This window comes from Glutamicibacter sp. V16R2B1, assembly GCF_005774635.1.
Taxonomy (GTDB): domain Bacteria; phylum Actinomycetota; class Actinomycetes; order Actinomycetales; family Micrococcaceae; genus Glutamicibacter; species Glutamicibacter creatinolyticus.
Genome location: NZ_VATX01000012.1, coordinates 168309 through 223573, shown reverse-complemented (window position 1 = coordinate 223573; position 55265 = coordinate 168309). Strand labels below are relative to the sequence as shown.

Sequence of the window (55265 nt, the reverse complement as noted above, 5' to 3'; positions counted from 1 at the left end):
AGGTCGTGGCGGGCAATGGCCTTGGAGATGGACAGGGCCAGGTCGACCTGCCGCTGCACCAGCGCATAGCCTTCCAGCTCCACCTGGCGGCGGCCAATGTCCAGGGAGGCCAGGATCTGGTAGTTCGGCGAGGTGGAGGTGTGCGTCATGTACGCCTCGCGGAAGGAGTTGGCGTTGCGGCTGGCGAAGTCCTGGTCATGCACGTGGATCATCGAGCCCTGGCGCAGCGAGGTCAGGGTCTTGTGGGTGGACTGGGTGGCGTAGATCCGCAGCCGGGTGGCCTGCGGGTCCGGGATGAGCCGGGCGTTCAGCCAGGCCTCGTCATTGGCCGGGTCCTCATGCGTGCCCGGTTCGGGCAGCTGCCCAACCTGTTCTTCGTACCGACGGCGGTGCTGCGCGGTGGACAGGTCCGCCTCCAGGCCGCGGGCCGCGGCCATGGCGGTGCGTTTGCGGTAGATCGGGTGGAATCCGGCAAACGCGTACCAGGCCTCATCCCAAAGGAAGACCAGGTCGGGTTTGATGGCCAGGCATTCCTCCATGACCCGGCGCGGGTCGTAGATGATCCCGTCAAAGGTGCAGTTGGTCAGGGTGATCATCTTGACCTTGTGCAGCTTCCCGGCCCGCCGCAGTTCCAGCAGCGCCTTCTTGATCTCCCGCAGCGGCACCGCCCCGTAGATCGCGTGCTCCTGCAGCGGGTAGGCCTCCAGGTACTTCACGTGCGCGCCGGCCAACACCAGGGAGTAGTGGTGGGATTTGTGGCAGTTGCGGTCCACCAGCACGATGTCTCCGGGAGCCAGAATCGATTGGTGCACGATCTTGTTGGCCGTTGAGGTGCCATTGGTGACGAAGTAGGTGCGGTGCGAACCAAACGCCCGGGCCGCCAGTTCGTGGGCCTCCCGGATCGAACCGTGCGGGTCCAGCAGCGAATCCAGACCACCGGAGGTGGCCGAGGTCTCGGCCAGCAGCAGGTTGATCCCGTAGAAGTCGACCAGGTCCCGGGCCCAGGGGGAGTTTTGCACCGATCCGGCGCGGGAGATGGGCATGGCGTGGAAAACGCCTCCCGGGCGGCGGGCGTGGCGCTGCAGCGCGTTGAAGAACGGGGTCTCGTAGCGGGAGAGGATTTCGCCAATGATCGACAGGTGCAGATCCATCCCGTCGTTGCGGGAGAAGATGCGGCGGAACCTGCCGGTCAGTTCCCGGGCCAGGGATTCCAGGGCCACCCCGGCCACCAGGTAGACCGCCACCTCCGGGCGCAGCCGCTCCACCAGGCGTTCCAGGTCCAGCAGCAGGTCAACCTGCTTGCCGCTGGAGAACATCCCGCCCATCTGCGCGCTGATGTAGCCGTGCAGGGCGGTGCTCAGCTTCTGCCGGGTGTGCAGCTCAAAGCGCGGGGTGAGCACGCAGGTTTGAATGGTCGGATTGATCATGAGTGCCACCAGCGCATCCTCCACGCTGGGCACCACCACCAGGTTGTAGGTGAACTCGTCGCTGCTGCGCCGCTGGTCAAGCATTTCCTGCTTGAAGCCCTCGATTTCCTCGACCCGCCCGTTGTCGACCATCAGCACCTCGACCACCGGGGTGAAGCGTGCGGTCGGTTCGTTTTCCTCATCCTCGGCGTGCAGGGTGTCCGGCTCAATGTACTGGGTTTGGGAGCGGAAAGTCTGGTTGACCAGGTATACCTTCTCCATGGCCCGGTCGTAGTCATCGGCTTCCAGCGCCGCGACCATCTCATTGAAGTAGCTGATGCCCGGGGTCGCCCAATACGGTTCAATGGCAGCGATCAGCCCGATCAGCTTGCCCGCCTCCTGCACCAGCGTTTCGGGTTCCCCCGAGCCGTTGCCCACGACCCGCACCAGCTCGCTGAGAATGTAGCCCAGATGCTCCCAGGCGTCCTTGCGCCGGCGCCAGGCGCTTTCAGGGGTCCCCGTTGCGTTGACGGCTGGCTTGGCTAACCCGGTATCCACGGTGCTGGTCTTTCTCTCGTCCTAGTGCTGCACGAACCCTTGTGCCGGGAAGCCTAGCGGTCTTTGGTGACTGCCGTGTTTCACAGTTTTAACGGTCCGTTAAGGACGGCGCATGACATCGGTGCCTTCGGCATGATCTTCATTGACCGTCCGGTGTAGGCAGACTATGCCAAGTTTGCTTTTGTTGCCCCGTTGAGGCGCAAAGTTACCAGCGAACGTGTCGCCAGGGGTTGCAGCGCCCGTAACACGAAGGATCCACGCCCAACCGCGCTAAAGGGCGCAGGCGGGGGAACCGCGTCCAAGCGCGGTTCCCCCGCCCACATGGTGCCCGGCGGGTTCTGTCCGGCTTCGGGGGTGCCGGACAGGACCCGTTGCTGGTTTCCTAGCGTTTCAGCAGCCCCAGCTTCACATTCTTGGGCCGCTGCATCTCCCCGTGCTGGGCGCCGAGCACAATCACGGTGGCCGCGAAACCGGGGATCACCCACTGCAGCTGGCGCAGCTGCTTTTGGGCCTTGGCCAGTTCATCGGAGCTTCCGGCGCGGGGTTCGGTGGCGCCCTTCGCCCCCTCCTCGGCCAGCTGATCCACCTTCTTGCCCAGTACCGCGGCATAGAACGTCACCGCGGCTCCGGCCAGGGTCACTCCGGTCTTGATCCACGTCCAGGCCATCACCCCGTCCTGGGTGGCATACCGGCCCTTGTTTTCCCACAGGATCGGGCCCAGGGAGGCCAGGTGGGCGGCAAACGCACCGGTCTGCACCGGCGCCCATTTCTTCCATCCCAGGCTTGAGAGCCGGGTTCGTTCGGTTGCGTCCTTGGCTTCGGACGTCGCTCCGTTCAGGCCCACGGCACCCATCAGCGAACCGCCGAACCAGGCGGCGGCCGTCAGGTCATGGACCGAGCGCGCAAAGAGATTTCCGGACATGAGTACATACCTTTCCTGAAAGTTGTCTCCCGGCCAGTTTCCCCAGCAGCCCGGGGTGGTGTTCATCGGCCGCGGTTGAACATCTCCACGGTGCCGGGGGCGCCGCCGAGAGGTAAAGACCAACCCGGAAACTGCCAGCTAAGCCAAGGAAGACACCGAAGATCCCCCGGTGCGAAAGTCCGGGATCCCGGACAACGACTTCGAGGGCGCCAGCCATGGCCCCCACCGGTGGCCAATGATGGAAGGTAAGTCCCATTGGCTCTCGTCCCGCGGAAGTGAAGTATGGAAGCAAATCTCGAAAACAGTGCAGTGACCCTGAACCTCGGCGGGACCACCGCCGAGGACGTGATCGCCGTGGCACGGCAGCAGGCCCCGGTGATGATCGCCGATGCGGTGCTCGCCGAGTTGGGGCGGGTACGCACCCACATCGAGCAGATGGCCGCCAGCGACACCCCGGTCTACGGCGTCTCCACCGGCTTCGGTGCCCTGGCCACCCGCCACATCCCCCAGGCCGACCGGGCCAAGCTGCAGCGCTCGCTGATCCGTTCGCACGCCGCCGGCATGGGTGAGCCGGTGGAACGCGAAGTGGTGCGGGCCCTGATGTTCCTGCGCGCCAAGACCCTGGCGACCGGCCGCACCGGCGTGCGCCCGGTAGTGCTGCAGACCATGGTGGAGGTGCTCAACGCCGGGATCACCCCGGTGGTGCGCGAATTCGGTTCGCTGGGCTGCTCCGGTGACCTGGCGCCGCTGGCGCACTGCGCCCTGGTGCTCATGGGTGAGGGTGAGGCGGTGGACCGCGAGGGCGTGCTGCGCCCGGTGCCGCAGCTGCTGGCCGAGGCCGGCATTGAACCGCTGGTGCTGGAGGAAAAGGAGGGCCTGGCCCTGATCAACGGCACCGACGGGATGCTGGGGATGCTGCTTTTGGCGCTGGCGGACCTGGGCGAGCTGGTGGACATCGCGGATTTGAGCGCGGCCATGAGCGTGGAGGCCCAGCTGGGCACCGACCAGGTGTTCCGGGCCGATCTGCACGAGGCGCTGCGCCCGCATCCCGGGCAGGCGACCAGCGCCGCGAACATGTTCGACGCCCTGGCCGGCTCCCCGATCGTGGCCTCCCACCGCGAAGGGGACGGGCGGGTGCAGGACGCCTATTCGCTGCGCTGCTCCCCGCAGGTCACCGGCGCCACCCGGGACACCATGGACCACGCCGCCACCGTCGCCCGGCGCGAACTGGCCGCGGCCATCGACAACCCGGTGGTGCTGCCCGACGGCCGGATCAGCTCCAACGGCAACTTCCACGGTGCCCCGGTCGCCTACGTGCTGGACTTCCTGGCCATTGCCGTCGCCGATTTGGGGTCCATCGCCGAACGGCGCACCGACCGGATGCTGGATCCGGCCCGTTCCCGGGATCTTCCCGCGTTCCTGGCCGATGATCCGGGAGTGGATTCGGGGATGATGATCGCCCAGTACACCCAGGCCGGTTTGGTGGCCGAAAACAAGCGCCTGGCCGTGCCGGCCAGCGCGGACTCGATTCCCAGCTCGGCGATGCAGGAGGATCATGTGTCCCTGGGGTGGCATGCCGCCCGCAAGCTGCGCAAGTCCGTGGAGAACCTGCGCCGCATCCTGTCGATCGAGCTGGTGGTGGCCGGGCGCGCCCTGGACCTGCGCCGGCCGTTGCAGCCCTCCCCGGTGACCGGCGCGGTGCTGGGGCTGCTGCGCAGCAAGGTGCAGGGCCCGGGTCCGGACCGGTTCCTCTCCGCCGATTTGGAGGCCGCCTACCAGCTGCTGGCCGACGGGCAGGTGCACCGCGTGCTGCGCGAGGCGCTGGCCGGGGGCCGTTAACCCCCCGCCCCGGGCAGGGTGAGCAGTACCGCAGCCTGCCCGGGGTGGAAAGGGCGTAAACTTGGTGAGCAAGAATTCGCTCTGCCTGCAGGAAAGAACCAGCTGATGCAACGCACCATGTTCAAGTCCAAGATCCACCGCGCCACCGTGACCCAGGCGGATCTGCACTACGTCGGGTCGGTCACCATTGACCAGGACCTGCTGGACGCCTCCGACATCCTGCCCGGGGAGCTGGTGAGCATCGTGGATGTGACCAACGGGGCCCGCCTGGAGACCTACACGATCGCCGGCGAGCGCGGCAGCGGCGTGGTGGGCATCAACGGGGCCGCGGCCCACCTGGTGCACCCCGGTGACCTGGTCATCATCATCAGCTACGCGCAGATGGAAGATGCCCAGGCCCGCGCCTACACCCCGGCGGTGGTGCACGTGGATGAGCACAACCGGATGATCCACTTGGGTGATGACCCGGCGGTGGCGGTCGCCGACGGTGTGCAGACTCCCCCGTTCGCCCAGGTCACCGGCAATTAGTCGAGCCTGCTAGCCGGCGTCCGGCTTCGTCCCGGGCCGGTCCTGGTCGGGGAACCGGGCGGCCAGGTAGGTTCCGGTGCGGCTGGCCGGGTTGGCCGCCACCTGTTGCGGGGTCCCCGCTGCGATGATCCGTCCCCCGGCGTCCCCGCCGGCAGGGCCCAGATCGATTACCCAGTCCGCTGCCGCGACCACGTCCAGGTGGTGTTCGACCACCACCACGGTGTTGCCCTGCTCCACCAGCCGGTGCAGCTGCGCCACCAGCAGCTGCACGTCGGCCGGGTGCAGACCCGTGGTCGGCTCATCAAGCAGATACAGGGTGTGCCCGCGCCGGGCGCGTTGCAGCTCGGTGGCCAGTTTGATGCGCTGGGCTTCCCCGCCGGAGAGTTCGGTGGCCGGCTGCCCCAGGCTGAGGTACCCCAGCCCCACTTCCTGCAGGGTTGCCAGCGCCCGGGCGGCGGCCGGGATTTGGTGCAGGAATTCGGCGGCCTCGTCCACGCTCATCGCCAGCACTTCGGCAATGTTCTTCGGCTGCGCGCCGTCCGTCGGCTGGTAGGTCACCTCCAGGGTCTGCGGGTTGTACCGGGCCCCGTGGCAGGTGGGGCACGGTCCGTAGGTGCCGGGCAGGAAGAGCAGCTCGATTTCCAGGTAGCCCTCCCCCTGGCAGGTTTCGCAGCGCCCGCCGGCCACGTTGAAGGAGAACCGGCCGGCTCCGTAGCCGCGTTCCCGCGCCAGCTGGGTGTCGGCGAACGTCTTGCGCACCGCCTCGAACAGGCCGGTGTAGGTGGCCAGGTTGGAGCGCGGGGTGCGCCCAATAGGTTTTTGATCCATGACCACGCAGCGGTTCAGGGCCTCGGCGCCCAGCACCCGACCGACCTGTGCGGTGGCTTCCTCGGAAGGCTCGGCGTTCGTTGGGCTGGCGGGGGCGGTGCGCAGCTGGCCCTGCACGGATTGGGACAGGGCGTGGGAGACCAGGGAGGACTTGCCCGAACCGGACACCCCGGTCACCGCGGTGAAGACCCCCAACGGGAAATGGGCCTGCAGATCCACCAGGTTGTGCAGGTTCACCCCCTGCAGTTCCAGCCAGCCGCTGGCCAGCCTTATCTGGTGGTCGGGGGCCGGGGGCGGGGTCAGGAAGCGGCGGGTCACCGAGGACTGAACTCCCTGCAGCCCGGGCACCGGGCCACTGTAGAGGACTTGTCCCCCGTTGCGTCCGGCCCGCGGGCCGACATCCACGATCCAGTCGGCGGCGGCGACCACATCCATGTTGTGCTCCACCACGAACACCGAGTTTCCGGCCTCCTTCAGCGAACCGAGCACCTGGATCAGCGGCTGCGCGTCGGCCGGGTGCAGTCCCGCGGAGGGTTCATCCAGCACGTAGATCACCCCGAACAGGCCCGAGCGCAACTGGGTGGCGATGCGCAGGCGCTGCATCTCCCCCGGGGAAAGGGTGGGGGTGGCCCGGTTCAGGCTCAGGTAGCCCAACCCCAGGTCCAGCAGCACCTGGATGCGGGCGCGCAGGTCCGTGCCGATGGTCTGGGCGACCTGCTGCTCGGCGGCGGTGGCCTGCTGCTGGGGTTGATAGGTATCAAGCAGTTCGGCCAGCTCGGTGAGCGAGGCCGCGTTGAACTCGGCAATGGTGCGCTCTGCGAAGCGCACCGCGAGGGACTCCTGGCGGAATCCGGTGCCCCCGCACAGCGGGCAGGGCCCGGTCTTCAGGAAGCGCAGGGCCTTGGCCCGCATGGTTTCACTCTTGGACTCGGCCACCGTGTGCAGCACATAGCGTTTGGCGCTCCAGAACCGGCCCTTGTACGGCTTTTCGATGCGGTCCCGTTCCGGGGTCACCTCCACCACCGGCTGCTCGTCCGTGAACAGCAGCCAGTCCCGGTCCTTGCGGGCCAGCTGCCCGAAGGGCTTGTCCACGTCATAACCCAGGTGGCTGGCCACGTCGCGCAGGTTCTTGCCCTGCCAGGCCCCGGGCCAGGCGGCGATCGCGCCCTGCCGGATGCTCAGGGACGGGTCGGGCACCAGCAGCTCCTCGCTGACCGTGTGGGCCTGGCCCAGCCCGTGGCATTGCGGGCAGGCACCGACCGCGGTGTTCGGGGAGAACGCGTCCGAATCCAGGCGCGCCGCACCCGGCGGGTAGCTGCCGGCCCGGGAGAAGAGCATGCGCACCGAATTGGACAGGGTGGTCAGGGTGCCCACGCTGGAGCGGGAGCTGGAACCGGCGCGACGCTACTGCAGCGCCACCGCCGGGGGCAGACCTGAAATGTACTCGACCTTCGGGGTGTGGCCCTGGGAAATCAGCCGGCGAGCGTAGGGGGCCACGGATTCCAGGAAGCGGCGCTGGGCCTCGGCGAAGATGGTGCCAAACGCGAGCGAGGACTTGCCCGAACCGGAGACCCCGGTGAACGCCACGATCGCATCCCGCGGGATGCGCACCTCCACGTTCTGCAGGTTGTTCTCACTCGCCCCGCGCACGTGCACGAACCCGTCCTGCCCGGCCGTGGCGCCGGGCGCCGGCAGTCCGGGAGCGGGGTCGGTGCCCGGGGTGGGGTGAATGCTGTCGTGCTGCTGGTCCAAGGTCTTCACCTTCCCCACCCTAGGCGCAAGCGCCCGGGCCGCTCAATGAACTGGCTTACCCTTGTCCGTTGGCAGGAAACACGCTGGACGCCGCTCCGCCGGGCGGCGCGCTTGCGGTAGGCTTTCGACACTTGCACGCTGTGTTGTTGTCACGAGGAGTCCGGAATATGGGGAAACGGCGAAGCATGCCCGATGACAGTCCCGAGGCGCCGCACCGCCAGTGGAATGAGCTGTTGCAGGAGATGCGCGTCATGCAGACGGGCATCCAGATCCTGGCGGCGTTCCTGGTGGTTCTGCCCTTCCAGTCGCGCTTCGAGATCGTTGAGCCGCGCGAACAGGTGATCTATGCGGTGCTGCTGCTGGTCTCGGTGCTGCTGATCCTGCTGATGATCTTCCCGGTGGCGGTCCACCGCTACCTGTTCGGGCAGCGGGTGAAGGCCACCACCGTGCACCTGGGGCATATCGTGGTCAAGATCGTCGGGATCGGGGTGGGTCTGCTGATCTGCGGTTGTGTCTGGTTCGTGGTGCAGGTGCTGTTCGGCTGGCAGATCGGCTCGCTGGTCGGCGGTTCACTGATGCTGGTGACCATCTTCCTGCTGGTGATCCTGCCGCGTCTGGTCACCCCGCTGGACACCCTGCCGCAGCAGGACCGCTAGCCCAGCCGCCCCTTGTCGATGCGGCGCAGGCTGTAGTGCATCGGGGCATGGCGCACCGCCCGGGGCAGTACCCGGTTCGCGGTACGCAGCACCCGAACCACCGCGCCGTAGCGCCGACGCACCGTGGGGGTGAGCCGGTACCCGTAGAGTTCGCGCACCCGCGGCGGCAGCTGGGCAATGGTCGCATCCCGCACCAGCGGCAGCACCGCCCGAATCCACCAGGGGGCGTGGCGCCCGGTGAACAGCTCATCTGCTGGCTGGCGCACCTCCTCGGTGACCTGCAGCTGTCCCAGCATCTGCTGGAAGTAGCGTTCAAATTCCGCGCGGTCCGCCGGCCAGAAACCCTCGGGCATCTGCAGCGCGCTTCCCAGCGCCGCGTACTCGCGGTACAACGCCTCCTCATCGTTCGCTTCCAGGGCCGGCAGCGTCAGCCGGGCGGCGAGGGTTGCCGAATCGTAGAGGGTTGCCGCCACCCACGCCTGTAGCCGGGGGTCGCGGGCGGAGTAGGCCGGGGTCCCGTGCCGCGGATCACGCGGAGCATGCACCGGCCGGTGGGCGGCGTCCACGAAGTTCACCACGCGCTCGCGCTGCCGTTCGTTGCCGGCACCCAGTGCGTAGACGTAGGCAAGGGTATTGTGCAGCCGGGAGAGCGGGTCGGCGACAAAGTTCGAGTGGCGCACCACTGCGGTGCCGATGCGCGGTTCGGCCAGCTGCAGCAAGATGGCCCTCCCCGCCCCCAGCAGCAGGCTCGCCTCCGGGGCGATGCGACGCAGAAGGCCTTCTTGGGGCTGGCGTGAATCCATGGTGTCCAGAATAGGGCAGCGCCCTGCACGGCCGATGGGAAGGCGTCGGTGCGGCCACGCCTGGACCTGTCCACCAAGCTGGCACCAATCAGCATTGACTATGATGTAAGACGTGTCAGTCACCCAGCTTTCGGATAGCGCGCAGAACTACCTGAAGATCATTTTCAGCCTCAAGGAGTGGTCTGATGAGCCGGTCACGCCCACGGTGATTGCCGAACGGGCCGGAGTGAAGCTTTCCACTGTCTCCGGGGCTTTGGGCAAGCTGCGTCAGCAGGACCTGCTGGATCACGCCCCCTACGGAGAAGTCAGTCTCACCGAGACCGGGCGCGCCTACGCGGTGGCCATGGTCCGCCGCCACCGGCTGATCGAGACGTTCCTGGTGCAAATGCTCGGGTACCGCTGGGACCAGGTCCATGCGGAGGCCGAACACCTGGAGCACGCGGTCTCGGATTTCATGATCAGCCGGATCGACGAGCTGTTGGGCCACCCGACCCGGGACCCGCACGGGGACCCGATTCCCAGCGCCGACGGACTAATCGACATGCCCAACGCCCACCCCTTGGGGGAAACCGCCCCGGGCAGCGACGTGGTGGTTGAACGGATCTCGGATGCGGATTCGCAGCTGCTGCAGTACTTCTCCGACCACGGCATTGTGGTTGGCGCCCGGCTGCACGTCACCGGTGGGGATCCGTTCTCGGACACCATCGAGGTCAGCGCCGGGCCCGAGGCCAAGACCGTGGTCCTGGGCAGCCGGGCCTCCGGCGCCGTGTGGGTCTCCGCGGCTTAGGCGCGGGCCGTCAGTGCCTTGCGTCGCCGGGCCGCGCGCACGGATTTGGCGATCATCCCCTGCCTCGGGCTGAAGAGGTAGACCCCCAGGAAGATCAGGCCCTGGGCCAGCACCACCATGCCGCCGGTCGAGGCGTCCAGGTAGTAGCTGGCGTACACGCCCACCACCCCGGCTGAGGCGGCCAGCACCGGTGCGATCACCAGCATTCGTCCAAAGCGGTCGGTCAGCAGGTACGCGGTGGCGCCGGGAATGATCAGCATGGCCACCACCAGGATCACCCCTACCGCCTGCAGCGCGACCACCGAGGTCATGGCCAGCAGGCCAAGCAGAACCGCTCCCAGGATCCTGGGGTTCATGCCCAGCGCATGGGCGTGGATGGGGTCAAAGGCATAGAGCGTGAAGTCTTTGCGCTTGGTGATCAGCACCGCGAAGGTGACCGCCCCCAGGGCCAGCACCTGCCATAGGTCTGCCCGGGATACACCCAGCAGGTTGCCGAACAGGATGTGGTTCAAATCCAGGTGGCTGGGAGTCACGGAGATCAGCACCAGCCCGAACGCAAACAGGGTGGTGAACACGATCCCGATTGCCGCGTCCTCCTTCACCCGGCTGGTGTCGCGCAGTCCCCCGATCAGCGCCACCGCCAGCAGCCCGAACACCACCGCCCCCAGCGCGAACGGCGCCCCAAGGATGTAGGCGATCACCACCCCGGGCAGCACCGCATGGGAGACCGCATCCCCCATCAGCGACCAGCCGATCAGCACCAGCCAGCAGGAGAGCACCGCACACAGCACCGCGGCGATCACGGTCACGGCCAGGGCGCGCAGCATGAAGGTGTAGCCCAGCGGCTCGGAGAGCAGTTCGATCAGGTTCATTTTCCGCCTCGGTTCATCGGGTCCAGGCCAAAGGCCAGCGCCAGGTTCTCGGGTTGCAGCACGCTCTGCGGGCTGCCGTGCATCAAGACCCGGGTCATCAGCAACACGGCTTCATCGGCCAAGTTCGGCAGTGCATGCAGGTCATGGGTGGAGATCAGCACACTGCCGCCCTCCGCGGCGATCTCACGCAGCAGTTCGGTGATGGTCCCCTCACTGCGCTTGTCCACCCCCGCGAACGGCTCGTCCAGCAGCATGATGGTCGCCTCCTGGGCGATGCAGCGGGCCACGAAGGTGCGTTTCTTTTGACCCCCGGAGAGCTGGCCGATTTGCCGGTCCGCGTGCTTGGCCAGGCCCACGCGTTCCAGGGCAGTGTCAACGGCCCGGTGATCGGCCTTGCTGGGGCGGCGCAGGAAACCCATCCGCCCGTAGCGTCCGGTCATCACCACTTCACGCACGGAGATTGGAAAGTCCCAGTCCACCGCCTCGTTCTGCGGCACGTAACCGATGGCGGCCCGCTTGCGCGCCAATTGCGGATCCATTCCGTTGATCCGCACGGTGCCGGTGTCCGGGCGAATCAGGCCCATGATCGTCTTGAACAAGGTGGACTTGCCCGAGCCGTTCATGCCGATCAGCGCACACACGCTGCCGGGGTGAACCTGCAGGCTGGCTGAGTCCAGGGCCAGCACCGGCCCGTAGTGCACGGTGGCGTCACGCACATCGATTGCTGGTGTCATTTTCCGTTTCCATTCAGGGCCCGGGCGATCGCCCGGGTGTCGTGGGTGATCAGGTCCAGGTAAGTGGGTACCGGACCGTCGGGTTCGGAGAGCGAATCCACATAGAGCGCTCCCCCGTAGACGGCGTCGGTGGACTCAACGACCCGCTGCATCGCGGCATCGGAGACCGTGGATTCGCAAAAGACCGCAGGCACCTGGTGCTCACGCACATAGTCGATGGTGGAGGCCACCTTGCGGGGGGTGGCCTGAGATTCGGAGTTCACTGCCCACAGGTACTGTTCGTGCAGCCCGGCATCGCGGGCCAGGTAGGAGAACGCGCCTTCGCAGCTGACCAGCGCCCGCTTGGTCTTGGGCAGGTGGGCCACGTCGGCCAGCAGCTGATCGTGCACCTGTTGCAGTTCCCGCTGGTAGGCGGCCGCGTTCTGCCGGTAGTCGGCGGCGTGCGGCGGATCCAATGCCGCAAACGCCTCTGCCATGTTCTGCACATAGGTTTGCACGTTGACCGGGCTCATCCAGGCATGGGGATTGGGTAGGCCGCTGGCATCCCCGTGCGCGATGGCGATCGGTTCGATGCCCTGGCTGACGTTCACGTGCGGCGCATCGACGTCCGCAACGAACTGCTCAAACCAGGCTTCGAGCCCCAGCCCGTTGTCCAGGATCAGATCCGCCCCGGCTGCGCGGCGCAGGTCATCGGGGGTAGGTTCATAGCCGTGGATCTCCGCCCCGAACTTGGTGATCGATTCGACGCGCAGATGCTCACCGGCAACGTTGTGTGCGATATCGGCCAGCACGGTAAACGTCGTGAGCACGGTGGGGCGTGAATCGGCGGCGGGTTCGGCGCTGGCATCCGTGCTGGCTGGCGCCGCGCAGCCTGCCAGCAGCAAGGCCAGGACCAGTGCGAGCGCTGCTGGGCGGGTCACGGCGTGCCGCCGTTTCCAGCTTTCGGGTAGGTGCATCAGCGGACCCCGACTCCATTCTCAGTGTGCAGAATGCGGCACCTCTGCGTGCCACACCCCCAGAGTAATGTTTGAGGGGTCAAACATTCAAATTTGATACACCTGACCTTAAGTTCGTGACAAAGGATTCCCCACGGCGAACCGTGAAGGTTCCGGTGTGCCCCGCAGCTAGTGGTACAGGAAGATCAACAACAGCCGCGCCTGCTCCAGGGCGGTGACCGAATGCTCCAGGGACGCCTCCAAATGCATCATCGCCCCGGCGGCCAACTGATGCACCGTTCCACCGATCTCCAGCTCAACGCTTCCGGAGGCTACCTGGATGATCACCGGGTGCGGCGAGGAATGCTCGCTGAGGACCACCTGGTCGTCAAAGGCCAGCTCGGTCACCCGGAAGTTATCGGCCTTGTAATGGGTGTGCGGGGAAATTCTTCCCGGCTTAAAAGGATTGGTCTCGGCCAGCTGATCGACCCCGGTCGTAATTACGCCCCGAGGCAAGTCGCCGTTGACTGGGTGCTCCATCTGCTGCGTCCCTTCGCTCGCTGCCGCTTAGTGCAACCTTGGCACAACTGACGGCAAGGAACCAGAGCCAACGTTGCCCCGTGGGGCGCTACCGCCCCAACGCTATCCGGCCAGCAGCACGTAGGCCGTGGCCGAGCCCGGTTCGATTTCGGTGCGTCCGGCGTCATGAATCACCGGGCCGTGGGCAAGCTCCATGCTGGCGGTGAAGTCATCACGGCTCAGCTGCCGCACCCCAAGGGTGGCGCCGTCGGCGATCCATTGCTGCACGATATCCTCGTCGGCTTCCAGCAACCAGGCAAACAGGGCGTGGGCGGCCTGGGCGCTGGCCTTGCCGGTGGACATCTCCAGGGAGGCGTCCAGGACGATCACCACTTGCCCGCCCAGCACCCCGCCGGATTGCGGCAGCTGTGTGCCGGAGACCTGCAGCTTGGCCAGGATCTTGGGCATGTCATCGGCCGGAACCGGGGCAAGCCCGGCGGCCTGTGCACCGCCAATTTCAATGAGGGCGTGCTCGGGGAACTCCTGCCGCACCTTGGCGAACGCCTTGGGGTTCGCCCGTCGCACCGACTTGCCGAAAGCCCCGTGCGCCCAGGGCTGCCAGGCTGGGTTCACCGGATCCTGCAGGAAAGCGGCGATCGAAGCCAGTGCGACGGCGGCAATGGCTTCGTCCTCGCCGGCCGGGTCTTCCTTGTCGACCAGCAGGATGATGGGTTGAATCAGCTCCGAGGCGACACGTTCGGTATATTCGCTCATTGCTTCATCTTCGCATTCCCGGGCGGATTACGGCACTCGTTGACTTCGGCGGCGTCCTTCGTCCGGGTGAGGACGTTTAGCGGTTGAGGAAGGTGACCGTGATGCGTGCCGGTTCGGGGGCGAAGACGGCGTGGGGAACCATCTCCTCCAGGTGGATCACGCCGCCGACCCCCAGGCGGTGGACTTCTCCACCCACTGTGAAGTCGACTTCCCCGTCAATGACCTGTACCAGGATTGGGGTCCGGGCCTTGTGATCGGGCAGCTCCACCCCGGCGTCGAATGCGATCTCGGTAATCTGCACCATCTGGCCAGCGAAGATCCTTTTTGCCGAATACTTGCCCGACTTAACAGGGTTGCGCTCGACATAGTCCTGCACGCTCTGTGCAATCAGCGTCGATTCCTGCGGCGTGCCGCTTTCCTTCGCCACTACGGTGTCCTCCTTGGGTGCTGGACGTTGAACTGCCTTGTCTCCATCATCTCCCCAAGGGCACGGCCTTGTCTGCCGGTGCGACACGCACGGCAGCGGGTCAGCGCACCGCGCTGTCGTCCAGCTTGCCGCCGGTTGCGGCGTTGCCATAGGTTTCCACGTGCACGTGGTCATTGTGCAAGGTGGTGTCATTCCAATTGCCGGTGAACTGGGTCCCGTATTTTCCGGACTTGGAGTACTCAGTCCACCCGGTGGTCGGCAGCCAGATCTTGTCCCGCCAGATTAGGTACTCCACGCCCAGCTCCATGCGGTTGTCCAGCAAGAACTGCGCGATTCGGTTACCGGCGGCGATGGACTGCGGGTCCTTGTAGTTGCGGATCATGATGTCCACCGCGCGGCCACTGCTGTGCCCCACGGATCCGGAGCGCAGGGTTCCCATGGACGTGTAGTAGCCAGCGAACCGCTGTTGGACGGCTTTCATGACGGCACGGGTGTCGGGCTGCACCGTCGCCGGGCCGGAGGTGCTCAGGTAGCGTTCACTGACCCAGCCGGTGCCCTTGGTGCTGGAGATGTACGCCCACCCGGTGTCCGCCTTCAGGTAGGTGACCTTTTCGGCCTGGGGAACGACTGCCTTGCTCGGGTAGCTGGTTCCAGCCCCGGTGCGCAGGTTCAGGTTGGCGGTGGTCCATCGATACTGGATGGCTTCGGGGCGGGGTGCTTGCGGCTTGGGCGGGGCCGGCTGCTGCGTGGGCGCAGTGGCCGCCGGGGCCTTGGAGGAGAGATAGCTGCTGCTGACCCAGCCGATTCCCTTGCTGGTTTGGACCCGGCTCCACCCGGCGGAGGTCCCCTTGACCGTCAGGCGTTCCCCGGTTGGCAGCACACCGACCGACTTGTACATCGTGCCGGCCCCCGACCGCAGGTTCAGGTTCGTGGTGGTCCACCGGTATTGTCCACTGACCGGGGTGTAGGCGGTGGTGATGAGTGATGAGGTGGGCACCCAGCCGGTTCCCTTTGAGGTTTTCACCTGGCTCCAGCTGCCCTTGCTCTGCAGCAGGTCCACCTTCTGGCCAGCAGGAATTGTTCCCAGCGAGCCGGCCGTCGTGGAAGCACTCTTGCGAACGGCGGTGGGGTCAACGAACCAGCGCTGTCCAATGACCTTGGGAGCCTGCGGAGTTGGCTTGGCAGGAGGCTTCGGAGCGCTGGTGGACAGCTGCTTCGAGGCAACCCACACGGGGCCCTTCGCCGTGGAAACCTGCGACCACGAACCCGAGGACCGCAACCACTCGACCTTCGTCCCGGCCGCCAAACTCACGACCTTACTCGACTTGGTACTGGCGCTCTTATACCCGGTCTGCTTCGAAGTCAGCCACCGGTACGAAGCCGCAGGAGCCTTCACCCCCAACTGATTCGAAGGCACGAAACCGGTCTTGCCAGAGACCTTGACCTTGCTCCACGAACCAGAGGCACCCAGGTACTGGACCTTGGTCTTACGCGCGACCGCGCCCAGCGACTTCGACTTCGCCGACGCCGAAGCCCGCAACTCCTGATACGACTGCGCATACCGATACACCGCAACCTTCGGAGCGCTGGTGGAAGTCAGGTACTTGCCGGAGACCCAACCCGTTTTTGACGCATATTTCACCTGCTCCCAGGTGCCGCTCTTCTTTAGGACGGTCAGCGTGACGCCTGTAGGAATCACCAGAAGCGACTTGGATGAGGCCGTTGGTTTTTGGCGCAGGTTGAGGTTGGTAGTGGTCTTCTTCTTGATCGTTGCCTTGGCTGTGGCAACGCTGGCAGATGCGACAGGAGAAGCTAGCGCTGCCGCTGCGACGGGACCTGCCGTAGCGGCGGGCAGGGCTCCACCGACGACAACGGACAGGGCAAGCAGCAGCGCTGTGCCGCGTAGTGTGCGAGCCATTTATTCAACTTTCACCCGGGGCTGCTCTGCGCCCCGGGTGCCTCAGTACAGCCGGTCGCCAGTCTTGCCTAGCATTCCAAAAGATTGCGCATGCCCTTCGAGCACGGCGCGGGGAAGGGCGACGAGCAGATTCGAAATGTCACGGCTGCTTAATTTTATGTCAGGTTCGTCATAAGAAAGTGCACATTTTCTGTTTAGTGCAACTCGCCCAGTAAGTCCCCAAGTGGTGCGGCAAGAATTGTCGCTTGCTTAGTCGGCGACGGCTCGCTGTTCGTCCCATTTCTCCACCGGAATTCGGCGAATGCTCATGATGTCGCCGATGGAACACCACTGGGCGCCACCCAGTCTCGCCACCGGATTCAGCAGCTGGGCATCCGGGCGCTGCTGGTCGTTACAGACGTTGTCATCCACTGCAACGTGCACGACCTCACCGAGCACCAGGAAGGAATCGCCCACCTCAATGATTTGCTCCAGTTCGCACTCAAGTGCGGCAGGGGAACCAGCCACGCGTGGGGACTTCACACGGAAGCCAGGCTCGGATTCGAGAGCTATTTCCGCGAATTCGCTGCGGCCGGGCTCGAACGCGGTGGCGCTGGCGTTGATTTCCTCGAGCTGATGACGAGAGGCGAAGCAAATGGTGAATTGGCCTGTCTCTTCAATGTTCCGTAGCGTGTCTTTTCGCCCCACTGAGGTGAACTGAACAATGGGTGGATTCGCGCTGGCAACCGTGAAGAAGGAATGCGGCGCAAGGTTCGGCGTCCCGCGCTGATCCACGGTTGACACCCAGGCAATCGGGCGGGGAATGATGAGATTCTTCAACAGGTGGTAGACATCCGCAGCAGCAACTTGCTGCGGATCCGTTTCGATGCGCATGCCAACCAGCTCACCAGATTTCCCTGCGCATTTCCATCAGCGCCTTCGGCCTGGATGCGAAACGATTTTCTATGCTGGTGCCATGACTGAGCTTTTTGCCGATGACTCCCGCTCCAATCGGGAACGAATGCTTGCCGGTGACCCATACATCGCGGACGCCGAATTGGCGCAGCTGTCGCAGCAAGCGTTGTCCCGAACCTACGAATATGAGCGGGCCTACCTTGAGGATCCGGCGAGCGCCCGCCGCATCCTGGAAAACCTGATCGGCGAGCTGGGAACCGGGGTCGACATTCGCCCACCCTTGCGAGTCGATTACGGAAGCAATATCAGCATCGGTGAAGGCACGTTCATCAACTTCAATCTCACGGCCCTTGACGTCGCACCCATCAAGATCGGCGCCGATTGCCAGATCGGCCCGAACGTCCAACTGCTCACCCCCACTCATCCACTGGATCCGGAAGAGCGTCGCAGCAAGATCGAGTCCGCGCAGCCCATCACACTCGGGGATAATGTGTGGCTCGGCGGGGGCGTCGTCATCGTCCCCGGAGTCAGCATCGGACACAACTCGGTCATCGGTGCCGGCGCGGTGGTTACCCGTGACATTCCCGCAGGGGTTGTGGCCGCAGGCAATCCTGCTCGGGTCATCAAACAGCTTGCATGAGCGGCAATCATCGGTGTCGCGCCCGGCGCACGAAGAGGAGGATGACGCTAAGCAGCATGGCCGTGGCCAGCGTGCCCAACCCTAGATAGACGTGGTGAAGCTGGAGCAGCTGCTCGCGGCCGACGGCCCAAAGGTTGTTCGGGGACCGCAGGTCCTCGGCGGACGAGGAGAAGCTGGCAGCCACCGACAACACTGCGGGCATGATCCATTGCACCAGTAGCGCGGCGCACCACAGCAATAGGGCACTACCCCGGGCAAATCCCAGGTAGCCCAAGGCGATGCCCAGCATTATGGGTCCGAGGAAGTCCAAGTGTGTTTGCACCGCGTCCACTGCCAGAACTTCGCCGAGCCAGTACCCCGGCATCAGGCTCAACACCGCCAGGGCTATGCAGAACCCGCCCAAGGGCGCCAAGGACAGTCCGGCATGGAGGACTAATACGCCCACCACCATCGACAGTGTCAGTCCGAGATGCACGCCCAGCTGCTCCACGTCGAGCGCCGCGGTGCGAAGCACCGTCCAGGATTGGTAGATGGCCGCCGTCCATCCCGTCAGCAGTCCAAGGCCACAGAGTACCGCGCACCTTCCACGCCGGTTGGCAAGCAGCCGGGTGCCCAGGCCGGTCAGCAGCGCCGAGGCGCCGCCCATGAGGAAAAGAAGGTGGGGCTTCTTGCTCGCAAGGGGAAGCAGGCTCGTGGCCGCCTCTTGCCCCGCTGTGGCTTGGATTCCAGGTTCGGCCGTCAGCCAGGGAAGCAAGGCCAGCACAACGGCGGCTATTCCCAGCAACCACTGCACCCACCAAACGGTCAGGGCCGAGCGGACGGCGGAGACGAAACGTGAAGTAGTTCGAGAGCTCACACTGCAATTCTCCCAAAAGCGGCCAGCGAATCGATGAGTCCCGCGCGGGTCAAGGATTTGCGAGGCCGACAGATTGGCTGGGGAAGGACCGGGGAGACATGGGCCAAGAGCATCAATATTGCCGCGTCCGGAATAGCTACGGGCGACCGCTGAACATGCAGATGGTCCGAAACGCTTCGCTCTGCCACGAAGCCTTTCGGACCATCTGTAGTGTTTCTGCTGACCCGGTTCGGCTGGTAAGCGTCCTCTGCACCCTGAACATGAATATGCTTGGTTCACGTTCCGGTGGGTCATCGGCCCCGCTGGCGGTAGCCCTCGGTTGCCTGTTCTGGTTCTAGTAAATACGCATTCGACAGACTGAGCAATAGGCACATTAATCATTGATCAATCTGATCAAGCGACGACGAGTCGCCTGCCGATTCCTGGTCATTCTGCCGAAAAAACTAGTGGATGTGACTTACGACATACCTGATTGGACGCGAAACCCCCTTGACCCTGACGTTGCGTCAACCTTTAGCGTTGTGGGCATGCAAGCCAATTCCTCCCGCCCAGTCGAGCGCTACTCGATCCAACAGGTCGCCAAGGCCGCGTCGGTCACCAGCCGCACCCTGCGGCACTATGACCACATCGGGCTGCTTGAGCCGGTTGAGGTTTCCACCGCCGGATACCGCCTCTACGACCAGGCATCGATCGTGCGGCTGCAACGGATTCTGCTGCTGCGCAACATGGGCATGGAGCTCAAGGCCATCGGCGCCATCCTGGATCAGGAGCAGGACCAGATTGCGGCACTCACCGAACACATTGAGGTATTGAAAGGACAGCGCGCGGCCTTGGATCGGCAATTGGAAACCCTGCAGAAAACCATTGAAAGGCTCAACCGAGGAGAGAGCATGGACTTAAATGAATCCTTCGAAGGAATCAACGAACAATACCGGAAGGAGGTCATCGAGCGCTGGGGTGAAGAGAGCTACACCGCTTCTGACCGCTGGTGGAAAGCCTTGTCCGCAGACGAGCGGGGAGATTTCATGGCGCAGTCCAAGGCCCTGATCTCGGCGTGGACCAATGCCGGGACACGGGGCCTGAGCCCCGATTCGGCCGAGGCCCAGCAGCTGGCGGCAGAACACGTGCGGTGGCTGCGTGGCATTCCCGGCACCCCAGGCCACGGGAGTGACGACCCCAGCGTCCTGCACCGGTACGTGCGCAACCTCGCGGAAATGTACGTGGCGGATCAGCGCTTTGGCGATACCTACGGGGGCCAGGCACAGTTTGTGCACGATGCCCTGATCCACCATCTCGACCAGCAGTAGCCCCGACCGGGCGCCGGTCAACCCCCGGTGCCCGGAAGGGTTCTCACTTGGTTTCGCGGGCGATGTCCTCCCGCGCCTCCGCGTAACGCCGTTGAATGTAGTTCTCCAGCTCCACACGCTCCACCCGCCACATCCCGCGTCCACCGATCTGGATCGCCGGCAGCTCTCCGCTTTTGACCAGGGCACGCACCTGGGGCAGCTTCACATTCAACTCTTCGGCAACATCTTCGAGGCGTAGGAATCTCATAACCAACACGTTACGTCCATTAGCTGTCTTTGGGTTCGATTTATTGCGATTTTGTGGATAACCGTGCGTTTCGGTTAGCCGAGAGGACCTTCCGGGCAGCCGACACATTACCGGTCATACCGTGCAACAAGCTTGGGGGTGGCTGATCATTTTGACTAGTATTTCACGAAGGCAACCCGCCTGATTGTTCGATTTGACGCTACCGCGCAGGAGAGACCCCATGATCCCGGAGACGTATCAGCTCGATGAAACCGACCGGCGGATCCTGCTGGCGCTGGACAATGATCCCCGGGTGCCGATCATGATGTTGGCCCAGCAGTTGGGCCTGGCCCGCGGAACCGTGCAGACCCGACTGGAGCGCCTGGCGCACTCCGGCGCCCTGCGCCCTAACACTGCACGCATTCGTCCGGCCGCACTGGGGCGTGGGGTCTCCGCCGTGGTCAGCGCCGAGCTGGATCAGGCGCGGCTGGATGAATCGATTGAGGCCCTGCGCCAGATTCCCGAGGTACTGGAGTGTGTGGCTCCGGCCGGGGACACCGACCTGCTGATCCGGGTGGCCGCCAAGGACCCGGATGACCTTTACCGCGTCAGCGAGGTCATCCGGCTGTGCCCGGGCATCACCCGCACCTCGACCTCGATGATCCTGCGCGACGTGATCCCCTACCGCACCACCGCCATGCTCAAGCACGACACCGCCACCAAGTAGCCGCGACCTTCCGGCTGCCCTGCCAGGCCTAGTTCACCGCAGCTTCCTCAGGCACATCCGCCCGCAATTCGCTGATGCGCCGGCGCAGGTGCCCGGCATGCTGTTGGATTGTTTCTTCCCGGTCATCAAGCTGAACCATCACGTGTGCCCCCACCGTCAGCGTCAGCAGCTCATCGGCCACCGTTGACGGGTCCCACCGGCTGTGCAGCTGCCCGAGGCTCACCGCCTGGTGCAGGTACATCACGGCCAGGTTGCGCCAGGGACTGAGGTTGCGCAGGAATGCCTTGCTCAGTTCCAGGTTGCCAATGGACTGCTCCCAAAAGGTCAGCAGCACCCGGGCCAGTTCCTTGTTGTCCTGCCGGTCGGGCAGGGTCTGCTCGAAGATCGCCGAGACCGCGTCCATCCCCTGCAGCCCGGAGACGGTGCGCTGCAGACGCTCAACCAGGACCGCGGTGGCGTACTGGCTGGTGGCCATCAGGATCTCGTCCTTGCCCTCGAAGTATCGTTTGAGGGCGCCATTGGCGTACCCGGCGGCCGCCGCGATCTCGCGCATGGTCGCCGCCCGGAAGCCGCCGTCGATGATCAGCTTTTTGGTGGCCAGCACGATTTCCAGGCGCCGCTGATCATGGTCGATAATTTTCGGCACCAAGTACCTCCTCGGGCTGAAGTTCAGCGTCGGGGTTTCCAGCTGGGAATTTCATGAGTGCAGTCCTCGTTCCCAGGGAACCTGTGATAGCGGGCCACACCAGCTTACTGAGCGTTGGGGTTAACTACCAGATTTTACCGGCTGCATCTTGGGTCCGGCCAACAGTGTCCGATTGCTGAGCACGCAAACCAAGCTGAGCACGCACAGCACCCCCAGCAGGAGGATGAAATACAGTGGGTCGGCGAACAGCCGCCACAGTGAGAGCAGCGTGGGAATCAGGAAGCCGATGTAGCACACCGAGTAAAACCGTCCAGTCAGCTTGCCCACCTCGCCGGGACCGGCCAACGCCAGCACCTGGCCCAGCCCACCCAGCAGCAGGATCCCGTTCGCGCAGCCGGCCAGCACCGAGGCCACCAGGCCCAGGGCGGTGGAACCGGTCAACGCCACGGGGATCATCACCAGGTAGGTGGTGATCGCGGTCAGCAGTCCAATGATCAGCAGCCTTGCCGTTCCCGGCCGGTCCCAGCGCCGGGCAAAGGGCTGGATCAGGGCGCCCAGGCCCATGGTGACCGCCACGGTGATGGTGGAGAACAACAGGCTCGCCCCGGCACCCCTACCGGTCAGCGCCGGGACCACCGCGAAACCGCTGGTGGCCAGGCCGAAGACCCAGGGGGCCATGGGCAGTACCAGGCGGTTGAAGATCTTCAGGCCCTGCGCGCTGGTGCCCTGCACCGCCTGCTGCACCGGTTCCCGCCGGGGAGTGCCGGGTTGGAAGGCAATGAGCACCAGCCAGGCTGCGGCCGTGATCGCGTGCACCAGGTAGGCCAGTTCCGGGTTCCAGGTCGCTCCCACCAGGGCACCGGAGATCACCGGTCCGACCGCGAAGCCCAGCGACGTGCACAGTCCGGCGCGCACCGCACCGCTGGCTCCGGGGCTGACCTCCTTGATCCAGCTGGTCGCCGCAACCATGGCCAGGCCCATGCCCACCCCGGTCAGCACCCGGCCGGCATGCAGCCACACCTCGGCCTGGGCGCCGAGCATCAGCAGCACCGATCCCCCAATCGAGGCGATCAGCGCCAGCAGGGTGAAGGGCTTGCGTCCCAGCCGGTCCGCCCAGGAACCGGCGAACACCAGCATCGGCAGCAGACCAACCACGTAGCTGGCCAGCACCAGGAACGCGGCCACCTCGCTCAGCTCGCGGTGCTGCTGGTACCAGCCGATCAGGGAGACGTACTGGTTGGCGCACCAGCCGGTGAGCACCAGACAAATTCCGGGGAACCACCAGGAGCCGGCGCGCTGCGTCCGGATGGTTGCGGTCACCGCCGTGATGCTACTGCCCCAGGTCGTAGCTCAGCGAGCGGACCCGCTCGGCGATCTCGTCACGGATCCGGCGCATCCGCTCGGCCCCGGTGTAGCCCTCGTCGCTGGGTTCGGAAAGGATCCAGCGTTCGGTGCGCACCGAGGAGTCGAACGTCGGCTGCGCCTCGCTGCCCAGGATCACCACCCGGTCCACGGTGGCCACCACCTGCGGGTCGATGGCCTTGGGTGTTCCGGCGGACATGTCCGCCCCGGTTTCGGCGATCACCTGCACCGATTCGGGGTTGATGCCCCCGCCCGGGTTGGTCCCTGCGGAGTAGGCGGTGATCTTCCCGTCGGAGAAGTGCTCCATCAGCGCGGCGGCCATCTGGGATTTGCCGGCGTTGCGCGAGCAGATGAACAGTACTGAGTTACCCATGCAGTCATTCAACCACCCCAACGAACAATAGCGGCAACCCGCCGTCCAATTGTTATGCCGTGGCCATGGTGGCCGTCCGGCGCAACAACCTGGCGGGTGCCGCTATTGCGTGGGGGTGCTAGCGCTTGGTCTTGATCGTCTCCCCGCGGAAGAACGCCGGGTGCTTGACGCGCATGACCAGCATGATCACCACGCCCAGGGCCAGCACGCCGACCCCGAGGATGAACACCATGCCCACCCCGCCAATCGAGGAGCCCGAACCGTAGGCCGGGTCCATGGAGTCGATGCAGGTGCGCACGAACATCACCAGCAGCACCACGCCGCCGATCAGCGGAGCCAGGAACTTGAACAGGATGTTGCGCACCGAGTCGAACAGTTCGGTGCGGAAGTACCACACGCAGGCCAGCGCGGTCAGCCCGTAGTAGAAGCAGATCATCATGCCCAGTGCGGTAATGGTGTCCCACAGCGCGTTCTCGGACAGGATGCGGGTCACCACGTAGAACCCGGCCGCGGCCACGGCCGCGGTGACGGTGGCCACCGACGGGGACATGAAGCGCGGGGAGATCCGCGCGTACTTCTCCGGCAGCGCCTTGTAGTAGCCCATGGACAGGATGGTGCGCGCCGGGGAGACCAGGGTGGACTGCAGCGAGGCGGCGGAGGAGGAGAGGATCGCCAGGCTCATCAGGATGGCCAGCGGACCCATCACCGGCCCGGAGAGCACCGCGAAGATCGATTCCTGGTTCTCCGGGTTGCCGGCGCCCAGACCTTCGGTGCCGATGCCGGCGTAGTAGATCACGCCCAGGGACACGGCCATGTACAGGGCGATGATGATCAGCACCGTCAAGGTGGCCGCGCGCCCCGGAACCTTCTCCGGATCGGTGGTCTCCTCGTTCATGGTCAAGGTGACGTCCCAGCCCCAGAAGATGAAGATGGACAGGCTCACGCCCGCGGCAAAGGCGGTGAAGGACTCCACCGCGGCCGGGTTGAACATCTCCAGGGTGATCGGCGTGCGGTCAAAGGGCTCGGGGTTGGTGAAGCACATGATCGCGAACAACAGCAGCACCGCCACCTGGAAGCCCACCAGCACGTACTGGAACGCCTTGGTGGCGTTCAGCCCGCGGTAGGAGATCCAGGTCGCGGCCGCCACGAACACCAAGGTGGTGGGAATGTTGATCCACAGGTTGCGGGTCAGCTCCGCGATCCATTCCTGCCCCGTCAGCTGCGCGATGAGCAGGTAGAAGAAGTCCACCGCCACGGCCGCCAGGTTGGAGAGCACAATCACCGTCGCGGCGATCAGCCCCCAGCCGCCCATCCAGCCGATCAGCGGACCAAACGCGCGGGTGGCCCAGGTGAAGCTGGTGCCCGAATCGGGCATCACATTGTTCAGCTCCCGGTAGCCCAGCGCCACCAGCAGCATGGGCAGGAACCCGGCCAGGAAGATGGCTGGCAGGTTCGTGCCCACCTCGGCCACCGTCGGGCCCAGGGCGGCGGTGAGCGTGTAGGCGGGGGCGATACAGGAAATGCCGATCACCACGGTGCCCAGCACCCCCACGGTGCCCTTGCTCAGGCCCTTTTCATGCAGGCCACTATCGGACCCCGGCGGGTGCTCCCGCTGCACATCGTTAGACATCTACGGTTCCTTGCTCGTCGTTGAGGTGTACATCCCGGGCAGCTGGGTGCGCGGGCAGGAATGGAAGGCGCTACCGGACCGACCCGCCGCTGCGGTGTGGAACCACCGCCATCGGCACGGGCAGGTGGCGCAGCATGCGCTGGGCCTTGGAGCCCAGGAACAACCGGCGCGGCGGGGCCAGGCGGGAGGAGCCGAAGACGGCCAGTTCCCCGTCCAGCCAGCCGATGGAGGCGATCGCCTCATCGATGCTGGCCCCGGTGACCACTTCCGGCTCCACGTGCTCGCCCAGCCCGCTGGTCAACTCGTCGAGCTGTTGGCGGGTGGCGCGCAGCACCGGGCTGTCTTCCCCGGCCTGCTCCTGGCTGGTCACCAGCGTGGCCACGCGCAGCCCAATGCCCAGGCGTTCGGCGCTGCGCACCGCTTGGTCGATGACCTCCCCGGCCCCGGGCAGGTCCCCGACGAAGGCGGTGATCCGTGAGATCTTGCCCTTGGCCTGGCGCAGCGCGGCCACCCCGCGCGGGTTGGACATCAGCACCGGCACCGGTGAGGCGTGCAGCAGGCTGGTGGCCACCGCGCCGGGGGCGAAGAACCCGGCCTTGTGGCGGCTGCGCCCGCCGAGCACGATCGCCTCGGCCCCGGTCTCGGCGGCCAGCTCGATTAGCCCGTGCGCCACCGAGGAGACGGTGCGGGCGGTGACCCTGGCGGTGATGCCCTCCGGCACCAGCGCCAGCGCCTGCTCGGCCCAGCGGTCCGCCTGGGCGGAGAGCACGGTGTGGTACCCGTGGTCCCCTCCCGGGTAGGTGGCCTGGAAGGGGGTGTCCTCCGGCAGCACCATGGCCAGTTCCAGCGAATCGACCGCGCGGTCGCTGATCAGCGCGCAGGCCAGCTCGATGGCCTCGGCCCCGCGCTCGTCTGCGGTGTAGCCGATCAGCAGTTTCATGCGTCGACCTTGTTGCCGGCCACGAAGGAGTCCACCCCGTCGTAGTTTTGGTCGTACCCGGTGCCCTCCAGGGCGGCCACGATGCGCGCGGCGGTGCGACGGCCCATGCGCACGGCCCCATCCACGTGCTGGTAGCCCTCTCCGGCCAGGTCGGAGGAGGAGAAGTAGATCGGGCCGACGTTATCGTTCTGTGCCGGGCCGAAGCGGTACAGCCCGCCCAGGTCGTAGCTGGTGGCGTAGGCCCCGCGGGTCCATTCCTCGCTGCCGAAGTCGGAGAGGTAGAAGACCTTGGGCTCCAGGGCCTTGGGGCCCAGGTACTCGGCCATGGCCTTGAGGATGTGCTGCTTGCGTTCGCCCTCGTTGAGGGCGAAGACCTCATCGGCCTTCACGTCGGAGACGAAGCCGACCAGGGTGCCGGTGCTCTCCCCGTGGTAGGTGTTGTCGTAGATTTCCTGGACCAGGCTGGTCGGGCCGAAGCAGGTGCCGGACAGTCCCTCTTCACGCCAGAACGGGGTGTCGTAGACGGCGTGCACCTTGATGACCAGGCCCATGGACTGGTGCTGGTGGGTGATGTGCTGCTTGCGCGGCAGCGGCGGCTCGTAGCTGATGCGCGAGTACAGGTTCGGCGGGATGGCCAGGATCACCTTGCGGGCCTTGACGCTCAGGTCCTTGCCGTGGGCGGTGACCCCGTCCTCGGACCATTCCAGGCGCAGCACCGGGTTGTCCAGGAACAGCACGCCCTCCTCCAGGCGGGCGGCCAGGGCCTTGGAGACTCCCTGCATGGTGCCCACGATGCGGCGGTCCAGGATGAAGTCCTCATCGACCAGGTTGTCGAAGGAGCCGGCCGAAGCGGCCATCAGCACGGCCTGCAGCGCGGAGAAGGTGTGGGCCGGCTTGGTGAGCATGCCCCCGGCGATGAACAGCCCCACGTTCTGGCAGGCGACCTCGTCATCGCTGTGCTGGGCCAGGAAGTGGTGGAAGGAGATCTTGTCCAGTTCCTGGGCCTGCGGGTGGTTCCACGGGTGGTCCGGATCCATCTGGGCGGAAAGGTCGTTGAGCAGCCCGATCAGCTTGTTCATCTCAGCCACGGTGGATTCGGCGACCGGGAAGTCCTCGCCCTCATAGCGGATGGACTCGCCCTCGGCGGTGCGGTAGACGCTCTTGCCCTGCTTGTGGCGCTCGAAGGTTTCCAGGCCCAGCTCACCGATCAGCGAGTACAGGGCGGTCTGGTCCGGGCTGATCCACTGCCCGCCGATCTCGATGGTCGCCCCGTCCATGGTCTCGGTCCAGGTGCGCCCACCCACGCGGTCGCGGGCCTCGAGCACGGCCACGGACTTGCCGGCCTTCTGCAGTTCGTAGGCCGCGGTCAGCCCGGAAGGTCCCGCTCCAACGATGACAACGTCGCGTTCCAGCTGTTTCATGATCGATCTCTCCTGAAGACTATAAAATGAACATGATTCATTTACGCATTAAAGCATAGAATGTTTTCAGGCAAATGTGAAGCAGACCACGTCAGGGGAGACATTTCATGGGCACGACGGCACCAAGGCGCGCCGGCCGACCACGCACGGCCATCCTGGACCGGGCACGGATCACCCAGCACGCCATGGGCGTGGTTCTTGAGTCAGGCTACGAGTCTCTGACCATGCAGCGCCTGGCCCGATCCCTGGGGGTCTCCCCCTCGGCGCTGTACAACCACGTCTCCTCCAAGAACGACCTGTTGCAATGGATCCAGGAAACGGTGATGGATGAGGTGGACCGGGACTGCTTTGACACGATGGAGCTGGGCGCGGCCCTGGAAACCTGGGCGGTGAGCTACCGGTCGGTGTTTGCCCGGCATGTCCCGCTCATCCCGGTGATCGCGGTGCTGCCGGTGGCTGACTCCCCGAACACCCTGACCATGTATGAACGGGTGGCGCGGGCGTTGCATGAGCACGGGGTGCCCCAGGAGCAGATCGTGCCGATCATCGTGGCGCTGGAGTCCTTCATTTTCGGCTCGGCCATCGACACCTCGGCACCTGCGGACATCTTCGACCCCGGAGAGCATCAGGCCAGCGCGCAGTTCTTCAGTCGCTCGCTGGATGCCCAGCAGGCCACGGGACGGCGCAACTCGGATGACGCCTTTACGATCGGCCTGCGCGCGATGATCACCGGCCTGCTGGAGGGAAGGTAGACATGCAGGAACAGAAACCGCACTGGATTCAGCGCATGACCATCAAGCAGTGGAGCGCGGTGGCATTGACCGTGATCGCGCTGGTCTTCATCCTGCAGAACCTCTACCGGGTCCGCGTGCAGCTGTTGTTCTTCCACACCAGCGCACCGCTGTGGGCGGTCATGCTTGGCACGCTGCTGGTCGGCCACTTGATCGGGCGCTTCTCCACCCGGCGGTGACCCGGCAAGGCGGATGGGCTAGAACCTCCCGGACTCGACGCTATTCGTCGAGGATGGCCCACTCCCCCACGGCTTCGTTGTTCGAATCGAACACGTCCTCCTGGGCGCCGGCCTCCATGGGATACAGCTCCAGGTTCTTCGCCCAGTGCCGCAAGATCTCCTGCAGCTCCTCACGGGGCTTGAGCTGCATGGTTTCCGTGTCGAAATTTACCTCTAGGACGAAACGCATCAGGAACTTCCAATCTCTCGGATTGTGGTCATCCTATGCCTTCGTGCGCCGAAAAAGCGAGAAACGCACACGTGAGTCGCGCAATGGCCTTCAGGGGCAGCGGCGGGCATGAAAAAAGCGGGACCATTGGTCCCGCGATTTTTCTCCCCGTCCACGGCGATCGCCGTGGCCATTACATTGGGTAGTAGCTGTAGGCCGCCGACAAATTGTCCAGCAGCTCACTGCCTCCGACCTTGTAGGCCAGCAACAGCAGCCCGCCAAAGACTGCGCCGGTGAAGGCGCTGAAGCCCAGCGACAGCTTCGCCAGCGAGCGAACTTCCTTGCGGCTCACGGCGGCTTCGTCGTTCAGGTAGGTCTGCACGCTCTGCCCGAAGGTGGCTGCCGGAGTCAACGCCGGCACGCCCAGCACGTTGGCGGCGGTGTCAGTGGCTCCGTCCCGCAGGTACGCCACGGTCTGGCGGTTCTTGCGGTCCTGGCGCAGCTTTACGATGTTCGATCCGTGACGAGCCAAGAGGATGTCTTCACCGAGTGGGATCGTACTCATAATCGCTGCTCCTTAGAAAATTGTCGGGGTGTTATTTACAAGCTAACAGCCTTTTTTGACCCCTTAATACAAAACCCCGCTATTCGTTCACAACCTCACATGCCAATGTGAGCGGAACCGCATGATTCCGGGGCAAAACCGGTGACCTGGAGCACCTCACGCACCGCCGCGAAAGGATCTGGAGGCGGCCAAAACAAATGTTGTTGAACTTTTAACCAAACGTTTTTACCACGTTCGTTTAGTTCAGCGAAGGCAATGCTGTGGCAGGCGTCGGCCGCGGGTCGCTGCATGGAAGGTCTTGCCGCCGCCCGACTACCGGTCGCCAAGGGGTGCGCCGGATGCCGGGCAGCGCATGGCAAAGGGTCCACAGCCTTCGCTGCGGACCCTTTGCGGTCTCTTGCTGTATTTCTGGGCGTCGCTACGCTGCCTTGGGCTTGCCGCTGCGCGCCTCGTGGCGCGCACGCTTCACCTGCGCGCGCAGCTCGTCATTGCTCACTGCCGGATCCACACGCAACCCCAACTGCTGGGCCTTGGCCAGCAGGTCCTCGCGGATCTCAGTGGCGTGCGTACGCCGGTAGCTCACGACCAGGACAGCACTGATGATTCCCAGCGCCACAATGGTCAATAATGCGGTCAGTACCAACACGTCAAATTGCTGCATCTGCCATCCTCCTTCCAATCTCCCACTAGCTTCAACAACCGCAACCATCGATACATTCCCAAAACATGCCTAGTCACAACGGCAAGAGGGAAAACCCTGGAGCGGCAGAATTCAAAGAGGGGATTAACAATCCTAGCAAGGATATTCGAATAAAGCATACTTTGTGTTCAATTACGCTTTGGAGACGGACCTAGCCAGTACTGCACGGGAGGCGCCCAGGGAGGCGCCCCGGCTTTTATCGGTAAACCACCGGCGAAAGAACGGTCAGGCTTCGACAGCTTGATGCCGGTTCACGGACGAGCTTCCTAGCCCCCGGCGCCATTCCACCTTGTGAACGTCCTGGCCAGGCGGTAGCGTCCACAGTAGGTCCTGAAAGCCGGGACAACGAAGACCAACCACGTCGGAGGGCCGGCGGGCCCAGGGCCTGCCGCGAAGACAGAAACTGTCGCCGATCACGAAGGAGTCGGATCATGGCTGAAAAGCGTCGTGTCGTAATTGTCGGGGGTCACGGAAAGGTGGCCCTGCTCGCTGCCCCGCGGCTCGTCCGGGAGGGGTTCGAGGTCCATTCGCTGATCCGCAATCCGGAACACATCACCGATATCCGTGCGGTGGGTGCCACCCCGGTGGAAGTTGATATTGAAACCGCCAGTGCCGAAGAACTGGCCAAGACCTTTACCGGAGCCGATGCCGTCGTGTTCTCGGCCGGTGCCGGCGGCGGAGATCCCGAGCGCACCAACGCCGTGGACTATGAGGCGGCGGTGCGCACCATGCAAGCCGCCAAGCAGGCCGGAGTCAACCGCTATGTCATGGTCTCCTACGCGCGCGCCCTGGTGGACGTCGACAACCTGGACCCGAAGGATTCGTTCTACCCGTATGCCAAGGCCAAGCACGACGCGGATGAGTACCTGCGCGGCACGAGCCTAGAGTACACCATCCTCGGGCCCGGCGCCCTGACCCTGGAGCCGGCTACAAAGAAGCTGCGCCTGGCCGACAGCCGCGGCCGCATTTCCGGGCACGAACCGGCGGGCACCGAGGGGCGCACCGCCCGGGAAAACGTTGCGGAAATGATCGCGTACGTGCTGGCCCACAATGCCGGAATCCGCCAGACCGTGAATTTCTTTGACGGAGACACCCCGATGAGCAAGATCGTCTCCTAACGCTCAACGGACTTCAGTGGCCGGTTCCGAAGGCCTGAGCAACGAAACGTCCAGGGATGCACCGTGGTGCGGCCCTGGACGTTTTGCTGCGGGACTTCAGTATTCGGCGCTGCCGTGGCTGTGCTCAAAGACCAGTGAGGTCTGGGTGGTCGCCACGGCCGGGTTCGAGGACAGGTAGTCGAGCACGAACTGGCGCACGTCCGCAGAGTTGCGCACCGCCACGTGCAGCACGAAATCGTCGGCGCCGCCCAGGAAGAACAGCTGACGCACTCCGGGCTTGGCCTGCATGTCCTGGGCGAAGGTCGACATCAGGTGCCGGGCGCCGGGACGGATGCGAACGAAGATCAGCGCCTCCAGCTCTCGTCCGAGCACCTGCGGATCCACCTCGATGGTGAACCGGGAAATCACGCCGGTATCACGCAGCTGATTCAGCCGGGCCAGGCAGGTCGAGGGGGCGATGCCCAGCTCCTCGGCCAGGGAGTTGTTCGTGCGGCGGGAGTTCTCCGACAGCAGCCTGAGCAGTTTACGGTCCAGCTCATCGAGCTGCGCACGCTTGATCTCGGCCGAGACCGGATTATTCACCACTGTCGCACCTGCTTTCCCCTGGTTCGGCACTTGGGCGCCGGCCCGCAGTGCCGATACCTGCACCTTTGACTGACGTTGTGATTCACCATCATAGGTCTCACTTGATTTCTTCCGGGCCTATTACCCGGCGGGCGCGCTTCCTGCGACGCAGGATCAGCCACAGCACCAGCGCCACCAGCAGCACGATGCCCACCAGCCACGGCCAGTCCAGCGCGATCCATGCATAGATGAATGCCAGGCCCACGGTGGTGTACACCAACGCCCAGATCAGACAGCCGACAATCACCGCCGGCAGGTAGCGCCGCAGCGGCATCCGGGTGATTCCGGCGGTCGCGTTCACCGCCGTCTGCACCCCCACGGTCAAGAAGCTCAGCGGCACGGCGAAGACGCCCCACCGGGCCAGCAGGGCCTGGGACTTGAGGTAGATCGGGCCGCGCAGCACCCGCTGGAAACGCGTCTGCTTCACCCCCGCGGCGATGCTGCGTCCGATCCAGTAGGTGGTGTTCGCGCGGATCATCGCCCCAAGGAAGAAGAACAGGTACGTCACCAGGTAGGGCGCGTCCTCGATCCACTGCATCATGGCAACGCGCCTACGGAACCATCTTGATGCGGCGCACCAGCAGCCCGCCGGCCACGCTGACCACCGCGGCGCAGACAAACAAGGTGGGGTACCCGCCCAGCCAGCTCACCGCGATCCAGGCGATCAGGGGCGCGAAGACCTGCGGCAGGGAGTTGGCGACGTTGATGACACCCAGGTCCTTGGCCCGGGAATCGGCGTGCGGCAGCACCTGGGTCAGCAGCGCGTAGTCCACCGCCAGGAAGGATCCGAATCCCAGTCCGAGCAGCACCGCTCCGCCGATCGCCACCGGGAAGGAGGGGGCCACGGCCATGACCAGCGCCGCGGCGGCCACAATCAGGGAGGAGATCACCACGTAGCGCTTGCGCTTGCCGTCCCGGTCGGAGAGCTTGCCAGCCACCACCGAGGAGAGGATCACAAAACCGGCGTAGATGCTGCTGAGCACCAGCACCCCGGCGGCCGGTTCGGGATGGTTCAGCCCATCCTGCAGGAAGTACAGCAGGTAGACCAGGATCAGCTGGCTGGAAAGGTAAAGCAGGAAGCGGGTCAGCCAGGCCCAGCCGAAGTCCGGGTAGCGGACCGGGTTGATCCAGAAGCTGCGCAGGAAGCTGCCCCAGGCGAACTCCTCGCGGGCGCTGGCCGGCAGCACCACGTCCTGGCGCAGCAGCACGAAGGGCACCGAGCACAGGGCAATCACCACCGCGACGATCGCGTAGCCGAACACCAGGTCACTGGCGGCGACCATGCCGATGCCGGCGCCCACCAGGATGCCCAGGGTCTGGGCCAGGGCGATCAGCCCACCCACGGTGCCGCGCTGGGCGACCGGGACCTTGTCCGGTACGACGGCGAGCACCGCGGCCAGCGCGGCGTTGCCCGCGGCCTGCATCAGTGCCCAGCCCAGCACCAGCACCGTGACGGTCTGTGCGGTGGACATCAGCAGCAGGGCCAGCGCACCGCCCAGGGTACCGGCCACGATCCAGGGGATGCGGCGGCCAAAGCGGGAGGTGGTTCGGTCGCTGAGGGCGCCGAACAACGGGTTCGCGATCATCGAGACAACCGCGCCCACACCGGTCACCAGCGACAGGGTGGCGTTTTTCTGCTGCGGGGAGATCGCCTCGGAGTGCAGTCCCAGCAACACCTGGATGGGTGCGAAGAAGCCGACGTTGATGCCGATGTGCACAATCAGTACCGCGGCGATCCAGCCGACGCCCACGCGCGCGGTGGGGGTCCGGAGTGCTTCGACTGCCTTGTTAGATTCCATGCTGCTGCGTACCCGCCTACCGTTTGCGACCCAGATTGCGCGGAGTGATCCCCGGATCTTCCAGGTCGGTGATGGGCGGGGTGATCTCCTGTTCAATCAATTTTCGCACGGCCCGGCCCATCAGCCCGCCATCGACCATGGAGGCGGCCACCAGGCGGTCCTGCCCATCCAGGCCGAAGAGCACCTGGATCTTGCCCTGCCGGGTGTGGCGGGCCACGGTGCGCGCCACCGCGGTGAAGTCCCCGACGACTTCCACGTGGGATTCGTGGCGGTCGGACCAGAACCAGGGCACCTTGCGCCGTGGGGCGCTGGTGCCCATGATCGTTGCGGCGGCGAGCGCAGCATCCTCATTGGCCCGGTCCCAGTGGCGCAGGGGGCGGGCACCGGCCTCGCGGGCCACATCCCCGATCGCCAGCACCTGGGGGACGCTGGTGCGCATGCCCGCGTCCACGATGATGCCATTGTTCGTTTCCAGGCCCAGGGTGTCGGCCAGGGTGAGGTTCGGCTCCACCCCGATCGCGGCCACCACGACGTCGGCCTCGATGCTCTCCTGATTGACCTCGACACTGTTTTCGGTGATCCGCTCGGCCATCCCGGTCACCACCCGGATCCCGTTCAGCCGATGGTCCTCGTGCAGCTGGCGGGCCATGGGTTCGCCAAAGGCGGTGACCAGCGGCACCTGCTGGTTGCTGATCAAGGTGACCATGGCGCCGAACTGTCGGGCCGCGGCGGCGAATTCGGCCCCGATGAGCCCGGCACCGATGACCACCACCTGGGTTCCGAAGGCGCCGAAGGACAGCTTCTGTGACAGGTCCTCGGCGTCCTTGGCCGTATGGATCACCCGGGCATGTTCGGCCCCGGGCACCTGCAGTCTCCTTGGCGTGGTTCCGGTGGCGAGCACCAGCCAGTCCTGTTCGGATTCCGGTGCCTGGACCTGGTCAATGCGCTGCGGCTGCAGCTGCACCGAATGCTCAATAAACCATGCCGGGGGTGCGAGGTTGACCCGTTCCAGCGTCTTGCTCAGGGGCGGGCGATCGTAGGGCAGCCCCTCCGGATCGCTGAGCGTGATGTGTCCGGCATAGCCCGCCTGGATCAGCGTGTGGGCCAGGGAGAAACCGGCGACCCCGGCCCCGACGATATGCACTGAACCCATTTAGAAGTGCAGCTCCAGCATCCCGTCGATGACCTCCACCTTGTAGGTGCGCGCATCAACATAGGCTGGCAGGCACAGGACCTTGCCGGTCTTGAGGTTAAACCGGGAAGCGTGCAGCGGGCATTCGACTTCGCAGTCTTCAATCCATCCTTCGGACAGGGAGGCGACTTCGTGGGTGCACTCATCCTGCAGGGCGTAGAAGTTGCCGTCCTCCGCATGGAAGATGGCGATGTCCTCCTTGGCTCCGCTGTCATCGGATTCGACCTTCAGCGCCTCACCGACCGGAATCATGTCGACTGGACCCACCGTGTAGCTCACTGCTTCTCCTTCGGTTCTAAAATTAGTCTTTCTCATCTTGTCACCTTCTGCGGACGCTCACGTAGTAGCTCGGTCACGTCCCGCTGGGCGTATCCCTGGGCCAGCGTTTCCTGTTCCGGCGTGGGAAGCCCGAACAGGTCGGGGCAGATCATGGCCGGGGTGTGCGCCCGCCTAGAATGGTTCCATGCATGACGAAGAACTTTTCACCACGGTGGAAAGAGAGTTCACCACGACCTTGTTCCGCGCCCGCCAGACCCTGGTGCAGCGCGCCAAAGCGATCCACCCGGAGCTGCAGGCCCCTGGTTACCGGATCCTGGCGATCCTAGTGCATCACGATTCCCAGCAGCAGGGGTTCCTTGCCGAATCGCTGCAGCTGGACAAGGCCACGATTTCCCGGCTGGTCAAGCAGTTGGAGACCCAGGGACTGATCACCCGGACCGCGGATCCCAAGGATGGCCGGGCCCAGCTGGTGTCCATCACCGAGCGGGCGCGCGACGCCTGGTACGCCAGCGGCCAGGCGCAGCGCCAGCGCCTGCGGGACAAGCTGGAGGACTGGTCCACCGAGGACGTGCAACGTTTCGCCGATCTGCTGCACCGTTTGAACGACAACTCCGACGCCGCCGACGCCGGTTAACCGCAGCCGCAGTCAAAGGGTGCGCAGCGTGGTGCCGCTTGCCATGAGGGCCGGGGTGCTGCTGGAGGCAATACCTCATTGGTCCACCGCCGTGCTCCCCCATCGCCCGGCCCGAACGTGACCTACCTCCGCACATGACGGGATGACGAAACATGACGCGGCTCGTTGTCCACCCCGCCCGATGCGGGATAGAACAGAAGCACTGAATCACGAGTTCCGACCGTACAAGCCCTGGCTGGTCGGACGGCAACCCTATTTGCGCCATTGTGCGGGGTGCCCCAGGTGATGATTCGACGCTGTTGAAGGCCAGCAGCGTAAGCGATGGCGCCCCCTTGCGCCAGAAAGGGGAAGATTTCCCATGACCAGCACCCTGACCCTCGCCGAGGACCGCGCCCAGCGACTGGATGCCGCCGCGCAGGCATGGAACGAACGGCTGTCGGCCGACCCCGCCAACGGCAGCTTGTCCTTCACCGTCACCGGCAGCGGTACCGGTGCGGTGGCCAGCGACATCAAGGCCGGACGGCACACCTTCCAGGTCGACGAGCCGGCGCCGCTGGCCGGGGACGACGCGGCCGCCAGCCCGGTCGAGTACGCGCTGGCCGCGCTGGCCTCCTGCCAGATCGTGGTCTACCGCCTCTACGCCCAGCAGCTGGGGATCCAGGTGGATGACATCAAGGTCACCGCGAACGGAGATCTGGATGTGCACGGCCTGTTCGGCGCCGACCCGTCGGTGCGCCCCGGTTTTACCGGTGTTCAGCTGGATGTGCAGCTCACCGGTCCGGAATCCACCGAGCGCTATCGTGAGCTGCAGCGGGTGGTCGATGAGCACTGCCCGGTGCTGGACGTTTTCAAGAACCCGGTACCGGTGAGCGTCAACGTCCTCGTGTCCGGACGCTAGCCAGGGCCTTGTCCGGTCCGCCTGCCAGCGCGTAGCCTGAGGCCAGGCGAGCATTGGAGGAAAGCAGCATGTCAGCATCAGCCGCGCCGGACTGGGACCCACGGTCCCCGGAGGTGCTAGAGGACCAGATTGCCGCCTACGACCGCTTCCGGGCCCAGTGCCCCGTCGCCCACAGCGAGTTCCTCGGCTACTCGGTGCTGGGGCACGAAGATGCGCTGCGGGTGCTGCATGATCCGGAAACGTTCAGCAACGCCGTCTCCCAGCGGCTGACCGTGCCCAATGGCATGGATCCGCCGGAGCACACCGTCTACCGGGCGGTCAATGACCGCTACTTCACCCCGGAGCTGATGCGCCGCTTCGAGCCGGTGTGCCGGGAAGTGGCGCTCAGCCTGCTCCGGGAGCTGCCGCTGCACGAACCGGTCGACGTGATTGAGCAGCTGGCCGAGGTCTATGCACTGCGCGCCCAGAGCGCGTTCCTGGGGTGGCCGCGGGAGCTGGAGGAACCGCTGCGCGCCTGGACCGCGAAGAACCGCACGGCCACCTTGGCCCAGGACCGACCGGCGATGAAGGCCATCGCCGTGGAGTTTGACGGATACATTCGCCAGCTGCTCCAGCAGCGGCGCGAGGCCGGCCACCGCGCGCCGAAGGACCTGACCACCCAACTGCTGCATGAGCAGGTGTACGGCCGGGCGCTGAATGACGAGGAGCTGGTCAGCCTGTTGCGCAATTGGACGGTCGGTGAGCTGAGCACCATTGCCGCTAGTGTCGGGATCCTGGCCAATTTTCTGGCCACCCACCCGGAAATCCAGACCCGTCTGCGCGAGGATCCCTCGCTGATCGGGGCGGCCAACGACGAGATCCTGCGGGCGCACGCCCCGCTGATTGCCAACCGTCGGGTGGCCACCCGGGATGTGGAGGTCAACGGGCGGCTGATCCCGGCCGGTGAGCGGGTGACCGTGGTGTGGGCTTCGGCCAACCGCGATGAGAGCGTCTTCGGGGACCCGGATGAGTTCCGCCTGGACCGGGACCCGGGGCTGAACCTGCTGTACGGGGCGGGCATCCACATCTGCCCGGGGGCGCCGCTGGCGCGGCTGGAGTTGCGGGTGCTGGTCGAAGAACTGCTCAAGCGCACCAGCAGCATTGCCCCGGCTCCCGGCGCCCAGGCACCGGCCCGGGCCCACTACCCCGGCAGCGGGTACTCCACGCTGCCGCTGCAGCTGGACTGAACCGGCCGCGGACCACAAACCGCCAGCAGGCGCCGTCCCCCTTGGTGGGGGACGGCGCCTGCTGGCGGCAAGGAAGCTGCCGGGTCCGGAACCCGGCCTAGAAGCGGGTCTGCTGGTAGAACCAGTTGATGTGTTCCTCCAGCATGTGCGCGGCCCGTTCCCGGTTGTTGTTGGCAAACGCGCGGTGGATTGCCTTGTGCTGGCGGCGCAGCACCTTCACGATCGGCTGCCAGGTCGCATCGTCCGGAATGGCCGAGGCCACGTAGTCGCTGATCGAGTGGCGCAGGGATTCCATCATCGCCTCCACCACCGAGTTGCCGGCCATCGAGGAGAGCAGCACATGGAACTCGGCGTCAATGCGGTGGAACTCGTCGCGGGAAAGCTGCGGGTCATCCATGCGCATGATCAACACCGCGGTGCGCTCGATCACCTGTTGGGCGTGGATCGGGTCGCGCGGGGTCATCTGCGCCGCCCAGGTCTCCAGCAGGATCCGGGACTCCACGATCTCCCGGACCTGGATGCCCTTGGCCGCCACGTGCAGGCGCAGCGCCTGGGACAGCCCGGCCGAGGGGTTGGAGATGATCACCGCCCCGGAGTTCGGGCCCGAACCGGTGGAGGTGCGCACCACGCCCATCACGTCCAGGATGCGGATTGCGTCGCGCACCGAGGCCCGGGAGATCCCATGGGTTTCGGCCAGCGCCCGCTCCCCGGGCAGCTGATCGCCCAGATTCAGCTTCCCGGTTCGCAGGTCACGCTCAATGGCCTCCAGGACCACCTGATAGGCACGCGGAGTTGGCTTTGTAGACATCAGAACCCATTTTAGTGTGTTGCGCCGTTGGCCAGGGCCACGGGCCTAGTGCGGCAGCATCCAGCTGAGCACCGGGGTGGACTGCAGGTAGACCAGCACGCACAGCACCAGCAGCATGCCCACCGACCAGCCGGCCACCTTCTTCAGGATCACCGATTCCTGGCCTTCCATCTTCACCGCGGTCGCCGCGATGGCCAGGTTCTGCGGGGAGATCAGCTTGCCGACCACGCCGCCGGAGGTGTTGGCGGCCACCAGCAGGGTCGGGTCGATGCCCGCGTTGACCCCGGCGGTCTGCTGCAGCTTGGCGAACAGGGCGTTCGCGCTGGTGTCCGAGCCGGTCACCGCGGTGCCGATCCAGCCCAGGATGGGCGAGAGGAAGGCGAACGCGCCGCCGGCCCCGGCCATCCAGGTGCCGATGGTGATGGTCTGCCCGGACAGGTTCATCACGTAGGCCAGGCCCAGCACCGAGAGGATGGTCAGCGCCGCAAAGCGCATGTTGTACACGGTGCGCCCGATCTCGGCGATCGCGTTGCCCACGGCGATCGGGTACTTTCCCCCGTCATCGAACTTGGAGTACACGATGGCCACGATCAGCCCGGTGATCAGCAGCAGGGTGCCGGGGGTGGAGAGCCAGTTGAAGTTGTAGATCGTCGAGGAGACCGCCTCGCCGTTGCCGTCCACGATGTTCCCGTGCAGCCCCGGCCAGCCGAACTTCACGTCGGTGGCGGCCAGCGCCGCCGGGATGTCCACGCCCAGGCGCCACAGCTTGGCCACACCGAAGATCAGGATCACCAGCACGTAGGGGAACAACGCCATCCAGGTCGCCCCCGGGCGCAGGTTGCGGTTCGCGTCCACCGGCTTGGCCAGCGCCTCGGGGGTGAGGATGCGCTCGCGGGCCTCGTCGGCGCCCTTGGGCTTCCACACCTGCAAGAAGAGCACCGCAACGCCCAGGCCCACCAGCGAGGCGACGATGTCGGTCAGTTCATAGGAGAAGTACGTCGCGCACAACCACTGGGCGATGGCGAAGGAAATGCCGATCACCAGGGTCACCGGAAGGGTCTGGCGCATGCTGCGCCATCCGGCGATGACCAGCACCAGCACGGTGGGAACGAACAGGGCCAGCACCGGGGACTGGTGTCCGACGGTGGCGCCGATCTCCGCGGCCGGGATCCCGGTCAGCGCACCGGCGGTGGTGATCGGGATGGCCACGGCGCCAAAGGCCACCGGGGCGGTGTTGGCGATCAGCACGGCGCTGGCCGCACGCAGCGGGGAGAGCCCCAGGGCCAGCAGCATGGTGGCGGTGATCGCCACCGGGGCGCCGAACCCGGCCAACGCCTCCAGCAGGCCACCGAAGCAGAACGCGATCAGCACCGTCTGGATGCGCACATCCCCGCCGCCGATCACGTCAAAGACCCGGCGCAGGTCCTCGAAGCGCCCGGAGACCACGGTGACCTGGTAGAGCCAGATCGCCATGACCACGATCCACACGATGGGGAAGGCGCCGAACACCACGCCCATCACCCCGGAGTTGATGGCCAGCCCCACCGGCATCTGCCAGCCAAAGATCGCCACGATGATCGCGACCAAAAGGGAGCTGAGTCCGGCATAGTGGGCCTTGACCTTAACTACGGCCAGCATGACAAAGAAGGTGAGCAGCGGGATCAGGGCGACCAGCGCGGAGATGGCCACGCTGCCGGCGATCGGCTCGGTTGATGGTGTAAACACGGTGTGGGCGTCCTTACTAGTGATGGTCAGACCACATATGGTCAGACCACCGATAATACAAGGTGAGTGCTATCACAACAAGTCTTGACGGGATCCGAAAGATGCGCCTAGTATGGTCAGACCACACAGCGAGAGAGTTATTCTTATGCGTATTGCACTCTTTGCCACCTGCATCGTCGACGCGATGTACCCGGAAACGGCCAAGTCCACGGTGAAAATCCTGGAACGCCTTGGCCATGAGGTGATCTTCCCGGCCGGCCAGGCCTGCTGCGGGCAGATGCACATGAATTCCGGCTACATGCCCGAGGCGCTGCCGGTGGTTGAAAACCATGTCCAGGCCTTCGAGCGCGCCGACTACGACGTGGCCGTGGCACCCTCCGGATCCTGCGTCTCCTCCCTGAAGCACCAGCACGGCATGCTGGCCGAGCGGCTGGGCAAGCCGGATCTGAAGTCCCGCGCAGCGGAGGTCGCCGGACGCACCTACGAGCTCTCGCAGCTGCTCACCGACGTCTTGGGCATCACCAACGCCGCCGAACAGCTGGGCAGCTACTTCCCGCACAGCGTCACCTACCACCCCTCCTGCCACGGCATGCGCCTGCTGAAGCTGGGCGACCGGCAGCTGGACCTGCTCAAGTCGGTGGGCGGGATTACCGTGGAGGAGCTGCCCGAGGCAGACCAGTGCTGCGGCTTTGGCGGCACCTTCTCCATCAAGAACTCCGATGTCTCCTCGGCGATGCTGCAGGACAAGGCCCGCAACATCGCCTCCACCGGCGCCTCGCTGTGCGTCGGCGGGGACGTCTCCTGCCTGATGCACATCGGTGGCGGGCTCTCACGCAATGGCCAGAAGCCGGGCACCATGCACCTGGCCAACATCCTGGCCAGCACGAAGGAAGAGATGGTGGCACTGTGAGTCAGGTATTTTTGGGCATGCCGGCGGCCGGGGAAGGCAACCTGTTTGCCGATGAGTCCTTCCCGAAGGCCGCCCACCACGAGCTGCAGAACACCCAGCTGCGCGCGAACCTGCGCCACGCCACCCACTCCATCCGCGACAAGCGGCTGCGCGTGGTCGGCGAGCTGCCGGACTGGGAGTCGCTGCGCAACGCCGGGGAGGCGATCAAGAACCAGGCGATGGCACGGCTGGATGAGCGCCTGGAGGAGTTCGAGAAGAACTTCACCGCCCGCGGCGGCATCATCCACTGGGCCCGCGACGCGGCCGAGGCGAACCAGATCGTCACCGACCTGATCAAGCAGACCGGCTCCACCGAGGTGGTCAAGGTCAAGTCCATGGCCACCCAGGAAATCGGCTTGAACGAGCACTTGGAAACCCAGGGCATTGCCGCCTTCGAAACCGACCTGGCCGAACTGATCGTGCAGCTGGACCATGACAAGCCCAGCCACATCCTGGTCCCGGCGATCCACAAGAACCGCACCGAGGTGCGCGACATCTTCCTGCGCGAGATGCCGGATGTGGATCCGAACCTGACCAATGAGCCGGCCAAGCTGGCCGAGGCATCGCGCAAGCACCTGCGCAAGAAGTTCCTCTCCACCAAGGTGGCGATCTCCGGGGCCAACTTCGCCCTGGCGGACACCGGCACCCTGGGCGTGGTGGAGTCCGAGGGCAACGGGCGCATGTGCCTGACCCTGCCCGAAACCCTGATCACCGTAATGGGGATCGAGAAGGTGCTGCCCTCCTGGCAGGACATCGAGGTCTTCATGCAGCTGCTGCCGCGCTCCTCCACCGGGGAGCGGATGAACCCGTACACCTCGCTGTGGACCGGGGTCACCGAGAACGACGGGCCGCAGAACGTGCACCTGGTGCTGATGGACAACGGGCGCACCCGGGCGCTGTCGGACCGCTTCGGGCGCAGCGCGCTGAACTGCATCCGCTGCTCGGCGTGCATGAACGTCTGCCCGGTCTACGAGCGCACCGGCGGGCACGCCTACGGCTCGACCTACCCGGGACCGATCGGCGCGATCCTCTCTCCGCTGCTGACCGGCATCGAGGCCGAGGAGAACAACTCCCTGCCCTACGCCTCCTCACTGTGCGGCGCCTGCTTTGACGCCTGCCCGGTGAAGATCAACATCCCCGAAATCCTGGTGCACCTGCGCGGGGAGGACGTGGATTCCCAGCGCGGCAAGAAGCTGCTGCCCACCCAGATGGACCTGCTGATGAAGGGCGGCTCCTGGGCGCTGGGCAAGGGCCGGAACCTGGACCTGCTGGAAAAGGGGCTGCCGCTGGGCAAGCTGGCCGCCGGCCGGGACAAGAAGATCAAGCGCCTTCCGGGCATCGCGGCGGGCTGGACCGCCAGCCGCGACATCCCGGCACCGCCAAGCAAGTCCTTCCGCGACTGGTGGAAGAGCGAGAAGGAGGGCAAATGAGCGCCAAGGAAGAGATCCTGGGCCGGATCCGCACCGCACTGGCCGATAACCCGCACGTGGAACCGGTGGTGCGCGACTACCGCACCACCTCGCAGCTCAGCGAAACCGAGGTCATCGAACTGCTGGTGGACCGCCTGGTGGACTACAAGGCCGGGGTGGATGTCATCGAGGCCGAGCAGATCGCCACCCACGTCGCCGCGAAGCTGGCCACCGCCCGCTCGGTGGTCTACCCGCACGGGCTGGACACCGGTTGGCTTCAGCAGCTGCCCGAGTCCATTGAGCGGCGCATCGACGCCCCGGGCCACGCCCTGGACATCCCGGTGCTCGATGAGACCAGCGCCGTGGTGACCTCCTCGGCGGTGTCCATCGCCGAGTCCGGCACCATCATCCTGGACGGCGAACCCGACCAGGGCCGGCGCGCGATCTCCCTGGTGCCCGATCACCACGTGTGCATCGTGCCGGTCTCCACGATCGTACAGCTGCTGCCCGAGGCCATGCCGCGCATGGACGTGACCCGCCCGCAAACCTGGATTTCCGGGCCGAGCGCCACCAGCGACATCGAGCTGGAGCGCGTCGAGGGCGTGCACGGGCCGCGCACCCTGGATGTGCTGATCGTGCGCGGGCTATAGACCCCTGCGCCCCCATTCGATGGCCGGTTTCCCCGTTCCAAAATCTCCAAGGGAAGCCGGCCATCGTTTGTACGACCGCCCAATATGCTGCGCATCGCGCGCAGAAGATTCGGCTGGTCGGGAATGCTGGATGCTCCCCCTACCCCTGGTCGCGACATGCTCCACTATGAGGGATTTTTGTGTCCTTTTGCCTCGGTAAAAGGACGAATGCACGGTTTCTTCGATGCCGAACTGGGCGAACTTCCGGTTGTTGCCCTCAGCCTGCTTAAAGTCCCGCAGGAGTGCGATGGCTCCAACGGGTCTCTAAACTCGCGGGACTACTCCACCAGCTTCCCGGCCGTGTCCACCTCACCGATCAGCTCACTGATCTCGGCGGGCACGGGCGGGATCGACTCGCGCACCACCCCGCCGTGCGGGGACCAGACCAGGTTCACCTGCAGCTGCGGATCCTGCTCGGGGTAGTCGCTGCGGTTGTGGCAGCCACGGGTTTCGCGCCGTTCCAGCGCCGCCTCCAGGGTGGCCCGGGCGGAGAGCGCCGCGGATTTCAGGTCATAGGCGTGCGCCAGGTCCTGGAAGCCGGCAATGTCCGGGTGGATTCCCACGTTGGCCATCCGCGCTTCGATCTCATCCAGCCGGCGCAGCCCTTCGAGCAGGCCCGCCTCGTCACGCACCACCCCGGCGCACTCGGTCATCATGTCCCGGATCGCCCGTTGCAGGGAGCGAACGTTTTCCTGTCCGTCGGCGGCCAGCAGCCGCTCCAGCTCGGCGCGGGCCCGCGTCACCGCGGCGGCCGAACGGGTGTGGGACTCAAGCCCGGCCGAATACTCGGCGGCCGCCCGGCCCACGATCCGCCCAAACACCAGCAGCTCAATCAGCGAGTTGCCGCCCAGGCGGTTCGCCCCGTGCAGGCCGCTGGAGGCCTCACCGATCGCGTAGAGCCCCTCTACGTGCGTGGAGTGGTCTTCGGGGCGCACCCACACCCCACCCATGGAGTAGTGCGCGGTCGGCGCGATCTCGATGGGTTCGCGGGTGATGTCCAGCATCTGCACCTCCAGCATGGTCTGGTACACCCGCGGCAGCCGCTCCATGATCAGCTGGCGCGGCAGGTGGGAGATGTCCAGCCAGACCCCGCCCTTCTTGGTGCCGCGTCCTTCCTTGATTTCCGTGTAGGCCGCCAGCGCCACCCGGTCGCGGGTGGACAGTTCCATGCGCTGCGGGTCGTAGCGTTCCATGAACCGCTCCCCCAGCCCGTTGCGCAGGATGCCGCCCTCGCCGCGGGCTGCCTCGGAGATCAGGGTGCCGGCCGCGTTTTCCGGTTCAATGATCCCCGAGGGGTGGAACTGCACCAGCTCCGGGTCGCGCAGCCGGGCCCCGGCCTCCACCGCCAGGCGGAAGGAGTCCCCGGTGTTCTCATCGCGCCGGGAGGAGGTCCGCCGCCAGATGCGGTTGTGTCCGCCGGCGGCCAGGATCACCGCATCGGCGTGGATCAGGTAGCGGGTGCCGTTGTTCACGTCGAAGCCGTACGCGCCGAACACGCGGTTGTCATGGGTGAGGATGTCGGTGATGTACACGGTATCCAGGATGGGGACCTGCAGCTGTTCACTGCGGCGGACCAGGCTGCGCTGGATTTCCAGGCCCGTGTAGTCCCCGGCGAACGCGGTGCGGCGGAAGGTGTGGGCGCCAAAGAAGCGCTGGGAGATCCGTCCGTCCTCTTCACGGGCAAAACCCATCCCGTAGCGTTCCAGGTCCGCGATGCCCTCGGCCGCTCCCTGCGCCACAATCTGCACGGTGTGCGGGTTGGCCAGGTAATAGCTTTCCTTGATGGTGTCCGCCGCATGCTGCTGCCAGCTGTCCTCGGCGTCCATGGTTCCCAGCGCGGCGTTGATGCCCCCGGCGGCCAGGGAGGTGTGGGCGTCGTGGCGGGGGCGCTTGCCCACGGCCAGCACGTCCACCCCCAGTTCGGCCAGTTCAATGGCTGCGCGCAGCCCGGATCCGCCGGTGCCGATCACCAGCACGCCGGTGGAGATCTTGCGTTCCCGGATCTTGCCGGTGCCGCCGTCGAACCGGTGGCCGGTGGCGTTGTCGTTGGTTTCGTTGTTCGTGGTGTCGCCGTTGTTGCCCGCGACGGAGCTGTTCATACCCATGGCTTCCACGCTAGAAACCCGGCAACCATTAGTCCAATGAATTATTTTTCTGGTTTCGATGCGTTTCGGCTATCGTCCTTTAGGCTGGAGCCATGAACCTCGACCAGCTCAAGAGTTTCCTGACCGTCGCGGACCTGGGTCACTTCACCCGGGCCGCCGAGCAGCTGCACCTGGCCCAGCCCTCGCTGAGCCGGCAGATCGCCACCCTGGAATCCGAGCTGGGATCCCAGCTTTTCCACCGCGCCCGCGGCAACATCACCCTCACCCCGGCCGGGGAAGCGCTGGTGCCGCTGGCTTCCCGGATGCTGGCCGATGCCGACCGGATCCGCCACCAGATGCAGGAGCTGGCCGGGCTGCGTGCCGGCCGGGTGCGGCTGGGTGCCCCGCCCTCGATGTGCATCTCCCTGGTCGCCATGGTGCTGGGTGAGTTCCACCGGCGCTATCCGGGCATCGAGTTGCACCTGAGCGAGGCCGGTTCGCGTCTACTGCTGGAACAGCTCTCGGCCGGGCAACTGGATTTGGCCCTGGTGGTGGCCTCCGAGCACGAACCGGCCGCCTTCGAGTCCCTGGATGACATTCCGCTGCTCTCGGAGGAGCTCATGGTCATTGCCGCCAAGGCCGGCCAGCTGCCGGCGGGGCAGGGCCCGCTGAGTCTGGCCCAGTTGGCCCCGGTGCCGCAGATCGTCTTCTCCCCCAGCTATGACCTGCGGGCAGCTACCATGCAGGCCTATCGCAGCTGCAACCTGGAACCGAACGTGGTCCTGGAGGGCGGGGAGATGGATGCGGTGCTGCGTTTCGTGCAGCTCGGCCTGGGTGTGGCGGTCGTACCGGCCACGGTGCTGCTGGACCGCAGCGAGTTCCATACCCGCCGGCTGGAGCAGCCCTCCCTGACCCGCACCATTTCCCTGGCCCACCGCAAGGACGTGGGGTTGACCCGGGCGGCGGCGGCCATGCAGCAGATGATCACAGCCACCGCCGCGCAGCTGGCCGGGCGCAGCCCCGCGATCAACGCCCTGGCCGCACCCGGTGGGCAGCGCTGACCCGCGCTTCCCACAGCGCCCCGGTCTGGGCAATCTTCTGCCCGGCGGCGTGCAGTCGTGCGGTGAGCGTTCCCGTGCCCTGCCGAACCACGCCCGCCGGCGGGCCGGGCACCCACGTCCAGCCGAAGTTTGCGGCCAGCCCGCGCAGGTTCGCGCGGTTCACTTCGTGCAGCGCCTGCGGTTGCCCTGGCCAGCTGCCCATCACGAGCAGGCCCTCACGCAGCCCACGCTGTCTGGCCGCTTCCAGCGTCAGTTCGGTGTGGTTCAGGGTTCCCAGATCCGGTCGCGTCACCAGGACCGGCCGGGCGTGCAGTTCCCTGGCCAGGTCCGCCACGGTCTGCTGCTGCTGCGTGAGCTTCACCAGCAGGCCGCCGGCCCCCTCCACAAGCACCACCTGATGGGTGCGGGCCAGTTCCCCCACCCGACGCACATGCTCCTGCAGACTCGGCAGTGAACCGGGGCCGCCGCTGGGACGGCGCTGCGCTTCCTGGCCCAGCGCATCCAGTGGCGCCATCGCCGGGGCCAGGCGCACCCCTTCGGCCACGGTGAGCTGGGCGGGGTGCGACAGCCAGCGCGCGACCGCCTGCACGTCCCCTTCCTCGCCCGGCCCCACCCCCGTCTGGGTGGGCTTGTAGACCGCCACGCGGTGGCCGCGCTGCAGGGCGGCTGCGGCCAGGACCGCGGTGACTACGGTCTTGCCGACCTCGGTATCGGTCCCGGTGACCGCCAGGATCCTGGCGGCGTCCCCGCTCATGCCCGCACCCCGGCCGCAGCCAGCCGTGCCGGCACCGTGAGCGGGGCCTGGAAGGAGAGCAGATGCAGCCAAGGAGTCTCCGGCTCGGTCAGGGTCAGTCCCGGGAGCTGTTGCGCTGCGGTGCGCAGCACTTCCTCGGCCTGCATCCGGGCCAGCCCGGCCCCCAGGCACCGGTGCACTCCCAGTCCAAAGGCCAGCGAATCATCCTGCTCCCGGCCCAGTTGGCCTCCGGACAGCTGCAACACCAGCTGCTGGCCAGCCAAGAATTGCTCACCACCACATACCGTGTCCCGGGCCACGACGCGCCGCCAGGTCGGCACCGAGGACTGGGCGGCCAGAACCGCACCGACCAGCTGCGCGGCGGTGTGTGGGTTGTGGGCGCACTGCTCCCAGCGGCCCCGGTCCAGTGCGGTGTGCAGGACGGTGTGGATGAGCAATGCCGTGGTCTCCTGGCCGGCGATGGTCAAAAAGTAGCCCAGCGAGCGGATCCGGTCCGTGTCCACCCCTTCCCGGTGCAGTTCGGCGTAGAGGTTTCCGTCCCCGGCGGCGATGGCCTGCAGGACGCTCTGGCGCAGCCAGGCGTGGAATTGCGTGGCGGTGTATGCCAGCTCCAGCTGGCGCTGGTGATCCGGCCATCCCCAGAACAATTCCAGTGAGTGGCGGCTGAAGCGCTTGAGCAGGTCCGCCGGCGGCACCGGCACCCCGCTCAGGCGCTGCATCACCTCTGCCGGAATCGGCGCGGCCAGCCGTGCGCTCAGGTCCACCGGTTCCCTCTCGGTCCCGGCGGCCAGATCCTCGCAGATCTCCCGCGCCCGACGCTGCACGAACCCGCGTTGGGCGGCCACCTTGGCGGGGCTGAAGAACCCGGCAACGATGCGCCGCACCCGGCGGTGCTCCTGCCCGCTGGCGCTGGCCAGCACCGGTGGCAGGAAGAACTTTTCGGCCGCGAGGATCCGCAATGCGCTCGGGGCCAGGTCGATCGCGGTGAGCAGCGCATTATCCGGGGTGAACAGTTCCGGGCGCAGCAGGATCCGGCGCACCTGCCGCGGATCCTCGATGATGCGGTAGCGTTCGGTGATTTGTGGCGGGTAGGCCCAGTGCAGGTTTCCGCCCAACGGCGCCCGTCGTGTTGTCGTTGCCGGTGCGCCGGGCACGCTGGGTTCGGTGGCGAACGGGCAGCTCATGAGTGCTCCTCCTGGGTGATGGTGGTGATGATGGCGTGCAGTGCCTCCTGCAGCGCAGTGGTTTCGTGGTGGGCGTGCCCGGTGATGCGCAACCGGGAGATGCCGTCCGGAACACTGGGCGGGCGAAAGCAGGCCACGGAAATCCCCTGCGCCGCCAGGCGTCCGGTGGCGCGGACCGCGGTGGCGGCACTGCCCATCCGCACCGAGAGGATCGGCCCGGTCCCACGCTCCACCCGCGCGTCCCAGCCGGGAGCCGCGACCAGGGTGTTCCCGATCAGCTCAACGTTGCGCATCAGCCGGGCGCGCCGCGGGGCGTCGGCCAGCTGCAGGGCTGCGCGGGCGGCCCCGGCGGCGGCGGGGTTCAATGCGGTGTCAAAGAGAAAGGTCCGGGCGGTGTTCAGCAGGTGCTCGCGCAGCAGGCCCGCCTGCTGTCCACCCAGCAGCACTGCCCCGCCTTGGGCGGCCAGTGCCTTGGACAGGGTTGCGGTGACCAGCACGTGGGCGCTGTGCTGCAGCCCGGCAGCACGCACTGCGCTGCCGCCGGGGGTGGCCGCCAGGGAGTGCGCCTCGTCAACCACCAGCAACGCACCGTACTCTTGGCATAATCGGGCCGCAGCGCCCAGGTCGGCACTGTCCCCCAGCACCGAGTACAGGGACTCAACCACTACCGCCACCCGTGAGGGCGCACGGCTTGCCCGGGCCTGCTGCCGGTGTTCCCCCAGGATCCGTCTCATCCCAGCCAGGTCATTGTGCCCGGCGGTGCGCACCGCGGCCCCGGAAAGCCGGGCGCCGTCCACCAGGCTGGCATGGGCGTGGGCGTCGAGGATGAACAGACTGCCAGAGCCGCCCAGTGCCTGCAACAGGCCCAGGTTGGCGGTATACCCGCTGGAGAACACCAAAGCGGCATCCCGTCCGGTGTAGCGGCACAAGGCGTCTTCCAGCTCCCGGTGCACCGGCAGCGTGCCGGTGGCGATGCGGCTCGCTCCGGCGCCGGCGCCCTGCTCCTGCAGCGCCTGGGTCGCGGCCTGCCGCACCGCCGGGTGCCCGCACAACCCCAGGTAGTCGTTGGACGCCAGATCCAGCAGCCCGGTCCGACTGGTGTCGCGGCGTTGGAAGTGACGGAGTTGGCGCACCCGTTGCCGCCCGGCGAGCCACCCGTGCCAGTGCTCCGGCAGTTCCCCGCCTCGTGCCGATTCCTGCGCTGGACTGTGGAGGCTAGCGTCCATGGACTTGGCCTACCGCCGCCACGACCGCCTGCCCCAGCTGCTCCAGTTCCCGACTGCCGGTGACATAGGGCGGCATCACGTAGAGGAGGTCGCGGAAGGGGCGCACCCACGCACCCCGGCGAACCGCGGCGGCGGTCACTTCGGCCATCCGCACCGGCTCACGCAGCTGGATGACCCCGACCCCGCCCAGTACCCGCACCTGGCGGACGCTGCTGAAGCCGCTCGCTTCACCCAGTGTCCGGCGCAGCCCGTCCTGCAGGGCGTTGACCTGCCCCTGCCAGCGGGCGGCGCCCTTGTCCTGCGGATCCGGTTCGCTCAGCAGCCGGAGCGACGCGTTGGCCACTGCGCAGGCCAGCGGATTGCCCATGAAGGTGGGCCCGTGCAGCAGCGGTGAACCGCTGCGCTCCAGCGTCTGGGCCACCGCGGTGGTGCACAGCGTCGCAGCCAGGCTCAGGTAGCCGCCGGTCAGGGCCTTGCCCACGCACATGATGTCCGGGATGACCCCGGCCCATTGGCTGGCGAAGAGGCGCCCGGTGCGGCCGAATCCGGTGGCGATTTCGTCAAAGATCAACAGCAGGCCGTGCTCGTCGGCCAGTTGGCGCAGCACCCCCAGCACCTGCGGCGCGTAGACGTGCATGCCTCCGGCGCCCTGCAGCACCGGTTCGCAGATGATGGCGGCCAGCTCTTCGGAGTGCGCAGCGATCCCGGCCCGCGCCCGGGTCTCCCACTCCGAAAGCTCGGTCTCATCAACCTGCCAGCCGCCCCCTGGTTCGGGCACGGCGGAGGGCGGGCGGGGCAGAAATACGTGCTCCGGCCCCTGGCCGCTGAATTGCGCGTGCATCCCGTCCACCGGGTCGCAGATTCCCATGGTGGCAAAGGTGTCCCCATGATAGCCCCCGCAGGGCCGCGACGCGTTGACGTTCTCCTTGCCCCCGGGCGTGCTGGTACTGCAGCGCCAATTTGAGTGCCACTTCCACGCAGATGGATCCCGAGTCGGCTAGGAACACGTGGTTCAGGCTGCCCGACGCCAGGGCCGTCAGGCGTTCGGCCAGTTCCACGGCCGGTGCGTGGGTCAGTCCCCCGAACATTACGTGGCTGAATTGCTCCAGCTGTTTCCGCGCAGCCGTATCCAGCCGCGGGTGGCGGTACCCGTGGACGGCGGACCACCAGGAGGACATGCCATCGATCACCCGGTAGCGCCCGGAGGCATCGGCGAGACTCAGCCAGACGCCCTCGGCCTCCTGCACCTCATAGCGGGCCCCGGCCCCCAGGGTACTGTACGGATGCCAGAGCAGCCCGGCATCCCTGTCCAGGACGCTGCCGGCCAAGGGCGGGGGCGGTGTCGCAGGTCCAGGGTGGAGCGCAGATTTCCCGGCGGGTTTCATGCGTTCGGGCTTTCGCTGGTGCCTGCACCGCGGCGGCGCAGCACCGGTTCGACGCCCGCAGCCGGCCCCGCGGCCCCGATCGGGCATCCGGTCCCGGCGGTGCCGCAGGTGCTGGCGCATCCGCCGCCGCAGCCTGTGGCCGGTTGGTGGGCACCGTGGTCCTTCGAGGCGTGCACGCGGCGGGCCAGCTCGTTGGGGTCCACGTCTTCCTGGCCCAGCACCACGAATCCGGCGTCGGCGATCATCGCCAGGTCAGCGGCGGCCGCCTGCCCCTCGCTGGTCAGGTAGTCGCCCAGGAAGATCGAGTTGGCCACCTGCAGGGCGGCCGGTTGCTGCGTGCGCAGGTGCATTTCACGGCCACCGGCCATGCGCAGTTCGGCCTGGGGGCAGGCCAGGCGCACCAGCGCCAGGATCCGCAGGCAGCCCAGGGGCGTCAGCAGCCACGTGCCTTCCAGCGGGGTCCCGTCGAAGGGCATGAGGAAGTTCACCGGGATGGAGTCGGCTTCCAGGTCGCGCAGTGCGAACACGGCCTCGACCAGCTGTTCCGGGTTCTCCCCCAGACCCACGATGAGTCCCGAGCAGGGTGAGAGCCCGGCGTGGCGGGCCTGGCCGACCGTGTCCACCCTGTCCTGGTAGGTGTGCGTGGAGCAGATTTCCGGGTAAAGGGATTCGGCGGTATTCAGGTTGTGGTTGTACGCATCGGCCCCGGCGGCATGCAGCTTCGCGGCCTGCCCCTCCTTCAGGATGCCCAAGCAGGCGCACACCTCCACCTCGGGGTGCTCGTCCTTCAACTGTCCAATCATGGTGGCCACCCGGTCCACGTCGCGGTCGGTGGGTCCCTTGCCGGAGGCGACCATGCAGACCCGCGAGGCTCCGCCGGCCACGCCCAGTCCGGCCTGGTGCACCGCCTCCTGGGGTTTGAGCCAGGTGTATTTCAGGATTTCGGCCTTGGAGCCAAGGCGCTGTGAACAGTAGGTGCAGTCTTCTGGGCACAGCCCCGATTTCAGGTTGACCAGGTAGTTGACCTTGACGGTGTTGCCGAAGAATTTCTGGCGCAGCCTGCCGGCGGCCGCCACCAGGGTGTGGGTTGCCGCATCGGGAACTCGCAACACGGCCAGGGCCTCCTCCCGTGTCAGCCGGTGTCCTGCCTCAATGCGTGCAGCCAGCTCATGCACGTCCAGCTGCCCGTCCAGGGTCGGCGGGGCGGCGGCCTGCTGAGATAGCGGTGGCGCTGCGGCGTGCGTCCTGCTGTTGATGGTGGTCATAATGTGGCCGGCCTTTCGCGCGGTACATGTGCCCGGCACACCAAGAGCGGAATGCTGAACACTGTTCAATAAAAGGTATGTCAACTGTATACCGTTTTATTGAACAGCGTTCAAGTCTTTGCCGCGAGATGCCGTCTCCACGAGCTGCCACCGACGCACCGCAGGCATCGCGGACCGGTACGCGTGGTCTCTCAGCATGATGGCACGCCGAGTGAACTTTTCTGCCAAACCAGATTGCTCAAGTGGTCGGTTATGCTCCGCCACCTCGGAGCGCCCCGGAGAATTCATTGCCGTTCTCCATCTCGACCAGCTGCGTTCCACAGCAGAATCGAAGTCCCACCGCAAAAGACGCTCTGTGCGATGTGCGAGACCAACGGCCAACGGCCGAAAATACGACGCGTTGCGCCTGGGCATGGCCCCATGCTTCGCCGGGAACTGATGGAATCTCGCAGGCATGGGAGCGGCCCTGATTGCGGCACATTCGTCGGATGAGCGTGCACCGCCTCGGCTTACAGGGTTGGCCGCCGCCGCTGCGCCTTGGTCTGCGAGCGCTGGGCCTTGGCCTCCAAACGGCGGCGTTGGGATCCCTTCGTTGGCTTCGTTGCCCTGCGCTTGGGCGGATCCGGGGCGAGCGCAGCGGCGATGATCTGACCCAGCTTTTCCTGGGCGCTGCGCCGATTGAGCAGCTGCGAACGCTGCTCCGCGGCCGAAACCGTGATGCTCCCGTCGGTCAACCGGGAGGACAGCCGTTCCAGCAGGCGTTCGCGCTGCCCCGGTGAGAGGGCATGGGAGGCGGCAATGTTCCAGGACAGTTCAGCCCGGGTGGACGAGGTGTTCACATGCTGGCCACCGGGTCCCGAGGCACGGGAGAAGCGCCATTCCAGCTCAACGGCCGGAATGCTCAACGTGCGCGAAACCCTCAGATCCATCCTTCCAGCATGGCACACCCCCGCGCCCCGGCCACCCTGGGAGCCAAGAACTCACTGCAGTGGCTGGTCGCCCGGTGGCGAAACTGCTTGAATTGAAATCAGCCGCCACAAGTGGAATGAGAGTCGACATGTCAACGCCGAGCAACGAACCGACCAACCCGTACTCACAGGGCGCACCGTCCTACGACTCGGGTTCCTTCAATCAGCCGCCCCAGTTCCACGGCCAGACCCCCGGCGGCACGCAGCAGCCGCAGCAGTACAATTCCCGCGAGCAGTTCACCGGCGGCCAACTGGCCCAGACCTCGATGATCCTGGGCATCCTGGCCTTGGTGTTCAGCGCCCTGGGCATCATCCTGGGGCCGATTGCCATCTCCAAGGCCAACAAGGCCGAACGCCAATACAATACGGCGGCAACGGTCGGAAAGGTCACCGGCTGGTTGGGCACCTTCCTTGGCGCACTGTGGGTGCTGGCCGGGCTGCTCGTGCTCTTTGGCATGCTCAGCTTCTACTCCAATAGCTAGGTTCACCCAGTTCCGGGCCGACGCCTTCCCTCGCGCCGGTAATATCCGTTCCTGCGTTTAACCCCCGCCATGGCCAACGGCTAGCGTAAGGGAAGGAATTATTGCGCCAAGGAATAGGAAGCACGTGCCTGAGAAGATTCGCATTGGAATTGCCGGTTACGGGAACCTGGGCCGCGGGGTCCAGGCGGCCGTGGCGAAGAATGCCGACATGGAACTGGTGGGGGTCTTCACCCGCCGCGACCCGCAGAGCCTTGAGCTGGCTTCCCCGGCCCCGCGCTACGCGATGGCCGAGCTGGATGCCCACACCGACGCCATTGACGTGCTGATTCTCTGTGGCGGTTCGAAATCCGATCTCCCCGAGCAGGGACCGGCGCTGGCCGCGAAGTTCAACACAGTGGACAGCTTTGACACCCACGCCAGGATCCCGGAGTATCACGCGGCCGTGGACCCCCCGGCCCGGGCCGGCGGCAAGACCGCACTGATCTCCGCCGGGTGGGATCCGGGAATGTTCTCCATCAACCGCGTCTACGGCGAGGCGCTGTTGCCCGACGGGGAAACCTACACGTTCTGGGGCCGGGGGCTGAGCCAGGGCCACTCCGACGCGGTGCGCCGCGTGCCGGGGGTGGCCGCCGGGGTGCAGTACACGATTCCCAGCCAGGAAGCGATCGACCTGGTGCGCGCCGGCCAGCGCCCCACGCTGAGCACCCGGCAGAAGCACCAGCGCGAATGCTATGTCGTGCTGGAGGACGCAGCGGATCCCGAGGTGGTGCGCGAGGCGATTGTGAGCATGGAGCACTACTTCGATCAGTACGACACCACGGTGCACTTCATTGACGCCCAGACCCTGGCCGCCGAGCATTCGGACATGCCCCACGGCGGATTCGTGATCCGCTCGGGCAACACCAGTGCCGAACAGAACCAGGTCATCGAATACTCCCTGGCGCTGGGTTCGAACCCCGAATTCACCTCCAGCGTGCTGGTGGCCTACGCGCGGGCGGTGCACCGGATGAACCGCGCCGGGATCACCGGCGCGCAAACCGTGTTCGATGTGGCCCCGGGGCTGCTGTCGCCCAAGTCCCCGGACCAGCTGCGCGCCGAGATGCTCTAGCAGCGCACCCGGGCCACAACGGTCCTTAAAACAACGCAACGCCAGCGACCCTTTTCATGGAAGGTCGCTGGCGTTGCGCATTCTTGCGGTGTGTGCCCCCAGGCGGTGTATTACTCGGCGGCCGGCAGGACGAAGGCCGCGTCGATCTCGATCTTGACCTTGTCGCTGACCAGCATTCCGCCGGCCTCCAGGGCGGCGTTCCAGGTGATGCCGAATTCCTTGCGGGAAATGGTCGTGGTGGCGCTGAAGCCGGCCCGGGTCATGCCGAACGGGTCAACGGTCTGGCCGCCGAACTCCCCCTCCAGCTCAACTTCCTTGGTGACGCCCTTGATGGTCATTTCACCGATCAGGGTGAATTCGTCGCCGCCCTCGGCGCGCAGCGAGCGGAAGCTCATGACCGGGAAGTTCTCCGCGTCAAAGAAGTCCTCACCCTTTAGGTGGGCGTCGCGGTTCGCATCCTTGGTGCTTACCGAGGCGACCTGAATGGTCGCCTCAACGGCGGAGTCGGCCAGGGAGTCGCCGACGGTCAGGGTGGCGTCGAAGTCAGTGAAGTTGCCGCGGACGCGGGAGATGCCGGCATGGCGAACGACGAAGCTGACTTCGCTGTGGGCGGCGTCCAGGTTCCAGGTTCCGGTGGTCAGGTCGGTAGCTGCGGCAGTAGTCAAAAGGTTGCTC

Annotated in this window: 55 protein-coding genes, 2 pseudogenes and 1 riboswitch (1 of these 58 only partly in view); of the genes and pseudogenes, 19 read left to right on the top strand and 38 right to left on the bottom strand. The window is 66.0% G+C overall.

Features of this window, described 5'->3' with window-relative positions:
* Together FDN03_RS08410 and FDN03_RS08405 are read right to left on the bottom strand one after the other, a co-directional pair.
* Window positions 1-1964: the 5' portion of an ornithine decarboxylase gene (locus FDN03_RS08410; RefSeq protein WP_138175912.1), read on the bottom strand. The gene continues 754 nt to the left of window position 1, outside the view; 1964 of the gene's 2718 nt are visible here — the first part of the coding sequence; the start codon lies at window positions 1962-1964; the stop codon falls past the left edge of the window.
* Between the two features lie 382 nt (window positions 1965-2346).
* Window positions 2347-2886, bottom strand: a complete 540-nt coding sequence (locus FDN03_RS08405) for a hypothetical protein (protein WP_138175911.1) — start codon at window positions 2884-2886, stop codon at window positions 2347-2349.
* 282 nt (window positions 2887-3168) lie between these two features.
* Between FDN03_RS08405 and hutH the strand changes: the two genes are divergently transcribed.
* A complete protein-coding gene (hutH, locus tag FDN03_RS08400; protein WP_138175909.1) occupies window positions 3169-4725 on the top strand; it encodes a histidine ammonia-lyase in 1557 nt (518 codons plus the stop codon).
* Between the two features lie 105 nt (window positions 4726-4830).
* A complete protein-coding gene (gene panD, locus FDN03_RS08395; RefSeq protein ID WP_138175907.1) occupies window positions 4831-5253 on the top strand; it encodes an aspartate 1-decarboxylase in 423 nt (140 codons plus the stop codon).
* A gap of 9 nt (window positions 5254-5262) precedes the next feature.
* Here panD and uvrA read toward each other — a convergent pair.
* Window positions 5263-7776, bottom strand: a pseudogene (gene uvrA, locus FDN03_RS08390) (excinuclease ABC subunit UvrA).
* Between the two features lie 242 nt (window positions 7777-8018).
* Between uvrA and FDN03_RS08385 the strand changes: the two are divergent.
* Window positions 8019-8489: a DUF6328 family protein gene (locus FDN03_RS08385; RefSeq protein ID WP_138175905.1), complete on the top strand. Its 471-nt coding sequence runs from the start codon at window positions 8019-8021 to the stop codon at window positions 8487-8489.
* Here the strand turns inward: FDN03_RS08385 and FDN03_RS08380 are convergent.
* Window positions 8486-9292 carry an oxygenase MpaB family protein gene (locus FDN03_RS08380; RefSeq protein WP_138175903.1) on the bottom strand — a complete coding sequence of 269 codons (807 nt, stop codon included), beginning with the start codon at window positions 9290-9292 and terminating at the stop codon, window positions 8486-8488. The two genes, FDN03_RS08385 and FDN03_RS08380, sit on opposite strands and share 4 nt — an antisense overlap.
* A 112-nt stretch (window positions 9293-9404) precedes the next feature.
* Here FDN03_RS08380 and FDN03_RS08375 point away from each other — a divergent pair, with 112 nt between their 5' ends.
* A complete protein-coding gene (locus tag FDN03_RS08375) occupies window positions 9405-10079 on the top strand; it encodes a metal-dependent transcriptional regulator (protein ID WP_138175901.1) in 675 nt (224 codons plus the stop codon).
* On the opposite strand, the gene FDN03_RS08370 is transcribed toward FDN03_RS08375, so the two are convergent.
* The 8 genes from FDN03_RS08370 to FDN03_RS08335 form a co-directional block, all read right to left on the bottom strand.
* Window positions 10076-10951 (bottom strand): metal ABC transporter permease, encoded by an 876-nt coding sequence (locus FDN03_RS08370; RefSeq protein ID WP_138175899.1) that lies wholly within the window; start codon window positions 10949-10951, stop codon window positions 10076-10078. The genes FDN03_RS08375 and FDN03_RS08370 overlap by 4 nt on opposite strands.
* Complete coding sequence (locus FDN03_RS08365; RefSeq protein WP_138175897.1) at window positions 10948-11685, bottom strand: metal ABC transporter ATP-binding protein; 738 nt, start codon at window positions 11683-11685, stop codon at window positions 10948-10950. Before FDN03_RS08365 ends, FDN03_RS08370 begins: the two co-directional genes overlap by 4 nt.
* Entirely contained in the window at window positions 11682-12641 is a 960-nt protein-coding gene (locus tag FDN03_RS08360) for a metal ABC transporter substrate-binding protein (protein ID WP_138175895.1), read from the bottom strand. Before FDN03_RS08360 ends, FDN03_RS08365 begins: the two co-directional genes overlap by 4 nt.
* Before the next feature lie 168 nt (window positions 12642-12809).
* Window positions 12810-13160, bottom strand: a complete 351-nt coding sequence (locus tag FDN03_RS08355; RefSeq protein WP_138175893.1) for a cupin domain-containing protein — start codon at window positions 13158-13160, stop codon at window positions 12810-12812.
* Window positions 13161-13262: 102 nt separating this feature from the next.
* Window positions 13263-13913 carry an aminoacyl-tRNA hydrolase gene (locus tag FDN03_RS08350; protein WP_138175891.1) on the bottom strand — a complete coding sequence of 217 codons (651 nt, stop codon included), beginning with the start codon at window positions 13911-13913 and terminating at the stop codon, window positions 13263-13265.
* Between the two features lie 76 nt (window positions 13914-13989).
* The gene (locus tag FDN03_RS08345; RefSeq protein ID WP_138175889.1) at window positions 13990-14340 is read right to left on the bottom strand and encodes a cupin domain-containing protein; all 351 of its coding nucleotides are present in this window, start codon (window positions 14338-14340) and stop codon (window positions 13990-13992) included.
* 100 nt (window positions 14341-14440) lie between these two features.
* Complete coding sequence (locus tag FDN03_RS08340; protein WP_138175887.1) at window positions 14441-16258, bottom strand: SH3 domain-containing protein; 1818 nt, start codon at window positions 16256-16258, stop codon at window positions 14441-14443.
* A gap of 249 nt (window positions 16259-16507) precedes the next feature.
* A complete protein-coding gene (locus FDN03_RS08335) occupies window positions 16508-17131 on the bottom strand; it encodes a flavin reductase family protein (protein WP_138175885.1) in 624 nt (207 codons plus the stop codon).
* Window positions 17132-17213: 82 nt separating this feature from the next.
* Here FDN03_RS08335 and FDN03_RS08330 point away from each other — a divergent pair, with 82 nt between their 5' ends.
* Complete coding sequence (locus FDN03_RS08330; RefSeq protein WP_138175883.1) at window positions 17214-17792, top strand: sugar O-acetyltransferase; 579 nt, start codon at window positions 17214-17216, stop codon at window positions 17790-17792.
* Window positions 17793-17799: 7 nt separating this feature from the next.
* Here the strand turns inward: FDN03_RS08330 and FDN03_RS08325 are convergent, their stop codons facing one another.
* Window positions 17800-18648 (bottom strand): hypothetical protein, encoded by an 849-nt coding sequence (locus tag FDN03_RS08325; protein ID WP_138175881.1) that lies wholly within the window; start codon window positions 18646-18648, stop codon window positions 17800-17802.
* Between the two features lie 380 nt (window positions 18649-19028).
* On the opposite strand from FDN03_RS08325, the gene FDN03_RS08320 reads away from it, so the two are divergent.
* The gene (locus FDN03_RS08320; RefSeq protein ID WP_212743884.1) at window positions 19029-19955 is read left to right on the top strand and encodes a MerR family transcriptional regulator; all 927 of its coding nucleotides are present in this window, start codon (window positions 19029-19031) and stop codon (window positions 19953-19955) included.
* A 43-nt stretch (window positions 19956-19998) separates the two neighbouring features.
* Here FDN03_RS08320 and FDN03_RS08315 read toward each other — a convergent pair whose 3' ends face one another.
* Entirely contained in the window at window positions 19999-20202 is a 204-nt protein-coding gene (locus FDN03_RS08315) for a helix-turn-helix domain-containing protein (protein WP_054821201.1), read from the bottom strand.
* Window positions 20203-20422: 220 nt separating this feature from the next.
* Between FDN03_RS08315 and FDN03_RS08310 the strand changes: the two genes are divergently transcribed.
* The gene (locus tag FDN03_RS08310; protein ID WP_138175877.1) at window positions 20423-20908 is read left to right on the top strand and encodes an Lrp/AsnC family transcriptional regulator; all 486 of its coding nucleotides are present in this window, start codon (window positions 20423-20425) and stop codon (window positions 20906-20908) included.
* Between the two features lie 28 nt (window positions 20909-20936).
* On the opposite strand, the gene FDN03_RS16410 is transcribed toward FDN03_RS08310, so the two are convergent.
* The 6 genes from FDN03_RS16410 to FDN03_RS08280 all read right to left on the bottom strand — a co-directional run bounded on the left by FDN03_RS16410 (window position 20937) and on the right by FDN03_RS08280 (window position 27280).
* Entirely contained in the window at window positions 20937-21554 is a 618-nt protein-coding gene (locus FDN03_RS16410) for a TetR family transcriptional regulator (protein ID WP_138926771.1), read from the bottom strand.
* Window positions 21555-21674: 120 nt separating this feature from the next.
* Window positions 21675-22874 (bottom strand): MFS transporter, encoded by a 1200-nt coding sequence (locus FDN03_RS08300; RefSeq protein WP_171021180.1) that lies wholly within the window; start codon window positions 22872-22874, stop codon window positions 21675-21677.
* A gap of 10 nt (window positions 22875-22884) precedes the next feature.
* Window positions 22885-23289 carry a low molecular weight phosphatase family protein gene (locus tag FDN03_RS08295; RefSeq protein WP_138175873.1) on the bottom strand — a complete coding sequence of 135 codons (405 nt, stop codon included), beginning with the start codon at window positions 23287-23289 and terminating at the stop codon, window positions 22885-22887.
* 118 nt (window positions 23290-23407) lie between these two features.
* Window positions 23408-24919, bottom strand: a complete 1512-nt coding sequence (locus tag FDN03_RS08290; protein WP_138175871.1) for an APC family permease — start codon at window positions 24917-24919, stop codon at window positions 23408-23410.
* 70 nt (window positions 24920-24989) lie between these two features.
* The gene (locus tag FDN03_RS08285) at window positions 24990-25859 is read right to left on the bottom strand and encodes a universal stress protein (protein WP_138175869.1); all 870 of its coding nucleotides are present in this window, start codon (window positions 25857-25859) and stop codon (window positions 24990-24992) included.
* On the bottom strand, window positions 25856-27280 hold the full coding sequence (locus FDN03_RS08280) for an NAD(P)/FAD-dependent oxidoreductase (protein ID WP_138175867.1): 1425 nt from the start codon (window positions 27278-27280) through the stop codon (window positions 25856-25858). The genes FDN03_RS08285 and FDN03_RS08280 overlap by 4 nt, the downstream gene beginning before the upstream one ends.
* A gap of 107 nt (window positions 27281-27387) precedes the next feature.
* On the opposite strand from FDN03_RS08280, the gene FDN03_RS08275 reads away from it, so the two are divergent.
* Together FDN03_RS08275 and FDN03_RS08270 are read left to right on the top strand one after the other, a co-directional pair.
* Complete coding sequence (locus tag FDN03_RS08275; protein ID WP_138175865.1) at window positions 27388-28032, top strand: TetR/AcrR family transcriptional regulator C-terminal domain-containing protein; 645 nt, start codon at window positions 27388-27390, stop codon at window positions 28030-28032.
* Window positions 28033-28034: 2 nt separating this feature from the next.
* On the top strand, window positions 28035-28250 hold the full coding sequence (locus FDN03_RS08270; protein ID WP_138175863.1) for a DUF1049 domain-containing protein: 216 nt from the start codon (window positions 28035-28037) through the stop codon (window positions 28248-28250).
* A 40-nt stretch (window positions 28251-28290) separates the two neighbouring features.
* Here the strand turns inward: FDN03_RS08270 and FDN03_RS08265 are convergent, their stop codons facing one another.
* The 3 genes from FDN03_RS08265 to FDN03_RS08255 all read right to left on the bottom strand — a co-directional run bounded on the left by FDN03_RS08265 (window position 28291) and on the right by FDN03_RS08255 (window position 29684).
* Window positions 28291-28479 (bottom strand): hypothetical protein, encoded by a 189-nt coding sequence (locus tag FDN03_RS08265; RefSeq protein WP_138175861.1) that lies wholly within the window; start codon window positions 28477-28479, stop codon window positions 28291-28293.
* A 172-nt stretch (window positions 28480-28651) separates the two neighbouring features.
* Window positions 28652-29023 (bottom strand): hypothetical protein, encoded by a 372-nt coding sequence (locus FDN03_RS08260; protein ID WP_054821156.1) that lies wholly within the window; start codon window positions 29021-29023, stop codon window positions 28652-28654.
* Window positions 29024-29441: 418 nt separating this feature from the next.
* On the bottom strand, window positions 29442-29684 hold the full coding sequence (locus FDN03_RS08255) for a hypothetical protein (RefSeq protein WP_138175859.1): 243 nt from the start codon (window positions 29682-29684) through the stop codon (window positions 29442-29444).
* A 470-nt stretch (window positions 29685-30154) separates the two neighbouring features.
* Here FDN03_RS08255 and FDN03_RS08250 point away from each other — a divergent pair, with 470 nt between their 5' ends.
* Window positions 30155-30841 carry an SDR family oxidoreductase gene (locus FDN03_RS08250; protein WP_138175857.1) on the top strand — a complete coding sequence of 229 codons (687 nt, stop codon included), beginning with the start codon at window positions 30155-30157 and terminating at the stop codon, window positions 30839-30841.
* A gap of 96 nt (window positions 30842-30937) precedes the next feature.
* Here FDN03_RS08250 and FDN03_RS08245 read toward each other — a convergent pair whose 3' ends face one another.
* The 5 genes from FDN03_RS08245 to FDN03_RS08225 all read right to left on the bottom strand — a co-directional run bounded on the left by FDN03_RS08245 (window position 30938) and on the right by FDN03_RS08225 (window position 34735).
* Complete coding sequence (locus tag FDN03_RS08245; RefSeq protein ID WP_246049892.1) at window positions 30938-31423, bottom strand: Lrp/AsnC family transcriptional regulator; 486 nt, start codon at window positions 31421-31423, stop codon at window positions 30938-30940.
* Window positions 31424-31523: 100 nt separating this feature from the next.
* Window positions 31524-32006: a VTT domain-containing protein gene (locus tag FDN03_RS08240; RefSeq protein WP_246049576.1), complete on the bottom strand. Its 483-nt coding sequence runs from the start codon at window positions 32004-32006 to the stop codon at window positions 31524-31526.
* Between the two features lie 10 nt (window positions 32007-32016).
* Window positions 32017-33264: an MFS transporter gene (locus tag FDN03_RS08235; protein WP_138175855.1), complete on the bottom strand. Its 1248-nt coding sequence runs from the start codon at window positions 33262-33264 to the stop codon at window positions 32017-32019.
* Between the two features lie 16 nt (window positions 33265-33280).
* Window positions 33281-34417: an FAD-dependent oxidoreductase gene (locus tag FDN03_RS08230; RefSeq protein WP_138175853.1), complete on the bottom strand. Its 1137-nt coding sequence runs from the start codon at window positions 34415-34417 to the stop codon at window positions 33281-33283.
* Entirely contained in the window at window positions 34418-34735 is a 318-nt protein-coding gene (locus tag FDN03_RS08225) for a bifunctional 3-phenylpropionate/cinnamic acid dioxygenase ferredoxin subunit (protein ID WP_246049577.1), read from the bottom strand.
* A gap of 184 nt (window positions 34736-34919) precedes the next feature.
* Between FDN03_RS08225 and FDN03_RS08220 the strand changes: the two genes are divergently transcribed.
* The 3 genes from FDN03_RS08220 to FDN03_RS08210 all read left to right on the top strand — a co-directional run bounded on the left by FDN03_RS08220 (window position 34920) and on the right by FDN03_RS08210 (window position 37493).
* Entirely contained in the window at window positions 34920-35369 is a 450-nt protein-coding gene (locus FDN03_RS08220; RefSeq protein ID WP_138175851.1) for a MarR family transcriptional regulator, read from the top strand.
* 205 nt (window positions 35370-35574) lie between these two features.
* A riboswitch (SAM riboswitch) is annotated at window positions 35575-35696 on the top strand.
* Window positions 35697-35727: 31 nt separating this feature from the next.
* Complete coding sequence (locus tag FDN03_RS08215; RefSeq protein ID WP_138175849.1) at window positions 35728-36267, top strand: OsmC family protein; 540 nt, start codon at window positions 35728-35730, stop codon at window positions 36265-36267.
* 68 nt (window positions 36268-36335) lie between these two features.
* Window positions 36336-37493, top strand: coding sequence for a cytochrome P450 (locus tag FDN03_RS08210; RefSeq protein WP_138175847.1), 1158 nt, complete (start codon window positions 36336-36338; stop codon window positions 37491-37493).
* Between the two features lie 97 nt (window positions 37494-37590).
* Here the strand turns inward: FDN03_RS08210 and FDN03_RS08205 are convergent, their stop codons facing one another.
* Window positions 37591-38301 (bottom strand): FCD domain-containing protein, encoded by a 711-nt coding sequence (locus FDN03_RS08205; RefSeq protein WP_138175845.1) that lies wholly within the window; start codon window positions 38299-38301, stop codon window positions 37591-37593.
* A gap of 45 nt (window positions 38302-38346) precedes the next feature.
* Window positions 38347-40026: an L-lactate permease gene (locus tag FDN03_RS08200; protein WP_138175843.1), complete on the bottom strand. Its 1680-nt coding sequence runs from the start codon at window positions 40024-40026 to the stop codon at window positions 38347-38349.
* Window positions 40027-40171: 145 nt separating this feature from the next.
* Between FDN03_RS08200 and FDN03_RS08195 the strand changes: the two genes are divergently transcribed.
* Genes FDN03_RS08195 through FDN03_RS08185 form a run of 3 tightly spaced genes read left to right on the top strand, consistent with a single transcriptional unit; the run spans window position 40172 to window position 43034 of the window.
* Window positions 40172-40936 (top strand): (Fe-S)-binding protein, encoded by a 765-nt coding sequence (locus tag FDN03_RS08195; protein WP_054821375.1) that lies wholly within the window; start codon window positions 40172-40174, stop codon window positions 40934-40936.
* Window positions 40933-42405: a LutB/LldF family L-lactate oxidation iron-sulfur protein gene (locus FDN03_RS08190; protein ID WP_212743883.1), complete on the top strand. Its 1473-nt coding sequence runs from the start codon at window positions 40933-40935 to the stop codon at window positions 42403-42405. The genes FDN03_RS08195 and FDN03_RS08190 overlap by 4 nt, the downstream gene beginning before the upstream one ends.
* Entirely contained in the window at window positions 42402-43034 is a 633-nt protein-coding gene (locus FDN03_RS08185; RefSeq protein WP_138175841.1) for an LUD domain-containing protein, read from the top strand. The genes FDN03_RS08190 and FDN03_RS08185 overlap by 4 nt, the downstream gene beginning before the upstream one ends.
* 317 nt (window positions 43035-43351) lie before the next feature.
* Here FDN03_RS08185 and FDN03_RS08180 read toward each other — a convergent pair whose 3' ends face one another.
* Complete coding sequence (locus FDN03_RS08180; protein ID WP_249354436.1) at window positions 43352-45178, bottom strand: FAD-binding protein; 1827 nt, start codon at window positions 45176-45178, stop codon at window positions 43352-43354.
* Window positions 45179-45270: 92 nt separating this feature from the next.
* Here FDN03_RS08180 and FDN03_RS08175 point away from each other — a divergent pair, with 92 nt between their 5' ends.
* Window positions 45271-46218 (top strand): LysR family transcriptional regulator, encoded by a 948-nt coding sequence (locus FDN03_RS08175; protein ID WP_138175839.1) that lies wholly within the window; start codon window positions 45271-45273, stop codon window positions 46216-46218.
* Here the strand turns inward: FDN03_RS08175 and bioD are convergent.
* From bioD to arfB, 6 genes and pseudogenes are all read right to left on the bottom strand, one after another.
* Complete coding sequence (gene bioD / locus FDN03_RS08170) at window positions 46184-46972, bottom strand: dethiobiotin synthase (RefSeq protein WP_138175837.1); 789 nt, start codon at window positions 46970-46972, stop codon at window positions 46184-46186. The genes FDN03_RS08175 and bioD overlap by 35 nt on opposite strands.
* Window positions 46969-48156 (bottom strand): cytochrome P450, encoded by a 1188-nt coding sequence (locus FDN03_RS08165; protein ID WP_138175835.1) that lies wholly within the window; start codon window positions 48154-48156, stop codon window positions 46969-46971. The genes bioD and FDN03_RS08165 overlap by 4 nt, the downstream gene beginning before the upstream one ends.
* The gene (locus tag FDN03_RS08160) at window positions 48153-49382 is read right to left on the bottom strand and encodes an aminotransferase class I/II-fold pyridoxal phosphate-dependent enzyme (RefSeq protein ID WP_138175833.1); all 1230 of its coding nucleotides are present in this window, start codon (window positions 49380-49382) and stop codon (window positions 48153-48155) included. Before FDN03_RS08160 ends, FDN03_RS08165 begins: the two co-directional genes overlap by 4 nt.
* Window positions 49372-50767, bottom strand: a pseudogene (bioA, locus tag FDN03_RS08155) (adenosylmethionine--8-amino-7-oxononanoate transaminase). Before bioA ends, FDN03_RS08160 begins: the two are co-directional and overlap by 11 nt.
* Window positions 50764-52032, bottom strand: coding sequence for a biotin synthase BioB (gene bioB / locus FDN03_RS08150; protein ID WP_138175831.1), 1269 nt, complete (start codon window positions 52030-52032; stop codon window positions 50764-50766). The pseudogene bioA and the gene bioB overlap by 4 nt, the downstream one beginning before the upstream one ends.
* 509 nt (window positions 52033-52541) lie before the next feature.
* Window positions 52542-52961, bottom strand: coding sequence for an alternative ribosome rescue aminoacyl-tRNA hydrolase ArfB (gene arfB, locus FDN03_RS08145; RefSeq protein WP_138175829.1), 420 nt, complete (start codon window positions 52959-52961; stop codon window positions 52542-52544).
* Between the two features lie 128 nt (window positions 52962-53089).
* Between arfB and FDN03_RS08140 the strand changes: the two genes are divergently transcribed.
* Together FDN03_RS08140 and FDN03_RS08135 are read left to right on the top strand one after the other, a co-directional pair.
* Complete coding sequence (locus FDN03_RS08140) at window positions 53090-53482, top strand: DUF4190 domain-containing protein (protein ID WP_138175827.1); 393 nt, start codon at window positions 53090-53092, stop codon at window positions 53480-53482.
* 124 nt (window positions 53483-53606) lie between these two features.
* Window positions 53607-54590 carry a diaminopimelate dehydrogenase gene (locus tag FDN03_RS08135; protein WP_138175825.1) on the top strand — a complete coding sequence of 328 codons (984 nt, stop codon included), beginning with the start codon at window positions 53607-53609 and terminating at the stop codon, window positions 54588-54590.
* A gap of 110 nt (window positions 54591-54700) precedes the next feature.
* Here FDN03_RS08135 and FDN03_RS08130 read toward each other — a convergent pair whose 3' ends face one another.
* Complete coding sequence (locus FDN03_RS08130) at window positions 54701-55255, bottom strand: YceI family protein (RefSeq protein WP_138175823.1); 555 nt, start codon at window positions 55253-55255, stop codon at window positions 54701-54703.
* Window positions 55256-55265 lie beyond the last annotated feature (10 nt).

What these genes read in the sequence shown, in the direction of transcription:
- FDN03_RS08405 (WP_138175911.1), bottom strand. Translation starts at nt 2,886, where the DNA reads ATGTCCGGAAATCTCTTTGCGCGCTCGGTCCATGACCTGACGGCCGCC.
- hutH (WP_138175909.1), top strand. Translation starts at nt 3,169, where the DNA reads ATGGAAGCAAATCTCGAAAACAGTGCAGTGACCCTGAACCTCGGCGGG.
- panD (WP_138175907.1), top strand. Translation starts at nt 4,831, where the DNA reads ATGCAACGCACCATGTTCAAGTCCAAGATCCACCGCGCCACCGTGACC.
- FDN03_RS08385 (WP_138175905.1), top strand. Translation starts at nt 8,019, where the DNA reads ATGCCCGATGACAGTCCCGAGGCGCCGCACCGCCAGTGGAATGAGCTG.
- FDN03_RS08380 (WP_138175903.1), bottom strand. Translation starts at nt 9,292, where the DNA reads ATGGATTCACGCCAGCCCCAAGAAGGCCTTCTGCGTCGCATCGCCCCG.
- FDN03_RS08370 (WP_138175899.1), bottom strand. Translation starts at nt 10,951, where the DNA reads ATGAACCTGATCGAACTGCTCTCCGAGCCGCTGGGCTACACCTTCATG.
- FDN03_RS08365 (WP_138175897.1), bottom strand. Translation starts at nt 11,685, where the DNA reads ATGACACCAGCAATCGATGTGCGTGACGCCACCGTGCACTACGGGCCG.
- FDN03_RS08360 (WP_138175895.1), bottom strand. Translation starts at nt 12,641, where the DNA reads ATGCACCTACCCGAAAGCTGGAAACGGCGGCACGCCGTGACCCGCCCA.
- FDN03_RS08355 (WP_138175893.1), bottom strand. Translation starts at nt 13,160, where the DNA reads ATGGAGCACCCAGTCAACGGCGACTTGCCTCGGGGCGTAATTACGACC.
- FDN03_RS08350 (WP_138175891.1), bottom strand. Translation starts at nt 13,913, where the DNA reads ATGAGCGAATATACCGAACGTGTCGCCTCGGAGCTGATTCAACCCATC.
- FDN03_RS08340 (WP_138175887.1), bottom strand. Translation starts at nt 16,258, where the DNA reads ATGGCTCGCACACTACGCGGCACAGCGCTGCTGCTTGCCCTGTCCGTT.
- FDN03_RS08335 (WP_138175885.1), bottom strand. Translation starts at nt 17,131, where the DNA reads ATGCGCATCGAAACGGATCCGCAGCAAGTTGCTGCTGCGGATGTCTAC.
- FDN03_RS08330 (WP_138175883.1), top strand. Translation starts at nt 17,214, where the DNA reads ATGACTGAGCTTTTTGCCGATGACTCCCGCTCCAATCGGGAACGAATG.
- FDN03_RS08315 (WP_054821201.1), bottom strand. Translation starts at nt 20,202, where the DNA reads ATGAGATTCCTACGCCTCGAAGATGTTGCCGAAGAGTTGAATGTGAAG.
- FDN03_RS08310 (WP_138175877.1), top strand. Translation starts at nt 20,423, where the DNA reads ATGATCCCGGAGACGTATCAGCTCGATGAAACCGACCGGCGGATCCTG.
- FDN03_RS08295 (WP_138175873.1), bottom strand. Translation starts at nt 23,289, where the DNA reads ATGGGTAACTCAGTACTGTTCATCTGCTCGCGCAACGCCGGCAAATCC.
- FDN03_RS08290 (WP_138175871.1), bottom strand. Translation starts at nt 24,919, where the DNA reads ATGTCTAACGATGTGCAGCGGGAGCACCCGCCGGGGTCCGATAGTGGC.
- FDN03_RS08285 (WP_138175869.1), bottom strand. Translation starts at nt 25,859, where the DNA reads ATGAAACTGCTGATCGGCTACACCGCAGACGAGCGCGGGGCCGAGGCC.
- FDN03_RS08280 (WP_138175867.1), bottom strand. Translation starts at nt 27,280, where the DNA reads ATGAAACAGCTGGAACGCGACGTTGTCATCGTTGGAGCGGGACCTTCC.
- FDN03_RS08275 (WP_138175865.1), top strand. Translation starts at nt 27,388, where the DNA reads ATGGGCACGACGGCACCAAGGCGCGCCGGCCGACCACGCACGGCCATC.
- FDN03_RS08270 (WP_138175863.1), top strand. Translation starts at nt 28,035, where the DNA reads ATGCAGGAACAGAAACCGCACTGGATTCAGCGCATGACCATCAAGCAG.
- FDN03_RS08265 (WP_138175861.1), bottom strand. Translation starts at nt 28,479, where the DNA reads ATGCGTTTCGTCCTAGAGGTAAATTTCGACACGGAAACCATGCAGCTC.
- FDN03_RS08260 (WP_054821156.1), bottom strand. Translation starts at nt 29,023, where the DNA reads ATGAGTACGATCCCACTCGGTGAAGACATCCTCTTGGCTCGTCACGGA.
- FDN03_RS08255 (WP_138175859.1), bottom strand. Translation starts at nt 29,684, where the DNA reads ATGCAGCAATTTGACGTGTTGGTACTGACCGCATTATTGACCATTGTG.
- FDN03_RS08250 (WP_138175857.1), top strand. Translation starts at nt 30,155, where the DNA reads ATGGCTGAAAAGCGTCGTGTCGTAATTGTCGGGGGTCACGGAAAGGTG.
- FDN03_RS08240 (WP_246049576.1), bottom strand. Translation starts at nt 32,006, where the DNA reads ATGATGCAGTGGATCGAGGACGCGCCCTACCTGGTGACGTACCTGTTC.
- FDN03_RS08235 (WP_138175855.1), bottom strand. Translation starts at nt 33,264, where the DNA reads ATGGAATCTAACAAGGCAGTCGAAGCACTCCGGACCCCCACCGCGCGC.
- FDN03_RS08230 (WP_138175853.1), bottom strand. Translation starts at nt 34,417, where the DNA reads ATGGGTTCAGTGCATATCGTCGGGGCCGGGGTCGCCGGTTTCTCCCTG.
- FDN03_RS08220 (WP_138175851.1), top strand. Translation starts at nt 34,920, where the DNA reads ATGCATGACGAAGAACTTTTCACCACGGTGGAAAGAGAGTTCACCACG.
- FDN03_RS08215 (WP_138175849.1), top strand. Translation starts at nt 35,728, where the DNA reads ATGACCAGCACCCTGACCCTCGCCGAGGACCGCGCCCAGCGACTGGAT.
- FDN03_RS08210 (WP_138175847.1), top strand. Translation starts at nt 36,336, where the DNA reads ATGTCAGCATCAGCCGCGCCGGACTGGGACCCACGGTCCCCGGAGGTG.
- FDN03_RS08205 (WP_138175845.1), bottom strand. Translation starts at nt 38,301, where the DNA reads ATGTCTACAAAGCCAACTCCGCGTGCCTATCAGGTGGTCCTGGAGGCC.
- FDN03_RS08195 (WP_054821375.1), top strand. Translation starts at nt 40,172, where the DNA reads ATGCGTATTGCACTCTTTGCCACCTGCATCGTCGACGCGATGTACCCG.
- FDN03_RS08185 (WP_138175841.1), top strand. Translation starts at nt 42,402, where the DNA reads ATGAGCGCCAAGGAAGAGATCCTGGGCCGGATCCGCACCGCACTGGCC.
- FDN03_RS08180 (WP_249354436.1), bottom strand. Translation starts at nt 45,178, where the DNA reads ATGGGTATGAACAGCTCCGTCGCGGGCAACAACGGCGACACCACGAAC.
- FDN03_RS08175 (WP_138175839.1), top strand. Translation starts at nt 45,271, where the DNA reads ATGAACCTCGACCAGCTCAAGAGTTTCCTGACCGTCGCGGACCTGGGT.
- bioD (WP_138175837.1), bottom strand. Translation starts at nt 46,972, where the DNA reads ATGAGCGGGGACGCCGCCAGGATCCTGGCGGTCACCGGGACCGATACC.
- FDN03_RS08165 (WP_138175835.1), bottom strand. Translation starts at nt 48,156, where the DNA reads ATGAGCTGCCCGTTCGCCACCGAACCCAGCGTGCCCGGCGCACCGGCA.
- FDN03_RS08160 (WP_138175833.1), bottom strand. Translation starts at nt 49,382, where the DNA reads ATGGACGCTAGCCTCCACAGTCCAGCGCAGGAATCGGCACGAGGCGGG.
- bioB (WP_138175831.1), bottom strand. Translation starts at nt 52,032, where the DNA reads ATGACCACCATCAACAGCAGGACGCACGCCGCAGCGCCACCGCTATCT.
- arfB (WP_138175829.1), bottom strand. Translation starts at nt 52,961, where the DNA reads ATGGATCTGAGGGTTTCGCGCACGTTGAGCATTCCGGCCGTTGAGCTG.
- FDN03_RS08140 (WP_138175827.1), top strand. Translation starts at nt 53,090, where the DNA reads ATGTCAACGCCGAGCAACGAACCGACCAACCCGTACTCACAGGGCGCA.